Annotated in this window: 55 protein-coding genes and 3 riboswitches (2 of these 58 only partly in view); of the genes, 45 read left to right on the forward strand and 10 right to left on the reverse strand. The window is 47.4% G+C overall.

Going from position 1 to position 57,671, the window contains the following annotated elements:
- From atpD to spoIID, 17 genes are all read left to right on the forward strand, one after another.
- On the forward strand, nucleotides 1-1,392 hold the 3' portion of the coding sequence (atpD, locus tag LCM00_RS12220; protein ID WP_129613042.1) for a F0F1 ATP synthase subunit beta. The gene continues 30 nt to the left of window position 1, outside the view; the window shows 1,392 of its 1,422 coding nt (coding positions 31-1,422); the start codon falls outside the window, past its left edge; its stop codon occupies nucleotides 1,390-1,392.
- Between the two features lie 22 nt (nucleotides 1,393-1,414).
- Nucleotides 1,415-1,822, forward strand: coding sequence for a F0F1 ATP synthase subunit epsilon (locus LCM00_RS12225; protein ID WP_148975692.1), 408 nt, complete (start codon nucleotides 1,415-1,417; stop codon nucleotides 1,820-1,822).
- Between the two features lie 989 nt (nucleotides 1,823-2,811).
- A complete protein-coding gene (locus LCM00_RS12230; RefSeq protein WP_129612989.1) occupies nucleotides 2,812-3,186 on the forward strand; it encodes an NADH-quinone oxidoreductase subunit A in 375 nt (124 codons plus the stop codon).
- Nucleotides 3,177-3,689, forward strand: a complete 513-nt coding sequence (locus LCM00_RS12235; protein WP_022544498.1) for a NuoB/complex I 20 kDa subunit family protein — start codon at nucleotides 3,177-3,179, stop codon at nucleotides 3,687-3,689. Before LCM00_RS12230 ends, LCM00_RS12235 begins: the two co-directional genes overlap by 10 nt.
- A gap of 4 nt (nucleotides 3,690-3,693) precedes the next feature.
- Nucleotides 3,694-5,112, forward strand: a complete 1,419-nt coding sequence (locus tag LCM00_RS12240; RefSeq protein ID WP_224902107.1) for an NADH-quinone oxidoreductase subunit C — start codon at nucleotides 3,694-3,696, stop codon at nucleotides 5,110-5,112.
- A 3-nt stretch (nucleotides 5,113-5,115) separates the two neighbouring features.
- A complete protein-coding gene (locus LCM00_RS12245) occupies nucleotides 5,116-6,216 on the forward strand; it encodes an NADH-quinone oxidoreductase subunit D (RefSeq protein ID WP_224902110.1) in 1,101 nt (366 codons plus the stop codon).
- Entirely contained in the window at nucleotides 6,216-7,223 is a 1,008-nt protein-coding gene (gene nuoH / locus LCM00_RS12250; protein WP_224902113.1) for an NADH-quinone oxidoreductase subunit NuoH, read from the forward strand. Before LCM00_RS12245 ends, nuoH begins: the two co-directional genes overlap by 1 nt.
- 67 nt (nucleotides 7,224-7,290) lie before the next feature.
- Nucleotides 7,291-7,710, forward strand: coding sequence for an NADH-quinone oxidoreductase subunit NuoI (nuoI, locus tag LCM00_RS12255; protein ID WP_009792644.1), 420 nt, complete (start codon nucleotides 7,291-7,293; stop codon nucleotides 7,708-7,710).
- Nucleotides 7,707-8,231, forward strand: coding sequence for an NADH-quinone oxidoreductase subunit J (locus LCM00_RS12260; RefSeq protein WP_224902117.1), 525 nt, complete (start codon nucleotides 7,707-7,709; stop codon nucleotides 8,229-8,231). Before nuoI ends, LCM00_RS12260 begins: the two co-directional genes overlap by 4 nt.
- Nucleotides 8,228-8,542, forward strand: a complete 315-nt coding sequence (gene nuoK, locus LCM00_RS12265) for an NADH-quinone oxidoreductase subunit NuoK (RefSeq protein WP_009792646.1) — start codon at nucleotides 8,228-8,230, stop codon at nucleotides 8,540-8,542. The genes LCM00_RS12260 and nuoK overlap by 4 nt, the downstream gene beginning before the upstream one ends.
- 146 nt (nucleotides 8,543-8,688) lie before the next feature.
- Nucleotides 8,689-10,557 carry an NADH-quinone oxidoreductase subunit L gene (gene nuoL, locus LCM00_RS12270; protein WP_224902293.1) on the forward strand — a complete coding sequence of 623 codons (1,869 nt, stop codon included), beginning with the start codon at nucleotides 8,689-8,691 and terminating at the stop codon, nucleotides 10,555-10,557.
- Complete coding sequence (locus LCM00_RS12275) at nucleotides 10,554-12,068, forward strand: NADH-quinone oxidoreductase subunit M (protein ID WP_224902120.1); 1,515 nt, start codon at nucleotides 10,554-10,556, stop codon at nucleotides 12,066-12,068. Before nuoL ends, LCM00_RS12275 begins: the two co-directional genes overlap by 4 nt.
- Before the next feature lie 6 nt (nucleotides 12,069-12,074).
- A complete protein-coding gene (gene nuoN / locus LCM00_RS12280; RefSeq protein ID WP_224902123.1) occupies nucleotides 12,075-13,589 on the forward strand; it encodes an NADH-quinone oxidoreductase subunit NuoN in 1,515 nt (504 codons plus the stop codon).
- 204 nt (nucleotides 13,590-13,793) lie between these two features.
- Complete coding sequence (locus LCM00_RS12285; protein WP_009792651.1) at nucleotides 13,794-14,030, forward strand: DUF1146 family protein; 237 nt, start codon at nucleotides 13,794-13,796, stop codon at nucleotides 14,028-14,030.
- A 257-nt stretch (nucleotides 14,031-14,287) separates the two neighbouring features.
- Nucleotides 14,288-15,034: a YwmB family TATA-box binding protein gene (locus LCM00_RS12290; protein WP_224902126.1), complete on the forward strand. Its 747-nt coding sequence runs from the start codon at nucleotides 14,288-14,290 to the stop codon at nucleotides 15,032-15,034.
- A 33-nt stretch (nucleotides 15,035-15,067) separates the two neighbouring features.
- Nucleotides 15,068-16,375: a UDP-N-acetylglucosamine 1-carboxyvinyltransferase gene (gene murA, locus LCM00_RS12295; RefSeq protein ID WP_129612982.1), complete on the forward strand. Its 1,308-nt coding sequence runs from the start codon at nucleotides 15,068-15,070 to the stop codon at nucleotides 16,373-16,375.
- A 270-nt stretch (nucleotides 16,376-16,645) separates the two neighbouring features.
- Nucleotides 16,646-17,674 (forward strand): stage II sporulation protein D, encoded by a 1,029-nt coding sequence (gene spoIID, locus LCM00_RS12300; RefSeq protein ID WP_224902131.1) that lies wholly within the window; start codon nucleotides 16,646-16,648, stop codon nucleotides 17,672-17,674.
- 21 nt (nucleotides 17,675-17,695) lie between these two features.
- On the opposite strand, the gene LCM00_RS12305 is transcribed toward spoIID, so the two are convergent.
- On the reverse strand, nucleotides 17,696-18,115 hold the full coding sequence (locus tag LCM00_RS12305; RefSeq protein WP_224902134.1) for a VanZ family protein: 420 nt from the start codon (nucleotides 18,113-18,115) through the stop codon (nucleotides 17,696-17,698).
- A gap of 139 nt (nucleotides 18,116-18,254) precedes the next feature.
- Between LCM00_RS12305 and LCM00_RS12310 the strand changes: the two genes are divergently transcribed.
- On the forward strand, nucleotides 18,255-19,220 hold the full coding sequence (locus tag LCM00_RS12310; RefSeq protein ID WP_224902137.1) for a M23 family metallopeptidase: 966 nt from the start codon (nucleotides 18,255-18,257) through the stop codon (nucleotides 19,218-19,220).
- Nucleotides 19,221-19,420: 200 nt separating this feature from the next.
- On the opposite strand, the gene LCM00_RS12315 is transcribed toward LCM00_RS12310, so the two are convergent.
- A complete protein-coding gene (locus tag LCM00_RS12315) occupies nucleotides 19,421-19,567 on the reverse strand; it encodes a hypothetical protein (RefSeq protein ID WP_224902140.1) in 147 nt (48 codons plus the stop codon).
- A gap of 143 nt (nucleotides 19,568-19,710) precedes the next feature.
- On the opposite strand from LCM00_RS12315, the gene ggt reads away from it, so the two are divergent.
- From ggt to LCM00_RS12340, 5 genes are all read left to right on the forward strand, one after another.
- Nucleotides 19,711-21,279 carry a gamma-glutamyltransferase gene (gene ggt / locus LCM00_RS12320; RefSeq protein WP_224902297.1) on the forward strand — a complete coding sequence of 523 codons (1,569 nt, stop codon included), beginning with the start codon at nucleotides 19,711-19,713 and terminating at the stop codon, nucleotides 21,277-21,279.
- A 12-nt stretch (nucleotides 21,280-21,291) separates the two neighbouring features.
- Nucleotides 21,292-21,894, forward strand: coding sequence for a pyroglutamyl-peptidase I (pcp, locus tag LCM00_RS12325; RefSeq protein ID WP_224902143.1), 603 nt, complete (start codon nucleotides 21,292-21,294; stop codon nucleotides 21,892-21,894).
- 149 nt (nucleotides 21,895-22,043) lie between these two features.
- Complete coding sequence (locus tag LCM00_RS12330; RefSeq protein ID WP_009792661.1) at nucleotides 22,044-22,226, forward strand: hypothetical protein; 183 nt, start codon at nucleotides 22,044-22,046, stop codon at nucleotides 22,224-22,226.
- A 125-nt stretch (nucleotides 22,227-22,351) separates the two neighbouring features.
- Entirely contained in the window at nucleotides 22,352-22,654 is a 303-nt protein-coding gene (locus tag LCM00_RS12335; protein WP_101549662.1) for a DUF4212 domain-containing protein, read from the forward strand.
- Nucleotides 22,655-22,693: 39 nt separating this feature from the next.
- Nucleotides 22,694-24,364 carry a sodium:solute symporter family protein gene (locus LCM00_RS12340; RefSeq protein WP_224902147.1) on the forward strand — a complete coding sequence of 557 codons (1,671 nt, stop codon included), beginning with the start codon at nucleotides 22,694-22,696 and terminating at the stop codon, nucleotides 24,362-24,364.
- 93 nt (nucleotides 24,365-24,457) lie between these two features.
- On the opposite strand, the gene LCM00_RS12345 is transcribed toward LCM00_RS12340, so the two are convergent.
- Entirely contained in the window at nucleotides 24,458-25,141 is a 684-nt protein-coding gene (locus tag LCM00_RS12345) for a LysM peptidoglycan-binding domain-containing protein (protein ID WP_224902150.1), read from the reverse strand.
- A gap of 730 nt (nucleotides 25,142-25,871) precedes the next feature.
- Here LCM00_RS12345 and spoIIID point away from each other — a divergent pair.
- The 9 genes from spoIIID (at nucleotide 25,872) to LCM00_RS12390 (ending at nucleotide 31,788) form a co-directional block, all read left to right on the forward strand.
- Nucleotides 25,872-26,144, forward strand: a complete 273-nt coding sequence (spoIIID, locus tag LCM00_RS12350; protein WP_009792667.1) for a sporulation transcriptional regulator SpoIIID — start codon at nucleotides 25,872-25,874, stop codon at nucleotides 26,142-26,144.
- Nucleotides 26,145-26,583: 439 nt separating this feature from the next.
- Entirely contained in the window at nucleotides 26,584-27,585 is a 1,002-nt protein-coding gene (gene mreB / locus LCM00_RS12355) for a rod shape-determining protein (protein WP_224902153.1), read from the forward strand.
- Between the two features lie 125 nt (nucleotides 27,586-27,710).
- The gene (locus tag LCM00_RS12360; RefSeq protein WP_224902156.1) at nucleotides 27,711-27,983 is read left to right on the forward strand and encodes a hypothetical protein; all 273 of its coding nucleotides are present in this window, start codon (nucleotides 27,711-27,713) and stop codon (nucleotides 27,981-27,983) included.
- A 200-nt stretch (nucleotides 27,984-28,183) separates the two neighbouring features.
- Complete coding sequence (locus LCM00_RS12365; RefSeq protein WP_224902159.1) at nucleotides 28,184-29,023, forward strand: flagellar hook-basal body protein; 840 nt, start codon at nucleotides 28,184-28,186, stop codon at nucleotides 29,021-29,023.
- Between the two features lie 49 nt (nucleotides 29,024-29,072).
- Nucleotides 29,073-29,897: a flagellar hook-basal body protein gene (locus tag LCM00_RS12370; RefSeq protein ID WP_224902162.1), complete on the forward strand. Its 825-nt coding sequence runs from the start codon at nucleotides 29,073-29,075 to the stop codon at nucleotides 29,895-29,897.
- 15 nt (nucleotides 29,898-29,912) lie between these two features.
- Nucleotides 29,913-30,179 carry a DNA-directed RNA polymerase subunit beta gene (locus tag LCM00_RS12375; protein ID WP_224902165.1) on the forward strand — a complete coding sequence of 89 codons (267 nt, stop codon included), beginning with the start codon at nucleotides 29,913-29,915 and terminating at the stop codon, nucleotides 30,177-30,179.
- 98 nt (nucleotides 30,180-30,277) lie between these two features.
- Entirely contained in the window at nucleotides 30,278-30,712 is a 435-nt protein-coding gene (gene fabZ, locus LCM00_RS12380) for a 3-hydroxyacyl-ACP dehydratase FabZ (protein WP_224902168.1), read from the forward strand.
- A gap of 224 nt (nucleotides 30,713-30,936) precedes the next feature.
- Complete coding sequence (locus LCM00_RS12385) at nucleotides 30,937-31,272, forward strand: hypothetical protein (protein WP_224902170.1); 336 nt, start codon at nucleotides 30,937-30,939, stop codon at nucleotides 31,270-31,272.
- Between the two features lie 123 nt (nucleotides 31,273-31,395).
- On the forward strand, nucleotides 31,396-31,788 hold the full coding sequence (locus tag LCM00_RS12390) for a hypothetical protein (protein ID WP_224902173.1): 393 nt from the start codon (nucleotides 31,396-31,398) through the stop codon (nucleotides 31,786-31,788).
- A 28-nt stretch (nucleotides 31,789-31,816) separates the two neighbouring features.
- Here the strand turns inward: LCM00_RS12390 and LCM00_RS12395 are convergent, their stop codons facing one another.
- Nucleotides 31,817-32,248, reverse strand: a complete 432-nt coding sequence (locus LCM00_RS12395) for a YwpF-like family protein (RefSeq protein ID WP_224902176.1) — start codon at nucleotides 32,246-32,248, stop codon at nucleotides 31,817-31,819.
- A gap of 265 nt (nucleotides 32,249-32,513) precedes the next feature.
- On the opposite strand from LCM00_RS12395, the gene ssb reads away from it, so the two are divergent.
- The 3 genes from ssb to LCM00_RS12410 all read left to right on the forward strand — a co-directional run bounded on the left by ssb (nucleotide 32,514) and on the right by LCM00_RS12410 (nucleotide 37,215).
- Nucleotides 32,514-32,870, forward strand: coding sequence for a single-stranded DNA-binding protein (ssb, locus tag LCM00_RS12400; RefSeq protein WP_224902180.1), 357 nt, complete (start codon nucleotides 32,514-32,516; stop codon nucleotides 32,868-32,870).
- Complete coding sequence (locus LCM00_RS12405; RefSeq protein WP_224902183.1) at nucleotides 32,867-33,037, forward strand: hypothetical protein; 171 nt, start codon at nucleotides 32,867-32,869, stop codon at nucleotides 33,035-33,037. The genes ssb and LCM00_RS12405 overlap by 4 nt, the downstream gene beginning before the upstream one ends.
- 275 nt (nucleotides 33,038-33,312) lie before the next feature.
- Nucleotides 33,313-37,215, forward strand: a complete 3,903-nt coding sequence (locus LCM00_RS12410; RefSeq protein WP_224902186.1) for a S8 family serine peptidase — start codon at nucleotides 33,313-33,315, stop codon at nucleotides 37,213-37,215.
- 144 nt (nucleotides 37,216-37,359) lie between these two features.
- Here the strand turns inward: LCM00_RS12410 and LCM00_RS12415 are convergent, their stop codons facing one another.
- A complete protein-coding gene (locus LCM00_RS12415) occupies nucleotides 37,360-37,770 on the reverse strand; it encodes a helix-turn-helix domain-containing protein (protein ID WP_224902191.1) in 411 nt (136 codons plus the stop codon).
- Nucleotides 37,771-37,971: 201 nt separating this feature from the next.
- Here LCM00_RS12415 and LCM00_RS12420 point away from each other — a divergent pair, with 201 nt between their 5' ends.
- Entirely contained in the window at nucleotides 37,972-38,388 is a 417-nt protein-coding gene (locus tag LCM00_RS12420) for a hypothetical protein (RefSeq protein ID WP_224902194.1), read from the forward strand.
- Nucleotides 38,389-38,391: 3 nt separating this feature from the next.
- Here the strand turns inward: LCM00_RS12420 and LCM00_RS12425 are convergent, their stop codons facing one another.
- The 3 genes from LCM00_RS12425 to LCM00_RS12435 form a co-directional block, all read right to left on the reverse strand.
- Nucleotides 38,392-41,220 (reverse strand): DEAD/DEAH box helicase, encoded by a 2,829-nt coding sequence (locus LCM00_RS12425; protein ID WP_224902197.1) that lies wholly within the window; start codon nucleotides 41,218-41,220, stop codon nucleotides 38,392-38,394.
- On the reverse strand, nucleotides 41,213-42,838 hold the full coding sequence (locus LCM00_RS12430; RefSeq protein ID WP_224902200.1) for an SWIM zinc finger family protein: 1,626 nt from the start codon (nucleotides 42,836-42,838) through the stop codon (nucleotides 41,213-41,215). The genes LCM00_RS12425 and LCM00_RS12430 overlap by 8 nt, the downstream gene beginning before the upstream one ends.
- 281 nt (nucleotides 42,839-43,119) lie before the next feature.
- The gene (locus LCM00_RS12435; RefSeq protein WP_224902204.1) at nucleotides 43,120-43,689 is read right to left on the reverse strand and encodes a transposase; all 570 of its coding nucleotides are present in this window, start codon (nucleotides 43,687-43,689) and stop codon (nucleotides 43,120-43,122) included.
- Between the two features lie 234 nt (nucleotides 43,690-43,923).
- Between LCM00_RS12435 and LCM00_RS12440 the strand changes: the two genes are divergently transcribed.
- Complete coding sequence (locus tag LCM00_RS12440) at nucleotides 43,924-44,940, forward strand: S-layer homology domain-containing protein (protein ID WP_224902207.1); 1,017 nt, start codon at nucleotides 43,924-43,926, stop codon at nucleotides 44,938-44,940.
- 369 nt (nucleotides 44,941-45,309) lie between these two features.
- Here LCM00_RS12440 and LCM00_RS12445 read toward each other — a convergent pair whose 3' ends face one another.
- Nucleotides 45,310-46,068 (reverse strand): DUF4184 family protein, encoded by a 759-nt coding sequence (locus tag LCM00_RS12445; RefSeq protein ID WP_224902210.1) that lies wholly within the window; start codon nucleotides 46,066-46,068, stop codon nucleotides 45,310-45,312.
- 256 nt (nucleotides 46,069-46,324) lie between these two features.
- Here LCM00_RS12445 and LCM00_RS12450 point away from each other — a divergent pair, with 256 nt between their 5' ends.
- Nucleotides 46,325-48,523, forward strand: coding sequence for a 5'-nucleotidase C-terminal domain-containing protein (locus LCM00_RS12450; RefSeq protein ID WP_224902213.1), 2,199 nt, complete (start codon nucleotides 46,325-46,327; stop codon nucleotides 48,521-48,523).
- A 167-nt stretch (nucleotides 48,524-48,690) separates the two neighbouring features.
- Here the strand turns inward: LCM00_RS12450 and LCM00_RS12455 are convergent, their stop codons facing one another.
- Complete coding sequence (locus LCM00_RS12455) at nucleotides 48,691-50,199, reverse strand: alpha/beta hydrolase (RefSeq protein ID WP_224902216.1); 1,509 nt, start codon at nucleotides 50,197-50,199, stop codon at nucleotides 48,691-48,693.
- Nucleotides 50,200-50,382: 183 nt separating this feature from the next.
- Nucleotides 50,383-50,465: riboswitch (cyclic di-GMP riboswitch) on the forward strand.
- 99 nt (nucleotides 50,466-50,564) lie between these two features.
- Between LCM00_RS12455 and LCM00_RS12460 the strand changes: the two genes are divergently transcribed.
- From LCM00_RS12460 to LCM00_RS12485, 7 genes are all read left to right on the forward strand, one after another.
- On the forward strand, nucleotides 50,565-50,792 hold the full coding sequence (locus LCM00_RS12460) for a hypothetical protein (RefSeq protein WP_224902219.1): 228 nt from the start codon (nucleotides 50,565-50,567) through the stop codon (nucleotides 50,790-50,792).
- A 239-nt stretch (nucleotides 50,793-51,031) separates the two neighbouring features.
- Nucleotides 51,032-51,118: riboswitch (cyclic di-GMP riboswitch) on the forward strand.
- 16 nt (nucleotides 51,119-51,134) lie between these two features.
- The gene (locus LCM00_RS12465; RefSeq protein ID WP_224902223.1) at nucleotides 51,135-51,287 is read left to right on the forward strand and encodes an anti-repressor SinI family protein; all 153 of its coding nucleotides are present in this window, start codon (nucleotides 51,135-51,137) and stop codon (nucleotides 51,285-51,287) included.
- Nucleotides 51,288-51,605: 318 nt separating this feature from the next.
- Complete coding sequence (locus LCM00_RS12470; protein WP_224902226.1) at nucleotides 51,606-52,262, forward strand: 5-bromo-4-chloroindolyl phosphate hydrolysis family protein; 657 nt, start codon at nucleotides 51,606-51,608, stop codon at nucleotides 52,260-52,262.
- Nucleotides 52,259-53,431, forward strand: coding sequence for a toxic anion resistance protein (locus tag LCM00_RS12475; RefSeq protein WP_224902229.1), 1,173 nt, complete (start codon nucleotides 52,259-52,261; stop codon nucleotides 53,429-53,431). Before LCM00_RS12470 ends, LCM00_RS12475 begins: the two co-directional genes overlap by 4 nt.
- Before the next feature lie 237 nt (nucleotides 53,432-53,668).
- Nucleotides 53,669-53,754: riboswitch (cyclic di-GMP riboswitch) on the forward strand.
- A 23-nt stretch (nucleotides 53,755-53,777) separates the two neighbouring features.
- Entirely contained in the window at nucleotides 53,778-53,912 is a 135-nt protein-coding gene (locus tag LCM00_RS24650) for a hypothetical protein (protein ID WP_263623339.1), read from the forward strand.
- 363 nt (nucleotides 53,913-54,275) lie between these two features.
- Nucleotides 54,276-55,973, forward strand: a complete 1,698-nt coding sequence (locus tag LCM00_RS12480; protein WP_224902231.1) for a serine hydrolase domain-containing protein — start codon at nucleotides 54,276-54,278, stop codon at nucleotides 55,971-55,973.
- 13 nt (nucleotides 55,974-55,986) lie between these two features.
- Nucleotides 55,987-57,671 carry the 5' portion of a glycoside hydrolase family 3 protein gene (locus tag LCM00_RS12485; protein WP_224902234.1) on the forward strand. Its footprint extends 400 nt past the window's final position, so the window shows 1,685 of its 2,085 coding nt (coding positions 1-1,685); it begins with the start codon at nucleotides 55,987-55,989; its stop codon lies off the right edge, out of view.

Here is a 57,671-nt window from a genome sequence, read left to right on the forward strand (position 1 = left end):
GGTCCGGTTGTTGACGTAAAGTTTGACAGCGGCGAGCTTCCGCAAATCTACAATGCATTAACAATCTCAGTCCCTGCGCGTAACGAATCTGAAGTTGCAATCAGCTTAACCCTTGAAGTTGCCCTTCACTTAGGTGATGATACAGTTCGTACTATTGCCATGGCTTCTACTGACGGCTTAACCCGTGGTGCTGAAGTTATTGATACTGGTGCACCTATCTCTGTACCAGTTGGGGATATCACTCTTGGACGTGTATTCAACGTTCTTGGTGAAACAATCGACCTTGATCCGGCACTTGAAGCCGGCATCCGTCGCGACTCCATCCACAGGGAAGCACCTAAATTCGAGCAGCTTTCAACTGAGGTTGAAATCCTTGAAACTGGAATTAAAGTAGTAGACCTTCTTGCACCTTATATCAAAGGTGGAAAAATCGGTCTATTCGGCGGTGCCGGTGTAGGTAAAACCGTTCTGATCCAGGAATTGATCAACAACATCGCCCAAGAGCACGGCGGTATCTCCGTATTCGCCGGTGTCGGCGAGCGTACACGTGAAGGTAATGACCTTTACCACGAGATGACCGACTCAGGCGTAATCAAGAAGACGGCGATGGTATTCGGCCAGATGAACGAGCCGCCTGGAGCACGTATGCGTGTTGCCCTGACAGGTTTGACAATGGCTGAATTCTTCCGTGATGACCAAGGACAGGACGTTCTTTTCTTCATGGATAACATCTTCCGATTCACACAGGCAGGTTCTGAGGTTTCCGCCCTGTTAGGCCGTATGCCTTCAGCGGTAGGTTACCAGCCTACTTTGGCAACAGAAATGGGACGCCTTCAGGAACGTATCACATCTACTAACGTAGGTTCTGTTACTTCCATCCAGGCAATCTATGTACCAGCCGATGACTATACGGATCCGGCTCCTGCTACAACGTTCGCTCACTTGGATGCAACGACTAACCTTGAGCGTAAGCTTTCTGAGATGGGTATCTACCCTGCGGTGGATCCTCTTGCTTCAACTTCCCGTGCCCTGTCACCGGAAATCGTTGGAGAAGAGCACTACTCAGTAGCGCGCCAGGTTCAATCAACGCTTCAGCGTTATAGAGAACTTCAGGATATCATCGCGATCCTCGGTATGGATGAGCTTTCTGACGAAGACAAGCTTGTTGTACACCGTGCACGCCGTATCCAGTTCTATCTATCACAGAACTTCCACGTTGCCGAGCAGTTCACTGGCCAGAAAGGTTCTTACGTTCCGGTTAAAGAAACTGTTAAAGGCTTCAAAGAAATTCTTGAAGGCAAATACGACCATCTTCCAGAAGATGCTTTCCGCCTTGTCGGAACGATCGAAGACGTGCTTGAAAATGCGAAAAGCATGGGCGTAGAGGTCTAATTTCGGACCAGGAGGGTAAAAAATGAAGACGATCAAAGTCAGTGTTGTTACTCCCGATGGCCCGGTGTACGAATCAGATGTGGACATGGTCAGCACCAAAGCTCAAAGCGGCGAGCTTGGCATCCTGCCTGGACATATTCCAATGGTCGCACCGCTGCAAATTGGAGCCGTCCGCCTGAAGAATGGCGGAAATACTGAACTCTTGGCAGTCAATGGCGGCTTCATCGAAGTCCGTCCGGATCAAGTAACGATCCTAGCGCAATCCGCTGAGCAATCAGAAGGAATTGATATCGAGCGTGCCAAAAGCGCCAAAAACCGCGCCGAACAGCGCCTCGCCGATCAAAAGCGCGAAAACATAGACGCCAAACGGGCCGAACTAGCCTTACAGCGGGCAGTCAACCGTATTTCAGTTGCTGAAAGAAGAATATAATTATAAAAACCTCCGGTAAATGCCGGGGGTTTTTTCTTTTGGCTCTTTTCGAAAAGTAAAGTTGAAGGATAGAGAAGGTAAGGTTTTGAAAAATGGAAGTCTTATACTTACTTGAATGAGTGACAGCAAGCTTTAAAATAAGCGGAGATTTTCCAGTTAGGTTGCTGAATATGATACGGGTGAGTCTAAATAAGCGGAGAAATTCCGGTTAAGAGGAGCAAAGTTGCCCATTTTCCAGTTTTTAGAGTCAATAGACGGAACTTCTCCGTCTATTTGAGTCATTTTTATAGTTTTTTTGAAAATAGGGGTAATTTCTCCGGTTATTTTTCATCATGAATCCTTCAAAATTATAAAAAACCCTGTTGATTGCAGTGGAAGGCACGAAGACTCCTGCGGGATTGCAGCGGAAATGTTGAGACCCCGCAGCGCGCAAGCGCGAGGAGGCTCAGCGCCGCCCCGCGGAAAGCGAAGTGCCTGCAACGGAAATCAACAGCCTCATTTTAAAGAAAAACTATAATTAAAAATGGGGAAAGTAAAACGAAATCATTCTTCTCTTCCAGCTCACTGCAAATTCATCTTAAGTCCAACTAATTTTAAAAAACCCTGTTGATTGCAGTGGAAGGCACGAAGACTCCTGCGGGATTGCAGCGGAAATGTTGAGACCCCGCAGCGCGCAAGCGCGAGGAGGCTCAACTTCGCCCCGCGGAAAGCGAAGTGCCTGCAACGGAAATCAACAGCCCCATTACCACCACAAACCCACTCTCCTTTAGAATAAGCCCACAACCAATAAATTATTTTACTAACCCCCCATTCCCTATATCACAAAAACTTACGTCATAACTCAAACAAATCTGCGTAAAATGTACAAGAGCCTCGATATTTCCAAATAATACATAAGCTTTATCGACAGTAAAAACCAACGATGCTATAATGATAACGATTACATTTCTAAAAGTTTTGAAAATTCACGTGTTTTAGGAGGAAAAGACATGGATTTGCTGAACTTATACCAAAATAACTATCTGATTGTCTTCGTATTTCTATGTCTAGGTGTCCTGCTTCCTGTGGTCGCATTATTCCTGGGAAAGCTCCTTCGCCCCAACAAGCCGTCAGAAGCAAAGTACACCACATATGAAAGCGGGATTGAACCATTCCATGATTCAAGGGTGCAGTTCAATGTCCGCTATTATATTTTTGCCCTCATGTTTGTCATCTTCGATGTTGAAACCGTATTTTTATACCCCTGGGCCGTCGCCTATGAAAAACTCGGAATATTTGCCCTGATTGAAATGCTCATTTTTACCATTATGCTGGTCATCGGACTAATCTATGCATGGAAGAAGAAGGTGCTCAAATGGACTTGAAGCTTGAGAATATCACACCGGAAGAAATGCAGGAGCTGCAGCGGAACGTATTTATGGCCACTCTCGAACAAATCAAAGCCTGGGCCAGGAGCAACTCTTTATGGCCAATGACCTTCGGGCTTGCCTGCTGTGCAATTGAAATGATGGGAGTGGGTTCCTCCCACTATGACCTTGACCGGTTCGGATCCTTTTTCCGTACCTCGCCGCGCCAATCGGACGTCATGATCGTTTCCGGTACCGTCACAAAGAAGATGGCTCCGATCGTCCGCCGCCTGTATGATCAAATGCCTGAGCCTAAATGGGTGATTGCCATGGGTTCGTGTGCAACGGCAGGAGGACCTTATGTAAAATCCTATTCGGTTGTAAAAGGCGTCGACCAGATCGTCCCGGTGGATGTATACATACCAGGCTGTCCGCCAAATCCGGCAGCCCTGATTTACGGAATCAACAAGCTTAAGGAAAAAATCCGATATGAAGCAAAGACCGGGAAGCGGGTGATCTAAGCTTATGGGCGATGAAAAGGATAAAGAGCAGCTGAAGAAAGAGGCAGCAGAAAAGGCCAAAGCAATCGCCAAAAAGCGCCTTGAAGAAAAACGGGCAGCGGAACAGGCTGAATTAAAAGAAGCTTCAGATCCGGAAGAAGACCTGGCAAAAAAGAAAGCCGCAGCAGCAGCCAAAGCGAAGGCCGCAGCCCTTGCGAAAAAGAAAGCCAGGGAACAGGAAGCCCAGCTAGACTCCTCCACGCCAGAGGAACCGGAAGAGGAAGATCTGGCAAAGAAGAAAGCTGCTGCAGCAGCCAAGGCGAAGGCCGCAGCCCTTGCTAAAAAGAAAGCCAGGGAACAGGAAGCCCAGACAGAGGCCCCTGCTCCAGATGAGCCGGAAGATGATCTCGCCAAAAAGAAAGCCGCAGCAGCAGCCAAAGCCAAGGCTGCAGCCCTCGCAAAAATGAAAGCAAAAGAACAGGCAGCCAAGGCAGAGGGCAGCCCTGCTGAGGCAGCAGAAGAAGAAGGAGAAATTCTCGCGAAAAAGAAAGCAGCCGCTGCAGCCAAAGCAAAAGCCGCAGCCCTCGCAAAAATGAAAGCTAAGGAACAGGAATCAGGAGGGGAGGCAGCAGGGAACGAGGAGCTTGCAAAGAAAAAAGCAGCAGCCGCTGCGAAAGCCAAGGCAGCCGCCGCGGCAAAGGCAAAAGCGGCTGCTATGGCAAAGCAAGCCGGGGAGTCAGGCGGAGATGACGAAAAGGCTAAAGCTATTGCAGCCGCCAAGGCGAAAGCCGCAGCAGCAGCAAAAGCGAAAGCTGCAGCTGCCGCAAAAGCATCAGGAGCCGGCGGTGATGATGAAAAAGCAAAGGCAATCGCTGCAGCAAAGGCAAAAGCCGCCGCAGCTGCCAAAGCAAGGGCGGCAGGAGGCACTAAAGCGGCCGCAGAGCCTGAGGCAGAACAGCCTCCTTCCGCGAACCAGCCTTTCCTTGATCTGTACACAAAGGTAATTGAAGAACATCTCGGAGGGGATGTATTGGAAGAATCCTATATTAATAGGCTTTCAAAAGATGTTCCGACTCTTGTCGCAAGGCAGGATACATATTTCAGGATTGCAGAGTTCCTGCGCTATAACGAGCAGCTGGGCTTTGACTATCTGTCCGAGCTGCATGGTACTGACTTTGAAACCCATATGGAGGTCTATGTGCATTTGTATTCTTATAAAAACCGCCAGACGGTGGCATTGAAGACAAAGATAGACCGTTCAGACCCTGTCATAGAATCGCTGGCGTCTTTATGGGCAGGGGCCAATTGGCCCGAATGCGAGGCATATGATCTGCTCGGCATCAGCTTCAAGGGCCATCCAGGCCTGTACCGGATCATGCTCGGGGAAGAATGGATCGGCCATCCGCTCCGAAAAGATTATGAACCCTACGATGTGGAGGTGTAGCCGATGCTGCGAACAGAGGAAATGCTCCTGAATGTCGGGCCGCAGCACCCCAGTACGCACGGTGTTTTCCGGCTCGTCCTCAAAATAGACGGAGAAATCATTAAAGAAGCTAAGCCTGTCATCGGCTACCTTCACAGAGGTACAGAAAAGCTGGCTGAAAATCTTCAGTATACACAAATCATCCCTTATACAGACAGGATGGATTATCTGGCTGCCATGACGAATAACTATGTGATCGTCCATGCAGTGGAAACGATGATGAACATCGAAATCCCGGAGCGGGCCGAATACCTCCGCGTCATCTCGATGGAGCTCGGCAGGATTGCAAGCCATCTGGTATGGTGGGGGACCTATCTGCTCGATATCGGGGCGGTTAGCCCCTTCCTGTATGCTTTCCGCGAACGGGAAATGATCATCAATATGCTGAACGAGCTGTGCGGTGCCAGGCTGACCTTTAACTATATGCGTGTCGGGGGCGTCAAATGGGATGCTCCGGAAGGCTGGATCGAGAAGGTCAAAGAATTTGTGCCTTATATGAGGGAGCAGCTGAAAGGCTATCACGATCTTGTCACAGGAAATGAAATTTTCATGAACCGTGTAAAAGGAGTGGGCACCTACACGAAAGAGGAGGCCCTCAGCTACTCGCTGAGCGGCGCCAATCTCAGGTGTACAGGCGTCAAATGGGATCTTCGCAAAGATGAGCCTTACTCCATCTATGACCGCTTCCAGTTTGATGTGCCTGTCCGGGAAGGCGGGGATGCCTGGGCCAGGTATCATTGCCGGCTTGAGGAAATAGAAGAGTCTCTTAAAATACTGGAGCAGGCTGCAGAGCAATTCCCGGAGGATGGCGACTTCATGGCAAAGGTTCCGAAAATCATCAAAGCGCCGAAGGGTGAAGCCTTCGTAAGGATTGAATCGCCGCGCGGCGAGATCGGCTGCTATATTGCCAGCAACGGGAAAAAGGAGCCGTACCGCCTGAAATTCAGGAGGCCTTCCTTCTATAATCTGCAAATCCTTCCGAAGCTTCTGGAGGGGGAGAACATCGCCAATCTGATTGCTATTTTAGGAGCGATTGATATTGTACTAGGGGAGGTGGACGGCTGATGGTCAATGAACTGCTCCGTTCAGAACCCGGCCTTCTGAACTTTGGCATCTTTTTCGCGCTCGCGGCTGTTCTTCTGCTTGTCGTGCTCGGCTTTGTCACCTATGCCATCCTGGCAGAACGGAAAGTGATGGGCTTTATGCAGCTGAGGCAGGGGCCCAACCAGGTCGGCGGGCGGTGGGGCCTGCTGCAGACAGTGGCTGACGTACTGAAGCTGCTGATAAAAGAGGACACCATCCCCAAGCTGGCCGACCGGCCGCTGTTCATCCTGGCACCGGTCATTGCCTTCACGCCGGCCTTTATGGTCCTGGCGGTCATCCCGTTCACGGATAAATTCCAGTTCGCCGACATCGGTGTCGGGCTGCTCTATTATATTGCCATTTCCGGTTTGACAACCATCGGGATTGTGGCCGGGGGATGGGCATCCAATAATAAATACGCGCTCCTCGGCGGCATGAGGGCGGCCGCACAGATGATTTCCTATGAAATCCCCCTCGTCATGTCTGTGCTCGGTATCGTTCTCCTGACAGGGAGCCTGAATCTCAATGAAATAGTCGAGGCTCAGCGGGGCGGCTGGTTCATCATCTGGCAGCCGGTCGCGTTCATCATCTTCATCATCGCATCAGTAGCAGAGCTGAACCGGGCGCCTTTTGATCTCCCGGAAGCGGAATCGGAGCTTGTTGCCGGCTTCCATGTGGAATATTCAGGGTTTCGATGGGCATTTTTCATGCTCGCGGAATATGTGTATTTTTTCGCAATGGCTTCCCTGACCACGGTGCTGTTTCTCGGAGGCTGGCTCCCGCTGCCGTTCCTTGGCTTCATTCCCGGTGCAGTCTGGTTTGCCCTTAAATTCAGCCTGGTCATCTTCCTGCTCATCTGGTTCAGGGTCACCTTCCCGCGCATCCGTGCAGACCAGCTGATGGAGTTCGGCTGGAAGGTACTGCTGCCGGCTGCCCTGGCAAATATATTCCTGACCGCGGTCATTAAAGAGCTGATCAGATTCTTCTAAAATGCAGCCCGGCGCAGATGCCGGGAATGCCGCTAATATTCCAGACTGATAGAAAGGGTGAAAAAGCATGCTGGGACTGGCAAAGGGACTCAAATATACCCTTAGTAATCTGGCAAGAAAAAAAGTCACCTATAATTATCCGAAAGAGCCGCTGCCGCTTCCGGACCGGTTCAGGGGCATCCAGAAATTCTATCCGGAAAAATGCATCGTCTGCAATCAGTGCGCCAATATCTGCCCGACGGATTGCATCCAGCTGACAGGCAAGAAACACCCTGACCCTGCGAAAAAAGGGAAAATCATTGACACCTATGACATCAATTTCGAGATCTGCATCTTATGCGACCTATGTACAGAGGTATGCCCGACCGAGGCAATCATCATGACCAATAACTTTGAGCTGGCAGAATACAGCCGTGATGAGCTGTTCAAAAACCTTGAATGGCTTGATGAGAATGATGAAAACATACGGCAGGTGAATAAAGCATGACATTTTCAGGAGAGCTGCTTGCCTTTTTAGGGCTGGCCATCGCTGCAGTGACAGGGGGCATTCTGCTGATCAATCTTGAGAAAGTGGTCCATATGGTGGTCGCGCTTGTGTTTACTTTTATCAGCATAGCCGGCATTTATATACTCTTGTCTGCTGAATTCATTGCTGTTGTCCAGGTGCTGATCTACTCTGGTGCCATCACGATCATCATGCTGTTTGGCATCATGCTTACCCGCCACAATGACCAAAGTGAGCAGAAAGCCGGCCGCCTGCGCAGGATTCTATTATTTCTGGCGATCCTGGCCTTTGCCTTCAGTGTGTATATCGGCATCTATAACCTTGAGTTCCCGGAGCAGGAGGTACTGCTTCATGAAAACAATACAGAGCAAATCGGGATCAGCTTATTCTCCGAATTTGTTATTCCTTTTGAACTGACATCAGTGGTGCTCCTGGTTGCATTGGTCGGGGCCATTGTCCTGGCGAGGAAGGATGATGGGGGAACGGAGGGTGATGAAGGATGACAGGTGTACCTGTTTCAGCCTATCTTGCACTGGCACTCATCTTATTTTGCATCGGATTATACGGGGCTCTTACGAAACGGAATACCGTCATTGTCCTCATTTCCATTGAGCTGATGCTGAATGCGGTCAATATTAATCTTGTCGCGTTCAGCAAATATGGGATGGTCCCGTCGATCACAGGACAGGTATTCGCCTTATTTGCCATCGCTGTTGCTGCAGCGGAAGCAGCGGTCGGCCTCGCCATCCTCATTTCTCTTTACCGGAGCCGCAGGACTGTCAACATTGATGAAATGGATACTATGAAACATTAGCTCTTTGGAAAAATCAGCGGATGACCGCTGGATCGGAACAAGCAGATAGAAAGAGGCTGTGCCCGGCAGAAGAATGGATACACGCTGCCTGCTGCCCGCCTCCATCCAGCATGCCGGCTTGCGGTGTGCAAAAGGGGATCGTGATATTGATGGAAAGTGCATGGATCATACCGCTTTTCCCGCTGTTATCATTTGTCATACTCCTGCTTTTCGGCAGGAGGCTCAAGGAAGCGAGCGCCTATATCGGGATGATCTTAAGCCTTGCCTCCTTTGTGTTATCCCTGTTCGTCCTGTTTGACAGATTTGCCTCCCCGAGTTTCAAGGCGGAAGGAATCTGGCTTCAAATCGGCGGACTGCAGATCACAGCGGGGTATGAAGTCAATCAATTGAACGCATTAATGCTGATCATTGTGTCTCTGGTAAGTTTTCTTGTACATATGTATTCAAAAGGCTATATGCACGGGGACGGGAGGTTCCATATCTTTTACGCGTACCTTGGGCTTTTCACCTTTGCCATGCTTGGCCTGGTCCTGTCGCCCAACCTCCTGCAGACCTATATTTTCTGGGAGCTTGTCGGTCTCGGCTCCTTCCTGCTGATCGGCTTCTATTTTTACAAAACTGAAGCAAAGCAGGCTGCCAAGAAAGCCTTCATCATGACAAGGATCGGCGATGTCGGCCTTCTGATCGGGCTGATATTGCTTTTCTGGCAGACAGGGAGCTTTGAGTATGACGAGATCTTTGCTGCTGTTACGGAAGGTGCCATTTCTGAAGGGATGATCACGCTGACAGCGATATTGATCTTTATCGGAGCAGTCGGAAAATCAGGACAGTTCCCGCTCCATACATGGCTTCCGGATGCAATGGAGGGGCCGACCCCGGTTTCGGCACTCATCCACGCTGCAACGATGGTGGCAGCGGGTGTGTATCTGGTCGCTGCGCTTTTCCCGCTTTTTGCAGCCAGCGAAACAGCATTATTCACGGTCGCAGTCATTGGGGGAGGGACGGCTGTGTTTGCCGCCCTCATCGGTCTTGTCCAGAAGGATATCAAAAGGGTGCTGGCCTATTCGACTGTCAGCCAGCTTGGCTATATGATGCTTGCCCTCGGTTCTGCCGGCTACACGGCCGGGGTGTTCCACCTGATGACACATGCTTTTTTCAAAGCGCTTCTATTCCTCGCGGCAGGGAGTGTCATCCATGCTGTCCATACACAGGATATTGAGAAGATGGGCGGTTTATGGAAAAAAATGAAACTGACCGCGCCGCTGTTTTTGATCGGGACACTCTCCATCAGCGGTGTGCCGCTGTTTTCCGGCTTCTTCAGCAAAGATGAAATACTTGCGTCTGCCTGGGTGCACGGAAATACTTTCCTGTTCTGGCTCGCATTGCTGGCCGCCTTTTTCACCGCATTTTATATGTTCCGGCTGTTCTTCATGGTCTTTGCCGGCGAGCCGCGGACAAAAACAGAAGACGTTCAAGAATCACCGGGTGTGATGACCTTCCCGATGATTGTGCTGGGAATATTGGCTATTTTTGCAGGCTATGTGAATACCCCATGGTTCGGTTCCTTCCTCGGCGAATGGCTTACGGAGGGAAATGACCTGTTGGGGCATGGCCATGTTGAGGCACCCGTCTGGATCATGATTGCGGCGACGGCCGTTTCGCTTGCCGGCATCATACTTGCCTGGCTGATGTACGGCAGGAGGACGGTATCGCGCACCTGGCTCAGCAGCTATTTGCCTTCCGCCCACAGCATCCTGCTGAATAAATTTTATGTGGACGAATTCTACCGCCTCAGCATTGTGCAGGGAATGAAGGTATTCAGCCTTTTCCTTCATTATATCGAAACCTTCATTGTAGAAGGAGCCGTAAAGGGAATAGGTTCTGCAGTGCAGGGCCTTGGAAAAGCAGGCTCCAGACTCCAGGATGGGCAGGTACAGACTTATGGGGCAGCCGCCTTTATTGGCCTTGCCATCCTGACAGCTGTGTTTGCTTTGACAGGAGGGTTCTTTAAATGACATTTCCTTATTATCTATCTGTGCTGGTATTCTCTCCTTTAGCAGGGCTGCTTGTGCTCCTGGCAGTGCCAAAGGACAGAGAAAGGGCTATAAAGTGGATAGGGCTGGCCGCAGCCTTGCCGGCTGCCATTCTCTCCCTTGCTGCTTACCTTACGTACCATTCAGGGGCAGGGCTGGAAGAGCTGGATGAAGGAGCAGACTGGTTCCAATTTGGCCATCCTGATCTGGTTGGAGATTATTTTAAGATTGGCTATGAACTCGGGGCGGATGGCTTCTCGTTGATTATGATTCTGCTCACCAGCCTGCTTGCTTTGCTCGCTGCGGCAGCATCATTCCGGATCACTAAAGAATGGAAAGGGTATTTTATGCTTTTCCTTCTGCTGGAAACGGGGATGCTTGGCGTTTTTGCCGCAGAGAATCTGTTCTTATTCTTCCTGTTTTTTGAAATAACGCTTATCCCGATGTTCTTTTTGATCGGAAAATGGGGATTGTTTGAAAAAGAAAAAGCAGCCTTCAGCTTTCTGATCTACAATGGCCTCGGTTCAGCCATCCTGCTGATCGTGTTTATTGTCTTGTTTGCCAGGACCGGAACGGCCAATATTCAAGAGCTTCAAATCGTCATGCAGGGGGGAGCACAGGCGATTTCGCCATTCTCTGAGGAGCTGAAGCTTGGGCTGTTCATTGCCCTCCTGATTGCATTCGGCGTCAAGCTGCCGATTTTTCCGCTTCACAGCTGGATGGTCCGTGTTCATGCAGAGGCGCCGGCGTCGGTTGTGATGCTGCATGCCGGCATCCTGCTGAAGATCGGGGCTTTCGGTCTCATCCGCTTTGGCCTCGGATTTTTTCCGGAGCAATTCCAGCAGCTCGGCCTGCTGATCAGCATACTCGGTGCAGTCAATCTCCTGTATGGGGCATTCCTTGCTTTTATCCAGGATGATTTCAGGAAAGTGCTTGCCTATTCTTCTATTTCCCATATGGGGATCGTCCTAATCGGATTAGGAGCATTAAATGAAGCGGGCGTACAGGGAGCCATTTTTCAAGTAGTCTCCCATGGACTGATTTCTGCGCTCTTGTTCTACCTTGTCGGTGCTTTATATGAGCGGGTCGGGACCTCCTCCATCAAGAAGCTTGGCGGGCTTTCCCGGCAGATGCCGCTTGCGGCCGGCTTCCTGCTCGCCGGGGCGATGGCTTCGCTCGGCATGCCCGGCATGTCCGGATTTATCAGTGAATTCATGGCCTTTCTCGGCCTGTTTGAAAACCGGCCGGCAGTGGCTGCTGTTGCCGCACTGGGCATCATCCTGACAGCTGTCTATCTGCTGAGGGCTGTCCTTGGAATGACGTTCGGGGAAGCGCGGTCCGACTATGGGAACGTTACGGACCTCAAAGTATTGGAATTGATGCCGGCGGTGATCCTGGTTGGGGCCATCGTCCTGATCGGCGTGTATCCGCTCGCTATCAGCGGGCCGCTTCAGCCGGTGCTGGAAACGATTTTGCCAGGAATGGGAGGGTGATGAAGGATGGATCTGGAAACATTGCTTTCATATAATTGGCTCTTGATGACACCGGAATTCATCATTCTTGGCAGCACAGCGATCCTAACCCTGATCGATCTGTTCATGCCGTCTAAAAAGAACAGGCAGATCCTTGGCTGGCTTGCATTGGCCGGCATACTTGGTGCATTGGCTGCCCTTCTTGGCCTGCTTGGGAATGAGACGGAATCAATCCTTTTTGACACCTTCCGCCTCGATTCGTTTGCCAAGGCATTCAAAATCCTGCTCCTGATCGGCTCTGCTTTTGTCATGCTGCTCGCCCTCGGATATAGAGGGAAAGAGGGGCTGGAGGAGTATAGGGGAGAGTTTTATTATCTCTTTCTGACGGCGCTTCTTGGGGCGATGATGATGTCGTCAAGCGGAGACCTGATCACCCTTTTCACAGGGCTCGAGCTGCTGTCGATTTCTTCCTATATCCTGGCCGGCATGCAGAAAAGGAATCTGCAGTCCAATGAATCGGCCATGAAATATGTAATAAATGGCGGGATTTCCACTGCGATCACCTTATTTGGGATGAGCTATTTGTATGGTCTTGCCGGCACGACCAATCTGAAGGAAATCGGATTGGCGCTGTCATCCATCACGGAATCCCAGTACTTGTACCTTGTCGGGCTGGCCTTTTTCATGATTTTGACAGGGCTCGCTTTTAAGATAGCGTCTGTGCCTTTCCATATGTGGGCGCCGGATGTTTATCAGGGAGCTCCGCTTCCGGTCACTGCTTTCCTGAGTGCCGTTTCAAAAACAGCAGGGTTTGTACTGATTGCACGGGTGGTGCTCGTCATAGCCCTGTCTGCACCGTCAGAAGGGCCGGGCTCTTTGCCTCTCATCATCAAGGTCCAGGATTATATGGCCTTCCTGGCAGGCGCAACCATGATCGCCGGGAATGTCATCGCCCTGAGGCAGCGTAATATCAAGCGGCTGTTTGCCTACTCAAGCATCGCCCATGCCGGCTATATATTTGTCGCCATTTCGGCTGCATCGGTATTCATGTTCGACTCGCTGTGGTTCTATCTGGGCGCCTATCTGCTGATGAGCCTCGGGGCTTTTGCGGTCATCCAGGCTGTTTCTGAAAAAGCAGGATCAGAAGACATCAGCATTTTTTCCGGCCTTTATAAAAAGTCGCCGCTGCTTGCTGCCGCGATGGGGATATTCATCCTCTCTTTAGCAGGCATCCCGGGGACGGCTGGATTTATCGGAAAGCTCAATATCATTACAGGTGCCCTCATGACGGAGCCGGCCCACTATGTGCTCGTGTCGATCATGATTGCCGCAACCGTTGTTTCCTACTATTATTATTTTGGGATCCTGACGCAGATGTTCTTCCGGCCTGCGGCAAACCAGGAGAAGCCTGCCCAGCCTGCTACCGTATCCATTGTCATTGGCATCTGTGCCTGTGCGGTCATTGTGTTTGGAATTCTGCCAAACCTGGCCATTGATTTTCTGCAAAGCAACTTCAATCAATTTGCTGATTTTCTTCAATAAGAAGAAAGGGAGGCTGGTGAAAAGCACCAGTCTCCTTTTTTATTTTTTTCTATAAATGCGTGAAACCTTTGCAGGGGAGCTTACGTCAAATGAAAGGAGGCATCCGCTTCGTCTATCATTAAGAGCAGATTGTGCCGGTTCATTTACGAAGCAATTGGTGCTACAATCTAAGTACTCAATGAAAGTTCCTAGGGGGATTGCCAAATGATTTCAGGCTTCGGCCAGCAGGCATTACTAAGCATCATCTCACACTTGTTTTTCATCGCGATTGCCTGGTGGGCACTGCAGTCAGTCAACTATGAAAAGTTTCTGAGAGCCCATCATGTGTTCCAGGCAAGAGTGCTGTTCGTCATGCTTTCCATCGTCATTGGATCGATTGTCAGCAATTTTTTCCTGGACTATCTGCTATGGTCTCAGCAGCTGCCGCTCATTCTCCAATAAAAGATGAGTTAGATAGCGCAAAAAGCGAAATATAGGTCTTCACGCATGTTCCATTCCAGCAGGAAACTTAGTAAAATCTTTTTTGTATGTCAGCAGCTTGCTTGCTGTAAATACATATGCGCACTTTTGTGAAAAAAGTCACGTATACACATAATGTGAGCTTTCCGGCTTCTGCACTTGTCAAAAAGTGACGACTTTTCCCTGGTATGCTCTCTCCCAGCTTGGCAACAATGGTAATAAGGGGAGTGAGATACAGGATGAAAAAGTTTACACTTTATTTTGTAATTATCGCTATTATTGGTTTTGTTACTATAAACCTTGGGAATAAGACGACTGTAGCTTTCGGAAAGCATGACCTATTGACTATGGCCTCGGTTCTTCAAAACAAAGATATTTTGATTCAGGACTGGACGATTCATGCAAGAAAAAATATGGAAAATGTCGAAAATCTTCGGGACGCCGAAACGCTTGCCGGGAAATTGAAGGCAGAGTATCCTGAGTGGGAGTGGACATCAAGCTCCAGCAAGGATAAAGCCGAGTATACAGCGGTTTTCCAGGCAGACGAAAATAAAAAAGAGAGCATAAAAATTCTAACGACCCTCACAAATGGCAAGGCTCATACGTATTTAATTTATGAGGCCACAGGCCATGGCTGGGGGAAGGAAACGGAGACCTTCCTAAAAGAGGAACTTTCCGATAAGCTCTCCGACATATTTCGTGGAAATGCCACAATTTTCTCTTGTATTAAAGGCGAGTTCGGTGATAAGATGAAAAAGACTTTGCCTGATAATGTAAATGAATTGATGAAAGCTTTTGATGCAAAGGAAATTGAGTCATTAAAAGAAAGTTCTTTTATATCAGCATCGGCGTATTCTCCAATGTTTGCCGGGTCGATTGAAAGCAACAATGATGAGATGAATTTACAAATTGGATTAAGAACTCAAGGATTGGGCGGAAAGACTACCCTTGTAGTTGGAACACCAATCATTACGATTGAATATTAATATAGAGAAATTGGACGCGGAGGGGAATACACTTTGGAAAAAATCATCGTCCGCGGCGGAAAAAGGCTAAGCGGTACTGTTAAAGTAGAAGGAGCAAAAAATGCTGTCTTGCCTGTTATCGCCGCTACACTGTTAGCAAGTGATGGAAAAAGCGTAATTCGTGATGTGCCGACTCTCTCCGATGTATATACCATCAATGAAGTGTTACGCTATTTAAACGCCGAAGTGGAGTTTAAAAATAACGAAGTCATCGTGGATGCATCAAGAGAGCTTAAGGTTGAGGCACCGTTTGAATATGTTCGCAAAATGCGCGCATCTGTACTCGTAATGGGATCATTGCTCGCGCGCAACGGCCGTGCCCGTGTCGCACTGCCAGGAGGCTGTGCCATCGGATCACGTCCGATCGACCAGCACCTGAAAGGCTTTGAAGCCATGGGTGCTAAGGTAAAAGTAGGAAATGGCTTCATTGAAGCGGAAGTAGAAGACCGCCTGCAGGGAGCAAAAATATACCTGGACTTCCCGAGCGTTGGGGCAACTGAAAACATCATGATGGCTGCAACCCTTGCAAAGGGCACAACAATCATCGAGAACGTTGCAAAAGAGCCTGAGATTGTTGACCTCGCTAACTTCCTCAATAAAATGGGGGCAAAAGTAAAAGGTGCAGGTACAGGTACAATCAAGATCGAGGGCGTTGACGTGCTTTTCGGAGCAGTCCATAACATCATCCCTGACCGCATCGAGGCAGGAACCTTCATGGTAGCAGCTGCTATCACAGGCGGAGATGTGCTGGTACAGAATGCAGTTCCGGAACACATGACATCCCTGATTGCCAAAATGGAGGAAATGGGTGTCACTTTCATCGAGGAAGGCGAAGGAGTCCGTGTCATCGGCCCTGACAAGCTGAAGGCTGTTGATATCAAGACAATGCCTCACCCTGGCTTCCCGACTGACATGCAGTCCCAGATGATGGCCCTCTTGCTTCGTGCAAAAGGAACCAGCATGATCACTGAAACGGTATTCGAAAACCGCTTCATGCATGTAGAGGAATTCCGCAGGATGAATGCTGAAGTAAAGATTGAAGGCCGTTCCGTTGTCATGAATGGTCCATCCAATCTGCAGGGAGCAGAAGTTGCAGCGACCGATCTTCGTGCAGCAGCAGCCCTGATTCTGACTGGCCTGGTCGCTGACGGCGTTACCCGTGTAACAGAGCTTAAGCACCTTGACCGCGGCTATGTCGGCTTCCACAACAAACTGGCAGCCCTTGGCGCTGACATTGAACGCATCACAGAAGTGGAAGAAACCATTACTGAAGAAACTTACGTATCCGATATGAATGCTTAATTGCATTCCGGAATATGTTCAATAAAACCGTAGAACCTTGTTGTCTGATATCCGACGATAAGGTTCTGCGGTTTTTTGATTTTATGCAGCGGAGCTGTTTTTACGACTGATTATGCTGAATGTAATCTATTCTTAATACTGGCCCGGCCTCAAGGCAAAAGCCTTCTCCCATCTGAGGATTCTTGTCATAAAAGCTTGTCCGCAGCCATATGAATGAATGGAGATGGCCATTTGGTTATTTGACAATCATTCGATATGGAGGCATAATTCATGATTAAATTTAAACCGATCCTACTACTATCCGCCCTACTGCTCGTAACAACCCTGATGATCCCGACATTGCTTGTCCTCCCATTCAAGGATGCAAAAGTCAGCGGAAAGCTGGGCGAAGAGCTTCAGCAGCAGGAAAAGCCGCCAGCAGCTGCCAAGCCTGCCGGGCCGGCAATTGACGTGTCTGTATACCGCACGATGGTCAAAAAAGTAGAAACGCTTCCTCTTGAGGATTATGTAGTCGGGGTGGTCGCCTCTGAAATGCCTGCCGACTTTGAAAAAGAAGCCCTGAAGGCACAGGCACTGACAGCCAGGACCTATATTGTCAGGCAAATGATGGGCAAGGTGACAGACGGGCTGCCGGATGGAGCGATCGTAACCGATACGGAGAACCATCAGGTCTATAAGAATGAGGCTGAGCTGAAAAAAATCTGGCAAAAGGATTACAGCTGGAAGATAAAAAAGATCAAAGAGGCCGTGAGCGAAACGAGCGGACAGATCCTGACATATGAAGGAAAACCGATTGAAGCCCAATTCTTCTCCACGGCAAACGGATATACCGAAAGCTCGGAAGAAGTGTGGTCCAATGCCATGCCATATTTGAAAAGTGTGGAAAGCCCATGGGATGTAGGGACACCTAAGTACCAGGCACAGAAAGAGATCACAGTTGCAGAATTTGAAGCAAAGCTCGGCGTAAAGCTGCCTGCTGACAACACGATTGGCACCGTAATTGAAAGAACGGCCGGTAAGAGGGTCGGCAAGGTGGATATTAACGGAAAGGTTCTGGAGGGTACAACGATTCGCACAGATCTCGGACTTAGGTCCACCGACTTCACGTGGGAGCGCAAGGGCAATAATATTGTCATCACCACGAAAGGCTTCGGACACGGTGTCGGCATGAGCCAATACGGAGCAAACGGGATGGCAGCAGAAGGGAAAACCTTCAAGGATATCGTCACATACTATTATAAAGGCGTCGAAATTGCGTCAGCCGAGCAGGCTTTGACAAAAATAACCGCACAAAAATAGGACTGGGGCCTGACCCCAGTCCTATTTTTTTATATCCTCTATTCTTTTTAAAAAGCTGGCAAGCAGCTTGAAGCGCCCACCGAACCTGGCCTGATAGACAAAATAATAAGCCGCAGCCACGCCAATCCAGTCCTTGGCCACATCGATCAGCGAAGAAGACCGTGCCGGGATGAAGGATTGATGGATTTCGTCTGTCACGCCGTACAGGGCGGCAATGACGGCGAGGATGATATTTAGCTTTTTAGTAAGACGGCCTCCGGTCAAAAAGGCCAGCACCAAAAGGATATAAAGGATGGCAAACTCTATCAGATGCATAGATTCCTTCAGGAAGCTATCGACCTTTGAATCAGGCAAGGCGACGACGGCATCAGAAGGCATGCTTGATAAAAACCAGATCAGTCCCATATATAAGAGGGGCAAAATTCGTATGATCCACTTCATTATTTTTCTCCTTAGAATTATTTTGATCTTTCATGCATAAAGCGGAAAGCTTTGTCGAAAAATAAGCATTAAAAAATTTTTTTCCGGTATGTATATAAAACCCTCAATCTGTTCAGAATGATTGCTGAGGTGATGATAAATGAGAGAGGAAGAAAAGCAACGATCTTCTCAAGATTCAGGTTTCAAGCGCTTTATGAAAAAAAGGTGGGCATTCCCGGCTATCTATCTGGCGAGCGCAGCAATCATTCTAACCGCGGTTCTTTGGTATCAAAACTCGAACAGTGCGACAGATGAGTATGATTACAGCGATACTGATGTTGCCGAGAAGAAATACGATGAGCCATCAGTAGAAGTAACCCGCTCAATGGAAAACTTTGTAATGCCGGTAGCCGACCAGGATTCAGTCGAAATCCAAAAGCAGTTCTATGATTACACAGGCAAGAAAGAAGAACAGGAAGCAGCATTGGTTTTCTACAATAACACGTACCATCCGAACACTGGAATTGATATCGCCCAAAAAGATGGCGAATCCTTTGAAGTGAAAGCAGCCCTGAGCGGAACTGTGACTAGAGTGGATGAAGATGCGCTGTTAGGAAATGTCATCGAAATCGAGCATGACAAAGGTATTGTAACACAATATCAATCTGTTACAGATGTAAGTGTAAAACAAGGCGACCAGGTTGAACAAGGACAAGCTCTTGCAAAAGCCGGCCAAAGCCTATTTAACGAAGAAGCAGGCGTCCATGTACACTTTGAAATCCGCAAGGACAATGTACCTGTCAACCCGCTTGACTACTTCAATAAGCCATTAAGCGCGCTTCAGGAAGCTGCCCCGACTGATAACACAGGTGCAGCCGACGACAGCGGTGCCGCTGAAGAAAATGACAGCGATGCAGCAGCTGAAGGTGAAGAAGCCGACGATGCAGCAACTGGAACAGAAGAATCAGCAGATGAGAAAAAAGCTGCTGAAGACGATAAAGCAGCAGAAGATAAAGAAGACAAAAATGCAGGCGATAAAGAAGATCAGGACAAAAACAATTCCGGAGATCAGGAAGAAGAGTCCAATGATTCATCTGACGCCAGCCTGAATAACGAAAACGCGTAATAAGAATGGAAAAGCCCGCCGTGATGATGGCGGGTTTTTTCGTTGTGGGTGGGGAGTCGGCTGGGCTGGCTGGCTCGATCGCCGGTGTTTGCTGCTCTTTGGGGCTAGTTGCTAATAAAATGGGAAAGTTGCTAATATATCCGGGAAGTTGCTAATAAAAAGGAAAAGTTGCTAATATCCAGAAAAAGTTGCTAATAAACTCAAAAAGTTGCTAATAAACGCAATTTCCGGTCCCTCCAGATGTGCAGGTACATAGTACTGACGCCCCTTGCCGCCAAAGCAGCTGTACTTTTTGCCATAATAAGCCCAATATCCTCCGCAAACCATTCAACAGAATACTCACTCATTCACAATTTTTCGACATTTCCCCCTTTTCTCTGGTATAATATTTCGCAAGGCGAAGGTTTTGCCTAGCTGGTGCCTGGCACCGTCAATAGAGGGGGAAAAGAATTTGTCTTCAAATCTTACATATCCATATCAGTCACAGCGGATGGCTTCAATTGCGAGGAACGGGATGGTTGCGACCTCCCAGCCCCTTGCTGCCCAGGCTGGGCTCGACATAATGAAAAAAGGCGGAAATGCCATTGATGCGGCAATTGCGACTGCTGCCTGCCTGACGGTCGTAGAGCCGACTTCAAATGGGATCGGCGGCGATGCATTTGCACTCGTATGGACGAATGAGTCACTGTACGGCTTGAACGGAAGCGGACCGTCCCCGCAAAGCATCAGTATTGAGAAGGTTAAGGAAAAGGGTCATGAAACCATGCCATCGCATGGCTGGGTGCCTGTCACGGTTCCTGGTGCCCCTTCTGCATGGGCAGAGCTGTCAGAGCGGTTTGGCCGCCTTCCATTAAAAGAGGTGCTCCAGCCGGCCATCGACTATGCGCGCCATGGCTATCCTGTCTCTCCGATTCTCGGGAAATATTGGGCAGGAGCACATAAGGTTTATAAAAAGCGCTTTACAAGTCCTGAATATGAAGAATGGTTCAAGGTGTTCGCGCCGAATGGCAAGGCTCCGGAAATCGGTGAAATGTGGAAGTCTGAGGATCACGCAAGAACGCTCGAAGCGATTGCGGAAACGAACGCTGAAAGCTTTTACCGCGGCGAAATTGCCGATAAGATTGCCAAGGCATCTGAAGAGGGCGGAGGCTTCCTTTCCAAAGAGGATCTGGAAGGCTATAAAGCTGAATGGGTGGATCCGATTTCTGTGAACTACCGCGGCTATGATATTTGGGAAATCCCGCCGAATGGCCAGGGACTGGTAGCGCTGATGGCCCTGAATATTTTAAAAGGCTATGAGTTCACCCATCGTGAAGATGCGGAACAGCTCCATCTGCAGCTGGAAGCGATGAAGCAGGCGTTTACAGACGGCAAGACTTATATTACAGACCCTGACTTCATGAAAACGAGAGTAGAAGATCTTCTCTCCGAGGAATATGCCGAGGCAGCACGCAGAAAAATTACGGGCGAAGCGCGCCTTCCAGAGCCGGGCTCCCTGCCAAAGGGCGGCACAGTTTATCTGTCAACGGCGGATAGTGAAGGGAATATGGTTTCGTTTATCCAGAGCAATTATATGGGATTCGGCTCAGGTGTGGTGGTGCCAGGCACCGGAATCGGCCTGCAGAACCGGGGGCATGATTTCTCCCTTGATCCAAACCATGAAAATGCCCTTGCACCCGGCAAGAAGACCTATCATACCATTATTCCTGGCTTTATCACGAAAGGCAGCGACGCAGTGGGGCCATTCGGCGTAATGGGCGGATACATGCAGCCGCAGGGCCATGTACAGGTAGCCATGAACATGATTGACTTCAATCTGAATCCGCAGGCAGCCCTTGATGCGCCCCGCTGGCAGTGGACTGAAGGCAATAAGATAGAGGTTGAATACACAATGCCAAACCATCTCGTGAAGCAGCTTGCTGCCAAAGGGCATGAAATCAAGGTGGCGTACGACTCAGGAGGCTTCGGGCGGGGGCAGGTTATCACCCGAAACCCTGAAACAGGCGTGCTGACAGGCGGAACAGAGCCGCGCACAGACGGAACGATTGCCAGCTGGTAAAGGAGGAGCATGATGAAGAAACTGCTTTTGACAGGCTTTGAGCCCTTTTTGGAATTTCCGATCAACCCGACGGAAAAGGTTGTTCAAGCCCTTAACGGAAAAAAGATCGGAGACTATGAAATCACAGGAGTCCTTCTCCCTGTCGACTTTAAAGAATCACCGGTAAAAATACTGGAAGCTTACCATGAGCACCAGCCGGATGCTGTTATTTCACTCGGCCTTGCGGGAGGCAGGAACAGCATCACGCCAGAGCGGATCGCCATCAACTGCCGCGACGGAGAACCTGACAACAGCGGTGCAAGACTGGAAGATTCGCCGATAGAAGAGGAAGGTCCGGACGGCTATTTCTCCACTCTTCCAATCAGGAAGATGGTCAACAGATTAAAAGAAAACGGTCTGCCGGCTGAGATCTCAAATACAGCAGGAACATATTTGTGCAATAATGTCATGTACACCATCCTGCATGAAATAAAGAAGAGCGGAAGGGAGATTCCGGCTGGATTCATCCACATCCCGGCCTCCCACCAGCTCGCCGCCAAAAGCAAACGCAGCCTGCCAAGCTGGTCTGACAGCGATTTGCAGGAAGCAGTGAAACTGATGATAGAGGCTTTGTAGGGGACAGATTCTTGTCCCCGTTTTTTTTAGGGACTAGCAAGAAATTTATCTGCCTATTTATCTTGACCCCGAGAGAGTTTCAAGTGATAATATAGTTAAAATTTTCATAAAATTTAGTCTATTAATTCAACAGCATTGGGGGGAACCACTTGCCGACTCTTATTATTGTACTTCTATTGACAGCATTCTGCCTTTTTCTTGCGCTGCGCCAGAAGAAGACCATCTTCCTTGCGATTCCTTTTCTGGGGATTTTCGTTTACTTCCTCGTACAAATCATCCTGGTCCCTGCGCCGTTTCTCGATACCATCAAGTTTATTTTCAGCCTTAGCTGATCCGGAACTGCCTCATGATTAGGCGGGCCGATTAGAATATAACTCTTTAAAAAGGAGGGAATTGAGCCGGAAATTGAATACGCTTCCAAATGAGGGGAAATCCATTAATTGCGAGGTGCAAAGATTTGAAGAAAATCGATAAGGCAACTGCAGATAGTTATTTTCGCGAAAAAACGAGAAACATGATCATCTATTTTGCTATCTGGTTCATCGTTTCGTACGGGGTAGTGCTTTTTGCAGAGCCGCTCAGCGAAATAACGATCAACGGCTTCCCGTTCCATTATTTCATGGGTGCACAGGGAGCGGTCATCACGTTTATCATTCTATTATTCGTGAATGCCAAACTAAGTGATTCGATTGACCGCAAATATGGGATTGATGAGGATAAAAACGAACAGATCAGCTCAGGGAAGGTGCTGGACCACTAATATGCTTTTGTGTAGATAGAAACCTTTAAGGGGGATTACATGGATACACAGTTTTTGGTCTCATTATCAATTATACTGGCTACATTTGCTTTATATATCGGTATTGCGGTCTATAATAAGGCGCGTGCCACCTCGGATTTTTATGTGGCAGGACGCGGTGTCCCGCCGATCTTCAATGGAATGGCAATCGGCGCCGACTGGATGAGTGCGGCTTCCTTTATCGGGATGGCCGGGACGATCATGCTGCTCGGCTACGACGGCCTCGCCTATATTATGGGCTGGACGGGCGGCTACCTGCTCTTGACGTTCCTATTGGCGCCGCAGCTGCGCAAGTATGGGCGCTATACTGTTCCGGAGTTTATCGGTGACCGCTATAACAGCCATACTGCAAGGGTCATCGCCGCCATCTGTACAATCGTCATCTCATTTACCTATTCCATTGGCCAGCTGTCAGGCTCCGGTGTGGTAATCGGCCGTTTGTTTGAGATCGATGCCAAGCTCGGTACTATGATTGGTGTAGTGCTGATCGCCTTTTATGCCGCTTTCGGCGGGATGAAGGGAATTACCTGGACACAGGTGGCGCAATATATCATCCTGATCATTGCCTATCTGATCCCTGTTATTTTTATGTCCCTGCAGCTTACCAATAACCCGCTGCCTTGGATCTCCTATGGCGAGCTCGTCGGCAAGATGGGTGAGCTTGACAGGGAGCTGGGAATCTCAGAATATTTCGCTCCGTTTACGAACGGCACTAAATGGCAGTTCCTTGCCCTCATGTTCACACTGATGGCGGGGACAGCAGGACTGCCGCACGTTATTGTCCGCTTTTATACAGTTTCTACAATGAAGGCAGCCCGCTGGTCAGGGGCCTGGGCCCTGCTCTTTATCGGATTGCTTTATCTTTCTGCACCGGCTTATGCTGCTTTTTCACGTTTTATCCTGATGACAAAGGTTGCCGGCAGCAGCATCAGTGAGCTCCCGGCCTGGACCAAAACATGGGTTGACACAGGGAAGCTGCAGCTTGCCGATGGCAATGGGGACGGCATCCTGCAGTGGAGTGAGCTGATCATCTCAAATGATATCGTCGTCATGGCGACACCGGAGATTGCCAATCTCGGCGTATTTGTCATCGGCCTTGTTGCAGCCGGCGCCATGGCAGCCGCCCTGTCCACAGCGGGCGGGCTGATGATCGCCATTTCATCTTCCTTTGCACATGATATTTTCTATCGGGTCTGGAAGCCTGATTCCACGGAAAAAACAAGGCTCAGTGTTGCCCGCTGGTCGATTGTGGCCGCCACGCTTCTGGCAGGTCTGATCGCCTTGAATCCGCCGGGGGCCATTACCCAGATTGTCGCCTGGGCCTTCGCTCTTGCAACCGGAACCTTCTTCCCGGCGCTCGTTCTTGGCGTCTGGTGGAAGCGGTCCAATGCTAAAGGGGTTATCTCCGGGCTTCTTGTCGGTCTGGGTGTGACTTTGGCTTATATCTTTGCCGCGAAGTACGGCGGTTTCACTATCCTGGGCATTATCGATACAGGAGCGGGCGTCTTTGGGGCAGCAGCGGCCTTCTTGACCAATATCATTGTATCGAAGGCCACCGAGGCTCCATCCAAAAATATTCAGGAGGAAGTAATCAATCTGCGTTATCCTGAACAAATGATCTATAAAGATGGGGAAGTGTGGATGGATGAGGGGAAATCCAAATCCGTTTAACAAGATTTCCTTATAAGGCTGTGCGGCTCTCTCTTTTCAGAGAAGCTGTACGGCTTTTTTTTTCGCGGCTATCGACAAATTTCTCGGGAAATATTATTTTTTCATAGAAACAAGTGCGCCGTCTTTATAGGCAATAGATACTTTTTGGCCTGAGAGCTTTTGATATTCAGTGGCTGTTCCATATGCCACTTTTAAAGCAATATATCCGTCCTCTGTCTTGAATTCCACCGTGAAGTTATCTGCTGCCCCAACCACTTGTGCGTCCACATAAGGAGTCTCCTCATGAATAATGAGTTTCTGGCCGATCAAGAGGAAATTGCTGTTCAGGCCGTTCAGTCTTTTGATCGTCTCTATCGGGGTCTTGAAACGCTGTGACAGCTCCCAGAGGCTGTCTCCTGCCTGGACAGTATAGACGGAAATATCTGCAGGTGTGTCGTCCTGGTCAGATGCAGAAGGTTCTGCCGTCCTGCCTGCTTCAGGTATCTCCAATTCCTGTCCTGGAAAAATAAGATTGCCGGTAAGATTATTTGCTGTTTTCAGTTCGGAAACAGGAACATCATAAGTTCTTGCAATTCTATAAAGAGAATCACCTTTCTTCACGCTGTATACCGTTTGTTCTTCAGCCTCTGCATGCCCGGTGCCAGCCGCCATTAAAGAGGACAAAGTGACTGCCGCTGACAGGGAAAGGGCAGCTGCTTTCTTTTTGCCTTTATTCTTGCCTTTTTTCCTGCTTGCTTCTATACGTTCCTTTCTCGTCATAGTAACTGTATGTTTCATTGATTAACCCGCCTTTTTATATGTTTTGGATAAGTTTGGATGTGTAACCAAATTTATGAACGCTGAGCCAGAATTCATTCTATGGTAATCCATACCCTCCGGCAATAGGGATAAACTCATGAAAAAAATCGAGGCCAATCCTGCTGGAAGGACCATACTTTTTTTTACATAGGAGGATTTATGCCCAGTGCCGAGCGGGTCATCTCCAAAAATATAGAACGAAACGATTAAAGATTTTCCTATTAAAAGGAGCAGACGAAAAAAAGATAGAGAATGACCGCAGGGAAGAAACACCTAGAAAAATGTCGGGATCTGTCGGAAAAGGGTTATTTCGCCCTTTACAGCCCAGGGGACAAAGGCAGGAGGAATCTGGATTGTATCTCCAGTAGAGAATAGAAAAAAGAGAGTCTGGTGTCCGATTTTTCAAATAATTTACGGCATACCTTGTCCTTATTGCTGTAATCGTGCATATAATCTCAACCAAGCTAATAAAATGTTACAAACCTTACACAAAAGAGAGAGTATGAGGTGCAGAGTCGTTTTGACACCAACAAAGAGCAGGCCTAAAGGACATGTTTATTCCCTGCAGTATTAGAGAGCACAGCTTTCTGCCGCAAAAAAAGCCGATTCTACCAGCTGTTGTATCAGAATGTGCGGAATGGAGAATTTCGAAAAGCGAAACGGGTCTCATTTCACACTCCTCACATCCAATTTAGGGAGGGCGAGTGGTGTGCACGATTACATCAAAGAGAGAACTATCAAGATTGGAAAGTATATCGTGGAGACGAAGAAAACAGTTCGCGTGATTGCGAAGGAGTTTGGCGTATCCAAAAGTACAGTCCATAAAGATCTGACAGAAAGACTTCCTGAAATCAATCCTGATCTTGCAAACGAAGTAAAGGAAATACTTGATTACCATAAATCGATCCGCCACCTGCGCGGGGGAGAAGCAACGAAAATGAAATACAAAAAAGAGGAACTGGAAGGCGAGCCTGTTCAGTAGGCTGTGAAACTGAATATGAGAGAGGAAGAAAGCGCAGCCGACAGGATTTGTGCTTTTTTCTGCTTTATTGGAAATTTAGCGACAAATTTTGCGGGAATGCTACATAATTTTTACAAAATGTTTCTAGTTAAGGTTTGATTGTGATAAAATAAACAATTAGGATAGAACTTGGAAAAAATTATTTTGCAGCTTCGTCAGCCGCCCAAACCTTGAATTGGAAAGGCTTCCTTAATGGAAGGATTTGCGGCGGTTTAAAGCTATTGCATAAAGGCTTCCTGACCCTGCCTGTTTGGCAGCTTCCGCTTACAGCAGAAAGGTGCAGGGGCCATCCATAAAAATATGAAGCAGCGGCAACTGGCCAGCCAGGAAAAATCGTTAGTGACTTCATTCAGGAGCCGGAAGCCCGTGCTGGCTAAGTGCAGGGAGGAAAAAAAGTAAAATGTTTGCTAGAGATATTGGAATTGACCTGGGTACTGCCAATGTACTGATTCATGTAAAAGGCCGGGGAATTGTGTTGAATGAGCCATCTGTAGTGGCGATCGACAGGAACAATAACAAAGTGCTGGCTGTCGGCGAAGAAGCGCGCCGCATGGTAGGGCGTACGCCTGGCAATATTGTCGCCATCCGACCGCTGAAGGACGGCGTCATTGCCGACTTTGATGTGACTGAAGCTATGCTGAAGCATTTCATCAACAAATTGAATGTAAAAGGATTCTTATCCAAGCCGCGCATCCTGATCTGCTGCCCGACCAATATTACAAGCGTAGAGCAAAAAGCGATCAAGGAAGCTGCTGAAAAAAGCGGCGGCAAAAAAGTATATCTTGAGGAAGAGCCAAAGGTCGCTGCAATCGGCGCCGGAATGGACATCTTCCAGCCGAGCGGCAACATGGTTGTCGATATCGGCGGAGGAACTACAGATGTAGCTGTCCTTTCAATGGGCGATATCGTTACATCTTCTTCAATCAAGATGGCCGGCGACAAATTTGATGCCGAAATCCTCAACTACATCAAGCGTGAGTACAAGCTCCTGATCGGTGAGAGGACTGCTGAAAACATCAAGATCAATATCGCAACTGTATTCCCGGATAGCAGGGATGAAGAAATCGAAATCCGCGGACGTGACATGGTATCAGGCCTTCCAAGGACAATCACAGTCCGTTCAGGTGAAATCGAGCAGGCTCTCCGCGAGTCCGTAGCGGTCATCGTCCAGGCTGCCAAAACAGTCCTTGAAAGGACGCCGCCTGAGCTCTCAGCAGACATCATCGACCGCGGTGTCATCCTCACAGGAGGCGGAGCCCTTCTGCATGGCATCGACATGCTGCTGGCCGAAGAACTTAAAGTGCCAGTCCTTGTGGCTGAAAACCCGATGGATTGCGTAGCAATCGGAACCGGCATCATGCTGGACAATATTGATAAGCTGCCTAAGAGAAGATTGGGCTAATGGGAAAAGCGCGCGGGGGTCCGTGCGCTTTTTTTCTATGGGTTGAATATCAGGCTGCACAAAAAGTATGATTGGGCTGGGCTTTGAAGAGGTTTTGACTCTGATTTGCTGTGATCTTTGGGGGAATGGGCATAAATTTAGGTATCTTCGAGGAGATGTTATTAGAATGGAGGAGGGAGCAAGCCATCTGGGAGGTAGTTTTTTGGAATTTTGAAGAGATCATGCCAGTCTCAGCAATAATCATTCCGGATTTGCTGATAATCATGCCGGTTTCAGCAATAATCATTCCTTATTCCATATATTCACAAATCAACCAACTGAGCCCGGCATCTGGCCAGCATAAAACAAGAAGCCAATCTCCTGCAAGGTACCGCCTCGCACTGCTCCATCCCATCTAAAATTACCCTCTGTTCTGAAATACCAACCTCTAAAGCCGCAAAATCCCCTGTTTTTTTCACAAATTGACACTTTTCTGCAAAAATCTGCTGTTTCTTAAGCAGATTTTTTTTATAATAGTATATAACGCAAGAATAATTGTATGTCCCTTTTGATGGTGAAATGATGTCCGGTCTTTGCCGGCAATATATAGAGGTGGAACATGTTTAGAGGGTTTTATACGGTAGCTTCCGGGATGCTGTCCCAGCAGCGCAGGACGGAAATGCTGACGAATAATATGGCAAACAGCAATACTCCGGGTTTTAAGGCGGATCAGTCCTCGATGAGGGCGTTTCCGGAAATGCTGCTCCAGAGTGCAGGACAGCTGGAAATCCCAGTACAGAACAGGCTTAAGCTGCCGCTGAACAAGGAAATCGGCAGCATCAATACAGGTGTTTATATGCAGGAGAACACACCTAACTTCCTCCAGGGGGACCTGAGGGAAACCGGGCAGAATACAGACCTTGCTCTTGTGGACGTGAATATGCCGGCTGATGCAGAAACTGGTATCAGCGCTTCGGTATTTTTCAAGGTGTCGGGAGCAGACGGTGAGCCGCGTTATACGCGTAACGGCGACTTCACGCTTGATGGAGAAGGCTTCCTGACAACTGCTTCAGGTTTGTACGTTCTGGATGGGCAGAATAATCGGATCCAGCTGGAAAGCGACCGCTTTACTGTCACCAGCACAGGTGAAATCACAGGTGAAAACGGCGAAACTGCGCAGCTTGGATTCGGTTTCTCTGAAAATCCGGCACAGCTGATTAAAGCAGGCGACGGCCTGTTCCGGACAGAAGATGGGGCCCCGCTAGCAGAGGCAGCAGATAATCCGGAAGCAGGCTTCGCGCTGCAGCAGGGATTCCTGGAGTCCTCAAACGTTGATGCAAGCAGGACGATGACTGATATGATGACAGCCTACCGGGCGTTTGAAGCGAACCAGAAGGTATTGCAGGCTTATGACCGCAGCATGGAAAAAATGGCGAATGAGGTCGGCCGCATCGGATGATGGCCGCCAGCGGACTTCCGAATAACAGCAGCCCGATGAGGGGGATATTATGAGCAGAATGATGATTACAGCCAGCAATACGCTGGCCCAGCTGCAAAAGCAGATGGATATAACGAGCCACAATATGGCGAATATCGATACAACCGGCTACAAGCGCAGGGAAGCCGCGTTTACAGACCTGCTTGTACAGCAGTTTGCCAATCAGCCTAACTCGGCTGATGAAAACAGGCTGACGCCTAACGGGCTGAGGCAGGGGACCGGGGCGATGCTGTCCCAGTCACAGATTGTGATGGCACAGGGCAGCATTAAAACAACGGACCGCCAGCTGGACACAGCTTTTACGAAAGAAAACCAGCTTTACAAAGTCCTTGTCCAGACAGAGGCAGGCTCAGAGGTTCAATATACACGGGATGGTGCGTTCTATCTGACGCCGGTATCTGATACAGAGAGCATGCTTGTCACCAGCGCCGGAAATGCAGTCCTGGATGAAAATGATAATCCGATTTACATCAATGGCCAGTCCGGTGAATTTACCATTACAGAAAATGGGCTTCTGACAGCAAAGGACAGCACCGGTCTGGAGCAGGAGTTCAGCCTGGGCATTGTCAGGGTCAATAAGCCCCAATTCCTGCAGCAGCAGGGAGGCAATCTGCTGGCACTGGCAGCCGGTGCGGACGGGATTGATGTTTTGACTGATTTGACTGGCGCCCTGCGCGGCGAAGCAGGTGTCCAGCAAAGGGCGCTTGAGCAGTCGAATGTGAATATGCAAAAAGAAATGACTGATCTTATTACTGTACAGCGGGCCTATCAGTTCCAGTCGCGGGCCATTTCAATGGCAGACCAAATGATGGGGCTCGTGAACGGGATCAGGTAAAGGGGATTAAAATCGATGCTAGTGAAGAATAACCAGGAAGCGGCCAACACGCGTGAACAAAAGAAAAAGCAAAAAGCGGAAGAGAAATCGGCCGGCAAACGGATCATCCGCATACGCCTTGTCCCGATCTGGCTTCGAGTCATCATTGTGCTGATTTTAATTGCCGGAAGCCTCATCCTCGGAGCATTTGTAGGCTACAGTGTAATGGGCGGCGGCAAAGCATCCGATATTTTTGAAAAATCGACCTGGATGCATATCAAGGATCTGGTTGAAAAAGAATAAATTTTTGCCGGGAAGGGGGTTTGCCCTTCCTTTTTTCTGTTCATTTACAGTACAATAAGATATATATGATACCTATTATTAGTAGGAGGTACTAAATTATGCTGGATATAGAGCAAATCAAAGAAATCATCCCTCACCGCTATCCTTTCCTGCTCGTGGACCGCATCCTAGAGGTTGAAGAGGCGCAAAGGGCAATTGGAATTAAAAATGTGACAGCGAATGAGGAATTTTTCAACGGGCATTTTCCGGACTACCCGGTTATGCCGGGAGTGCTGATTGTTGAAGCCTTGGCGCAGGTCGGTGCCGTTGCCATGCTCAAAAAAGAGGAAAACCGCGGGCGCCTCGCCTTTTTTGCAGGCATAGACAACTGCCGTTTTAAAAGACAGGTAAAGCCAGGCGACCAGCTTCGCCTTGAAGTAGAAATGACGCGTGTAAGAGGTGCCATCGGGAAAGGGAAAGGCACCGCAACAGTAGATGGGGAGCTTGTCTGTGAGGCGGAGCTGACGTTTGCTCTTGGAGACAAACAGGAATAAATTTTAAAGGATGTCCGGATTGCCGGGCATTCTTTTTTAATATCCTGAAAAACGTTTAGCTTGTCCCATATACGTGTATGTATATAATATCCTGGCCAGCAGGTGACAACTTGCATATAAAAATCCCCCTAAAATAATTTTTTATATGCAAGTTGTTTCTTTTTTTGGACATCATATGAAAAGACCAAGGTCAATATAAACAACCAGAAGGGAGCTTTTTACTTATGAAGAAAAGGCTTTTAACATTAATTGGCGGATCGGTGCTTTCAGCAATGGTTTTGGCAGGGTGCAACAATGACCAGGAGCCGCCTCCGGAAGACGACAACACGCCGCCTGTTGAAGAAGGCGACATGAACGGAGACAACGGTGACATGAATGGCAACAACGAAGACAATGGCAACATCAGCGAAGATGACAACGGCGTTATCGACGATAATGGCGACAACGGTGACATCAACACAGACGAAGACAAGGATATGATGGAAGATAATAATGATCCTGGCGAAGATGTGATCGAAGACGATCTTGACATGCAGGATGACGATAATAAAGATAAATAATGAATGAGGAGAGCAGGGGAACCTGCTCTTTTTATTTGAAATGAAGAAAATTTTATTACAAAGGTATTTTATGATATGATTTAAGTTAGGGTACATAATAATCTGGGGGGTACTTTATTTACCATGTATAAAGATTTATCACCAGGCGTGAAAATTAGCATAACTAAATCGATCTCTACCTCGTTTGAACAATATATGAATAAAATCAGCTGGAATGATGAAAAGTTTGATTTGCAGGACTTTGTAAACGGCTGGCAGGATTATATTAAAAATCATGCATCCTGGTATGGACAGCTGAGTGATGAAACGAAAGCTGATCCTGAATTCCACGAGCAGCTGGCTGTAAAAATTAATGAAACGATTGAAAAGATCCTTTCAGAAGAGCCGACGGAAGAACAGATGGAAATGATTGAAAAGCTCCAGCGGAAGTTAGGGCTAGAATATGACTACTCATGCAGGACCGAAGCTAAACAATTAATAGAGAAGCTGCAGCAGCAGCTTCAGGAAAAAAAGTAAAAGGCCTCCCTGAAATCAGGGAGACCTTTTATTTTTTGACAGCCGATAGGCTTGGTTTGCTCTTCATCTTCATTTTAAACTCAGACAAAAGATTTTCCCCTGTTAACCCGCTATCAAGAAGATTATTCAGCAGTAGTTCTGCATAGTCACTTTTTGTTCTCCTTAAGCTTCCCTCTAGCAATACACTGATATGTTTCTCAAGTTCTTTCACAGAGGAAACGCGGGTAACAAAAGCAGCCGGATCATTCTCTTTTTTCGTGATAACAGCCTGGACGGTCAATTCTTTGTTCTCATCTTCTGCCGCGGTGAAATAGTCAAGATATGTTTTACTGATATATGCTTCGATCAGCCAGTTGCTCAGATCATCCTCTTTATTAATGATCAAGCCATCATCAAGCGCAATATCCTTTAAGCCATTACCTTCAACAATCTGCAGGGAGATCAACTTAAATGTCTTCATTATCATTGCCTCCGTTCTGATTTATAGTTCTTGCTAAAATTATAGCACAGCCCTCTTTGAAAGCGAATTTTGGCCATGTCGAAAAATAATGGCAGCGGCTCCTAAAATTCATTTTTATATGGAGAAGATAGCCTGAAATTTCAATTTCAACTACACAAAAGAGCCTCCGAACGGTAAACGTGCCGCACAAATGCCGGTTTCCGCCTTTTTACCATTTCCTGAACAGCCTGTAATATAAATTTATCAAATAGAGAGGAGATGAGAAATGATCAATCAAGTGATTCTGGTAGGAAGGCTGACAAAAAGTCCGGAGCTGAAAATCACCCCGGGCGGCACATCGGTTGTAAATGTCACGGTGGCAGTCAACAGGCAATACAAAAATCAGAAGGGAGAAATAGAGGCTGATTTTGTCCAATGCACCTTATGGGAAAAAACAGCCGAAAACACTGCCCAATACTGCCAGAAAGGTTCTTTGATTGGCATAACCGGCCGGATTCAGACGAGGAACTACGAAAACCAGGAAGGAAAGCGGGTATATGTCACAGAGGTTATGGCCGACTCGGTCCGCTTCCTTGAACCAAAACGGGAAATCAGCAGCCAAAAGGAGGCGGCGAAGGTTTGAGCACCGATCAAAACCTTGAAACACTCATAGAAATGCTGATCAAAATAACCGGCAGGTCCAATGAAAGGATAGGCCAGCTGGAAAAAAGGATCGAGCAGCTTGAATTTGTACTCCGCAATATGCCGCAAGAGAAACATCAAAATCAAAAAATCCGCCGAATCCATTAATTAACTCCCCTTATCCACGCAGTACAATCCTCATTAGAAAAAATCAATCTTATCCTCACTTCCCGCATTTTCCGGTGTTATTCGCCGGATTTTTCTTTTTTAAGTAAATACTGCTGTCGGAATATGTTTCGAGAGTCGAACAAATAAGCCTATAGGACTAGCATAAAGCGAACGCAATCGTGACTATTTCCCCTTAATAACCTTTTTTCCGATATGGTAACTTTATGTAGTATTAGAAAAATTCTGAATAAACTTACCGCTTAAGGGGGAAAAGCATGAAGTCGACGAAAAGGCTATTGGCTATTTTATCTTTATTTTTCTTAATGTTTTCAAGCTCGGTGTCTGCAGCCGCTGTGCCTGAAAAATCAAAGAGCACGAAAGGGCAGCAGAACCAGAAAACGATCCAGCAGATCAAAAAGGCTGAATTGGACAAGCAGTACAAAGACACTGACATTGTCCGTGTTATCGTAGAAATGAAATCAGAGCCTGCCATTCTTGTTGCACAAAAGCAGAACAAGCGCTATAAAGAGCTGCCTGATGCAACAAAAACACAGCTTAAGAACGAGAAACTGACTGAACAGCAGGCGGTCAAGAATAAAGCAAAGCAAAACCGTGTAAAGCTGGTTGAGCATGAAAGCTTTACAACGGTTGTCAACGGCTTCAGCGCCGAAATGATGTACGGGGATATCGAAAAGGTTGAAGAACTGGCCGAAGTCTCCAATGTACAGGTAGTCAATGAATATACCCGTCCTGAAGAACAGCCGGACATGGTATACAGCAAGGAGCTTGTTCAGGCACAGGAAGCCTGGAGGGAATATGGCTTCAAGGGAGAAGGCATGATTGTCGGTGTCATCGACACGGGTATGGACCCCAACCACCGCGACATGGTGCTTTCATCTGAAACGAAAGAAGAATTGACAAAGTCTAAAGTCAATAAATTTGTGAAGAACAATGCACTTAAAGGAAAGTACTATACCGAAAAAGTGCCTTACGGCTACAACTATATGGATGAAAACAATATCATCGGCGATATCGGCCCTGATGCCTCTATGCACGGAATGCACGTGTCAGGTACAGTCGGTGCCAATGGCGATGAAGAAAACGGCGGGATCAAAGGGGTTGCCCCTGAAGCGCAGATCCTCGCACTGAAGGTATTCGGAAATGATCCGAATATGCCGAGCACATATAGTGATATTTATGTAAAAGCAATCGATGATGCCATCGTATTGGGCGCAGACGTCCTGAACATGAGCCTGGGCTCTACTGCAGGCTTCGTTTCGCCAGAAGACCAGGAGCAAAAAGCGGTTGAAAGAGCGGTCAACAACGGAATCCTCATGTCTATCTCTGCAGGGAACTCCGCCCACTTCGGAAATGGCTTTGCCAATCCTTGGGCATCAAACCCTGACGTAGGCGTCTCCGGATCTCCTGGAGTATCCTATGATTCATTGCAGGTAGCTTCTGTAGAAAATTCTTATATGGACCTTGATGCAGTAAATTATTCATTCGGTTCGGAAAGCGGAAAAGCAGCATTCCTGTCTGCTGGAAGCGTCCATCCGAACAGTTTGGAAACAAAAACTTTTGAAGTCGCCTATGGCGGTCTAGGCAAGCCGGAGGAACTCGGCAATGTCGCAGGCAAATATGCACTTATCAAGCGCGGCGAGCTAGCATTCACTGCAAAGGCATTAAATGCCCAGGCAGCAGGTGCGGTCGGCGTTATCATTTACAACAATGCTGACGGCTACGTCAACATGCAGTCAGACCCTGCTATCAAAATCCCGCAGCTGTTCATGCTGAAACAGGATGGGGACAAGCTTCAGGCTGCCCTTGCAGCAGGCGAAAAGGTAACACTGACCTTCAATGGGGAAAAAGTAAAATCAGCCAATCCTGAAGGAGGCAAAATGAGCGCCTTCACTTCATGGGGTCTGACACCGAACCTTGATTTCAAACCGGAAATCACGGCGCCGGGCGGCCAGATTTATTCTACACTTGAAAACAACGAATACGGAATGATGAGCGGTACTTCCATGGCAGCGCCTCACGTTGCCGGCGGATCAGCATTGATCCTTGAAAGAGTTGATAATGAATTTGTAGTAGAAGGCTTTGACCGTGTCAATATTGCAAAGAACCTTCTGATGAATACAGCTAAGCCGATCATTGATCAGGGAACCGTAAATGCAGCATTCGGCTGGGAGCTTCCATACTCTCCGCGCCGCCAGGGTGCAGGGATTATGCAGCTGAACTCTGCACTGCAGACTCCTGTCATTGTAACGGAAGCTTCAACAGATGAAGCAAAAGTAGCCTTGAAAGAAGTAGGAAACAAATTCGAATTCACATTGAAAGCGAAAAACTACAGCAATAAGAAAGTGAAGTATGATGTGGCAGCCAATCTGCAGACAGATTTTGCTGCATACGGAGAACTTGGATATGCCCCTGACGGTCTTGAAGCCCAGAAGATCCTTGATTCCTCCATCAAAGTGAACGGCAAGGAAACAACTACCGTGAATATTCCGGCAAAAGGCATCACGACCATCAAGGTATCTGTCGATGTGAGCAATGCAAAGGTAGTCGATCCTTCCATCACTGGCGACTGGGAAACACCGGTAGCTATTGATGAAGTGTTCCCGAATGGATATTTTGTAGAAGGATATGTAACACTGAAAGACCCTAATGATGTAAACGCCGAGCTTACCGTTCCTTATGTTGGATTTAAAGGAGACTGGGACAAGGCACCAATCCTTGATGGGACGAAATATGATGAAAACTCATTCTACGGAATGGCCGGAGCTGTTTCCGAAAGCGCAGACAGCTATAATTATCTTGGCTACAACCCTGTAGAAGATGAGTTCCAAAAAGAAGCGATTGCCATTTCTCCTAACGGTGATAAAGTGCAGGATCAGATCATCCCTGTCCTGTCATTCCTGAGAAATGCCAAGAAGGCAGAATTCATCATTACAAATGAAAATGGAAAAGAGCTTAGGAAGCTGCGCACAGAAACCAATCTTCGCAAGCATTATTATGACGGCGGAGCAGGAGCCAATTACACGCTGAATCCGGCATGGGGCTGGGATGGACAGCTGAATAATGCTGTTGCTGAAGATGGCCAGTATTATTTCGAGATTAAGACAGTAGTAGACTTTGCAGGAGCTGAATGGCAAAGCGTCAAGATCCCTGTAAAGGTTGATACTGCCGCACCAAGCGTGAAGGCGAACCTGGCAGAAGACAATACTGTTGTAAAAATTGAAGCAGCCGACAATGAAAATGGATCCGGCTTATCTTATCTCGATGTGCTTGTAAATGGAGAAACAGTTCTTACTGAGCCGTTGAGCGGCGATACAGAAGAATTCGAGCTGCCGGAAGCATTGGATGAGAAAGAAGAAGTTACAGTTATCGCATATGATAACGCTGGGAATTCTACTGAAGCAAAAGCTGAAATCGGCGAGAGCAGCAATGACAAGACCGTTCCATATGTATACCTGGACGAGCCTGCTGCACTTGAAGTCTACAATACAAATGACCTGAATGTATCAGGCACCATTAAAGAAGAATCTGATATGAAGGAATTTACAATCAACGGGCAAGAGGTTGAGCTGACATACAATGAAGAGAAAGAGCAGTATGAATTCACTTCAACCCTTCATTTCGAGGATGGCGTCCATTCTTTTGAAGTGAAAGCAACAGATGCAGCAAACAACACCATTTCCTTCAAGCGTACGGTCATGGTCGATGCAGCAGCTCCAGGAATTGAAGTCACCGGGCTGCCATCCAGCACATACGTAAAGCACAACGCGAAGGATCCGGTTGTAAATGTGAAAGTCACTGACAATTTCGATGAGCTCCGCATTTCCCTTAATGGCAGCGAACTGTTCTACAACGAGTTCAAAGAGCCTTATGAAATGAGGAATATTGAGAAAGTCCTTAAGAAGGTAAAACTAAAGCTGAAAGACGGTCCAAACCAATTCGTCTTTGAGGCAGTTGACCTTGCAGGCAATAAAACAGCGAAAACAATTGATTTGTATAAGCTGCAAAAAGGCGAAAAGGAGCCTGATAAAGGAGAAACACCTGACAAAGGGGAAACTCCAGTTCCTGATAAGGGAAATCCTTTAAATCCTGATAAACCAGGTCTTCCAGGCAAGCCGGACAATCCAGGCAAGCCTGACCCTGGTAAAGAAGAAATGTAATATAAAAGCCGGCATTTCCCTTAAAGGGGAATGCCGGCTTTTAGTTTTGGATCATTTCATATAACTGCAGCGGCAAGGGAATGCTGCTCCCGAAAATGAAATCTGCAAAGGAGAATGTTCCGCTTTTCAATAAGAATCAGCTATTCAGGTAATTCTCCTAAACTTCTTATGCTCTTTAATAATTGCCTTCAGAATCCCGGCTATATACTCATTTGTCCTGCTGTCCAACGATGCCAGCTCAAGAAGTGCCTCTTTCAGGGGAGGAGTCTGCACGAGGAGCTTTCGGATCATTTCCATGTCAAGGTCATCAGGGCTTTCCGTCAATACATACGCTGCAGTGGCATCCTTCAGCATTTCATCGAGTTCTCCGATCAGGTATTCTTTTTCTGCTCCGAAAATCTCTGCAAATTGGAGGACTGTCTGGTAGGGAGGTATGCTCTTGCCGTTTTCATAACGGCTGATTGTAGATCTGTCAATCTTCATTAAATCAGCCACATACTCTTGTTTCCAATTCCTCGCATCCCGCAGTTCTTTCAGCTTATCTCCTAAGCTCATCTTGTCACCCTCGTTTATCGCTTTTCTTCAATTTAACGAGAATCTGAAAAGAATAAGCTTTATGTGAAAATGGTTCACATAAATTCATGTGAAATTTAATCACGTGCGAAAAAGAAAAAATAGAATAAAGGAAAATTGAAGAAAGCTGTCGAAATAACAATTGGAAACCTATTCCAACTCAAAGGGAGTGCAAATTTGCTTATGGAGAAAAACCAAAAAAGAATTGAACACCAGCTTTATTTTCAAAGAACGGATGCGAAGGAAATCAACCTTGATTTCAAGCCAGGATTTTTTGATGCCCTGCAGCTGCTTAAGCCCTACCCATCAGCCCACCTCTGCCAAATCCTCCTTGACCCAAACACCTCACATCCTATCTATTCCAAAATATATCAAACTGATGTCCGGGTGCTGCCATATGACGACGAGCCGGACGGACGAGGGAATCTCATCCATGAAAATAGCGGCATCAACTATCGCCTATTATCGAGCCTGCTGATAAAAACAAGCCGGAATAAAGTGTCATTTGCCATCCAGATGCCTGACAGCCGGGTGAAAAACAAAGAAAAAAGTCCGCTGCCATCTCTTGCGGAGTACAAAAGACAGAAGCGGACCCTATAATATTTATGCCAGATGCACAAGATCCCGAAGATCATCGGTGGACAGCTCCGTGATCCAGCTTTCGCTCTGGATGACCTGGTCGTTAAGTGTTTGCTTTTTCTCGAGCATCAGATCAATTTTTTCTTCCAATGTTCCAGTACAGATCAGTTTATGAACGTGGACGAACCGCTCCTGGCCGATCCGGTAGGCGCGATCTGTCGCCTGGTTTTCAACCGCAGGGTTCCACCAGCGGTCATAGTGGATGACATGGTTCGCCGCTGTCAGATTCAATCCGGTCCCGCCGGCCTTCAGGGAAAGCAGGAAGACAGGGAATTCCCCATCCTGGAATCTGGTGATCATGCGGTCGCGCTCATTCTTTGAGACACTTCCGTTCAGGAATGGCACATCGATTCCGTGCCGCTTTTTCATGATTTTCTGGATCATATGCCCCATCTCAATGTACTGGGTGAAAATGAGACAGCTTTCCTCCTGCTCCAGGACGGCATCAACAAGCTCGTTCAGCTTTTCAAGCTTGGATGAACGTTCCAGCAGATGTGAAGGCTTCTCTTCCTTCAAGTAAAGAGCAGGGTGGTTGCAAAGCTGCTTCAGGCGGCTGAGCAGCTGCAGGATAAGCCCTTTGCGCTCAAAGCCAGACAGCTTTTCAATCTCGGCAAAGGTATCTTTGACCAGCTGCTCGTAAAGGGAAGCCTGTTCTGCGGTCAGCGGGCAATATTCCTTCTGCTCCACCTTATCCGGCAGGTTCAAGGCAACTTCTTTATCTTTCTTCGTCCGGCGAAGGAGGAAGGGGCGGATGATAGCCTGGAGCTGCTGGACCTTTTCTTTTTCATCCTCCTTCTCAATCGGGAGGATGAAACGTTTCTGGAATTGCCCAAGGCTGCCGAGATAGCCGTGATTGGTAAAATCAAAAATCGACCACAGCTCGCTGAGGCGGTTCTCCATCGGTGTCCCGGTCAGGGCGATGTGATGCTTGCCGCGCAGCTTCCGGACCGCCCGGGACTGCTTGGTTTGCGCATTTTTAATATTCTGGGCCTCATCAATGCTGATCGAGCTCCAGGTGACGTTCTCGAAATCGGACAGGTCCAGATGGGTGAGGCCATAAGACGTTAAAACAATATCCGCTCTCTCAGCCTCTTCCGTGAACATCTGCCCCTTCAGGCGATTCTGTCCATAATGGAGATACACATTAAGGTCAGGGGCAAAGCGTTCAATCTCTTTTTGCCAGTTGCCGAGCACCGACGTCGGGCAGATGATAAGGGACGCTCCTTCTTCCTCCTGCTCGCGCACCTTTAATAAGTATGAAATGAGCTGGACGGTTTTTCCGAGTCCCATATCATCAGCGAGAATGGCACCAAAGCCATATTTCCTAAGGAATAACAGCCAGCTCATCCCGAGCTGCTGGTATGGGCGCAGCTCGCCGTGAAGTGCTCCCGGCGTATCAGCGAGCGGGATATTGTTCACCTCGCGCAGCTGCTTTACCATCTGCTTCCACTGGCGGTTCAATTCAATCTGAATGCGGGCGAACGCTTTCGGATTATCCAGTTCGTCTTCGGAATCACCTTCTCCTGACAATTCCTGCTCAATCAAATCGCGGACATGCAGCCCCTCTTTTTCCGCTTTCTTCATCAGATCCTGAATTTGGCGGATGAAGCCGTGGTCGAGCTTGATCCAGCGTCCGCGGATATAGACAAGGCGGCGCTTCTCTTCGACGAGTTTATTAAATTCATCCTCTGACAGCTCGACTCCGTTCATGCTGAAGCGCCAGTCATAATCAAGCATCGCCTGCAGGCCGACGAATGAAGGGCGGTGGCTGCCGGAATTTCCTTTTACCTTGGCCTTCACCTTCATGCTCGCATTCTTCATCGCCTGCCACCAGGAAGGAAGGAGAATCTCGACGCCAAGAGCAAGCAGCGTTTCGCTGGCTTCTGTCAGAAAAGTCCATGCTTCATCCTCAGTCAGGCGGGTGGACAGCCCGCGATCGCCGTTCAGCCAGGGGAATACATTGATCCAGCGCTGCTGCTCCCGTTCAATGACCTCCTGATACTTCATCCAGCCGCGCGGGTAGTTGCTTTCATCCCGGTAATCGACAAACAGGTCAGGATCCTTTTTTCCTCGCAGAAAAATAGACAAGTCCCAGAAGCTGTCGATATCAGCAGGCTCTTCAAGCTTCAGTCCAATTGTAAAAGGTACATCATTTTCCTTCAGCCCGATCCATTCCTGCCAGCTTTCTTCGTCAAAGTAGGCAGCCAGCTGGCTTGGCGCAATATCTTCATTTTGCAGGCTGTCTATTTTTTTTCCGAACATTTCTTTCATTTCTTTATTGCGGTTCAAATAATCATTCAGAGAGCGGTCAAACCAATGCTGAACAAAGCCTTTGACAGAACGGCCCTCTTCTTCTTCAGAGAGGGGGCGCTCCCAGAAGGAATCATCAAATTCATACAGAACATTCTCGGGCAGTGCCCAGTGGAATTCATTCCGCTCCCACGCCTTGAAGTCAGGCACCCATTCTTTTTCAAGGATGGATTCTTCAAGCGCATGTCCGGCAGCAAGGCAGATCTCAGCTGTGTCATCCCAGTCCCATTCGATCAGGCGGTTGAACTGCTCGTTCGCAAACAGCGTAGCGAGCTGCCAGCCGTTGACAAGTAGGCCAGGGACGCCCTCCAGCTCAGCCGGTGCAAGCATCGTCCCGAAAAAGCTTTCCTTATGATTGTTGAACAACAGGTTCTGCCACTCGTTCGGCACCATCCATTTGTCGTGCTCATCAGAAGCTCCAATGAAAAAAGTATCTTTATCATATTGTTGGACGTTCACTTTTATAAAACGTGTTTTAAGCATCGATCAGCTTACCCCTTTTGCATTCTTCATGAAAAGCACGCAGCCGCCTGGTCTTTTCAAGAATCATTTCCAGAAAAAGCTCCCACTCATTCTGCCGCTTTAATTTCTTATAGATGGTCCGCAGCTTCTTCATCTTGCGGACAGCTTCCCGGTAATGATCCCGGCTCTTCATATTTATATGGCCCTGTACAGACTGATGGTAAAGCCCAAGGAGGATTTCGGGCTCGGCCTGCTGGATCCTTTTGATCCGCTCAGAAGGGAGGATGCTGATGTCAAAGCCGATATAAGCCTGCAGCTCTGCCCACTTTTCATAGTTTTCCTGTTCAAAAAGAACATCCTCATATTCCCGGTAGCTGTACGGCAGCGTCTGGATCATGGCTTTCTCATACAGGTCAGGCCTCCGCATCTCGCCTGTATAGGGGCGCAGTGCCTTCAAAGCCATCCTGGAAAAATCCATACTGGCATTATATTCATTGTTCCAGCTCAGATACTCCTTCAGCCGTGAGACAAACACCTCGGCAAACGGAGCCATCCGCTTCCATTCTTTCAGAGCCGTAAAATAATCGAGCCAGTATAACAAATAAGGCGTCATCTCCGCATTTGGAACTTGGATAATCCGCATGGCATCTTCATCATGGCGAAGAAGGATATGAAGATGGGTCACCCCTATAACCAGGGGCATTGTCCTATGCTTTTGATAAAGGCTGTTAAGCTTTTCGACTTCCTCTTCCCGCCATTCTTTATTCTTGAAAAGATGAGTCCAAAGCAGGCGGTAAAGGTGCGCGCGCTCATATTCAATCTCAAAGTCATTCGTCAGAAGCTCTGCTGTTTCCTCTTTCAGCTTCCCGATGAATTCATCAAACGCAAAAGGCACTGACTGGACAGTCAGCTTGCCTGTAATATCCGCAGCTTCTTCGGTCATGTAATGGAAAAGATGGCGGTAATAGCGGTTGATCGTATCCTCGAAATAGCCGAGCTCCATGCTCAGGGAGATAAGCTTTTTAAAAGAAACAATATGCGCAATCAGCATATAAAGGAGCCGCCATTCCTGCTCGACCGGGGCCGCTGCCCTGAGACGGCGCAGGTGGACCTGAAACAGCTCGGCCATCACATAAGGCTTTGGGTCACCCTGGCCAAGCAGGATTTTATCAAAACTTTCCTCAATGGCAGATTTCCAGTTATCATAGTCCGGCTCCTGCTGCTGTTTGTTCGCCTTCAGCAGATCCCTTGCCGTCTTCAGCCCCTGCAGGGCCGCCGTCTTCGTTTCCTTGACCGGCTGGCGCCAGTCATTGAGCCAGGCAGCCACACTGCTTCCCTGGGACAGCAGATAGAAAAACGCAGCCATCCGGTGCCGGCAGAACCCTTCATGCGGACAGGAGCAATCACTATGGTTAATGAAATCAAGATCAAGCGATACCCTCGCAGGAGTCACATCCTGGACCACGGCCGTAATCTGGTCACCCTCATACTTCAGCTGATGCACAAGCCCCTGATGATACAAAAGCAGGCCCTTCTGGACCACCTTCTGATCTTCCTGGTCCTCAGGCCTCAGCAGGCTCTTCAGCTCGCCCGCAGCAAACTGCAGCCCCTCCAAATACCGCTCAGGAATCTGCGCCATAACAATCCCCCCTATACTCTAACCCGGCAAAAACCGGATGAAAAAACACACAAAAACAACACCATTCCGACAAATTACATATTCCTTTATTATACCGCATTTGGCGGGAGTCTAAAAGGCGGGGGTGGAGGTTGGAGGTGGAGGAGGTGACGGGCACCTATACCAGTTGAGTGTGGTGGAGGGGGTGACAGGCACCTATACCGGTTGGGTGTGGTGGAGAAGGTGACAGGCACCTATACCAGTTAAAGGCAGTGGTATAGGTACCTGTCACCCAATAAAAACTATTCTATACTCTCTTCATATTTCTTCATCATCCACGTACAATAGGCCGTTTTTCTTTGGGCATCTGTTTTTCCGGTGAAAAGATTATACACCTCGGAGATATTCATATAGTCGGGAAGATTTCTTCGGCTGGGTTCAAAGTAGGGGAAGCTGGACCAGCGATAGTCCAGGGGGTGATCGACAATTGAGGCTTTGACAGGGTTTAAGTGGATATAGCGGCTGACCTCTAGGAGGCCGTATGAATCATAAATAGGTTTGCTGAAATACCTCTTTTCAAATACATGCCCCTGTACTTCATAGCGCTTATTAAAATAATCTGCGTAAGCTTTGTTCAAATTTCTCATCACTCCGGGGAGCGGCACTTTCTGTGTCCGGAGCAGCAGGTGAAAGTGATTGCTCATCAGGCAGTAGCTTGCCAGCTCCAGGCCGGTCTTACGATGAAAGTAATGTAGAAGATTCATAAATGACACAAAATCATGATCCTCCTGGAACAGGTCAGCCCGCCAATTTCCCCTGCTTACGACATGGTGAAAGTGATGGGGGCTCCAGATTCTTTTTGGTCTTACCATAACATCCTCCTTGCGAATAAATTTAGACTCCTTAACTATTCAACAAACCTTTCGCAATTCCTTCTATGCAGAGGGATTTCGACAAAAATCGGGAGGTACCTGTCACCAGTTAAAAATCCCTTTTTTTGCATATAGTAAATTCCAATAGTTTAGTATATTATCCATTTAGCAGTATAAATTTTTTCTATTTTGGAAGGGGAAAAAAGCTTGAAGGCTATTAGGATTTTTCTTGTCATGTTATTCGCATTTATACCGTTTCAGTCAGCATTTGCAGCAGAGGGGAAAACGCTGGATGCCTATCTTCCAGTTGATTTGGATTCGGAGCATTGGGCATATGATGCGATTGATGATTTGATCAATGCAGACATCATTGAGGGCTCTATGGATTCAGAGAACAATATGTATGTTAAGCCATCCGCCAATATTACGAGAGCTGAGTTTGTAAAAATTATTGTCAGCGGCCTTGGACTGAAGCATGAAGGAGCAGGAACTGAGTTTCCTGATGTAAAGTCAAATAAGTGGTACTACAGCTATGTTAAAACTGCCAGCAGCCTTGGAATTATCAGTGGTAATCCGGACGGTACTTTTGGGCCGGATAAGAAAATCACCCGTGCAGAAATGACCAAGGTCATTGTCTTGGCTTTCCAGGAATCAGTTGATTTTTCAGCAAAGGGTTTAAGCTTCAGTGATGTTTCAAAAAGCAGCTGGGCATACGAGTTTATCAACAAAGCTGCAGCAGCTGAGATTGTAAATGGTTATGGGGAAGTTTTTAAACCTGGGAAAACGGCTACAAGGGCAGAAGCAATAGTGATGATCCACAGGGCACTGCACAAAGAACAGTCTGACCTGCCAAAGGAAGCTGATATCATTTCATTCCTTGAAGGGCATATCAAAGCTGAAAATGATTTAGTTGAGGCTGATTCATACGAAGAGCTTGCAGCACTTTATGAAAAAAATGCGATGGGCTATTACAAGGCAGAGGGACTCGAGTTCGGCCTTCCTGAATTTTTTGAGGATGGTACAGAGTTCAATGCAGAAATTAACGATGAGAACCTGGAACTTACTATCCTTGAAGCATCCAACCGTTTTGTAACTGTAGAAATGACGGGCCTTATGATCAAAATGGACTTTAAAGACAGTACTGGTTCAATGAATATGGAAACCAGCTTAGAAGGAGAATATAATTTAAGATTGGATCCTGTAAGCGGAAGCTGGAAGATATACAGCTTTTATCCATACTTTGAGGAATAAAAAAGAGGGCTGCTGAAGAATTTCAGCAGCCATTTTTTTAGAAAAAGGGAAAAAAGTCTCTATATTCCTAAGGTTATATGGATTGTAGTTTGAGCTAGATTTTTAAAGGAAAGTATCGATTTCGTTTGAATTTCAGGCTCAGAATCGAAATGTGGAAGGCTCCTCAACTTTAGTAATATAAAGTAGTAGTGTTAGCAACGAATTGAATAAGTATGGCGTGTTCATGCTCGCCCGGTTTCAGTTTGGCTAATCAATTTTACTACTAATACTAAATCTCCACTTTGGCACTTCTTAATTGAAGTGTCCTTTTTTATGCTTAAAAGAATATTGACATTAAATTTACAGAGATTACTTCGATGGCAAATATCCTCAACTTTCTGCCGCGGCTAATTTTGCCCTATTTTTCAGGTCCTCTTTAATAGATATAACCAGGATCCCAATCAAAAATGAATCGATGATCCTGACAATGATAATGCCGTAGCTATTGATTGACAGATGATCGATTAGATGCCAGAAAAAGAAAACTGCGCATGCCGTCACGGCTGCGGAAGACCAATAGGCAAGCTTCTGAAATGGGGAGGTCTGAACGCTTCCAGTTCTGCCCTGAGCCCTGGTTCTGTAAAATAGATATCCAAGGATAATAAGAATTCCGCACAGCGTACTGCCATGCTGCAGGATTTTATACAGAGGTACAGAGAAATCAAATAATGTAAAGGATCTTGAAAGGTATGGGAGTGTGCGCACCATAAATCCATTGGCGTGGGTAAAAGCATCCCAGGCAATATGTGTGAACATTCCAAACAGGGCAGAATAGCAAAATACAATAAATTTAAATCCTAAGCTCCCATGCTGCTTATTCCTTGCTGTATCCTGCAGGAACCATGGCAGGTGATCTATTAGCGGGCGATGGATAAAAGTATGAAATATAAAATAAACCAATGCGGCTAAGGGCAGATTAAAGAAAAAGAACCCGGCCAGTTCGTGTCCGATCTCTCCGGCTGGCCTGCCCCTTAAAAAATATTCGAAATCGGGGGCCATACTGCCAAGGACCAGGGCGGAAAAATTGATGTATTTGCTTTTTCTGGAAAACAAGAGGACGGCAGCTGGGTGTGCAAAAGTTAAAGGCATATTGAAATCTCCTCCATAATCGCTCTGATACTAACATTAAAACCGATTACAATACTTCGCAAATCTTTTTATGCAGACTTTTTAAAAAGTTAATCAAAATTTTACAAAAAAAATCACTATCCTATTCTCTCATTTGTTAAAATGTATATGGGACTGTCGGAATGATGCTAAAAGTAACAATAAACAGAAATTAGCATGATTCTTTAGTCGTGTTTAACCATATTGCTCTATAACTTAAACTGGGGGGAACGGTTGAATGTCTTACATACCAAAGTCTTATCGCAAATTTTTAGCAGTAGCAGCTACTGCTGCAGTGGTTACCTCTGCAGCATCTCCAGCAGCATCAGCTGCAGAAGTGAAGAAATTTCCTGATGTCAAGGAAAGCCATTGGGCAGCAAAGGAAATTCAAGCCCTGGTAAGCGCGGGGATTATTAAAGGATATGAGGATGGAACGTTTAAACCTGGACAGGCAATAATCAGAGGCCAGGCAGCCCACCTGCTGGCGGAAGCCCTTGAACTTCCTGTGCCGGCAAACCTGGAAGTATTCTCAGATGTCAGCAAAGATTCATTCTATGCTAAATCAATTGCAGCTGCTAAAGAAGCTGGCATATTTGAAGGAGCGTATGGGAAGTTCGGCCTTAAGGATGAACTGACACGTGAACAGATGGCTTCTGTATTGGTCAGAGCCTTTGATTTAAAAGATAATAATACAGAAGTTTCTTTTACAGACTGGGATAAAATTAAAGAGGTTCACCAGGAGGATGTAAAAATCCTCGCTCAGCATGGAATTACAATTGGGATGAAGGATGGTTCGTTTGATCCAGCCAGTCCAGTAAATCGCGCTTCATTTGCAGCCTTCTTGTACCGTGCCCTGGAGAATGCCAAGAACAATGACTATTTTGAGTTATCATTAATGCATACAAATGACACACACGCTCACCTTGATTCTGTTGCAAAGAGGGCAACAGCCATAAATGAGGTAAGGGCAGAAAAGCCGGATGCTTTATTGCTTGATGCCGGCGATGTAATGTCTGGAACATTGTACTTCAATGAATATAAAGGACAAGCTGACCTTGAATTCATGAACATGCTTGGATATGATGCCATGACATTCGGCAACCATGAATTTGATTTAGGATCAAGCCCAGAAGGACATAAAGCCTTGACTGAATTTGTAAAAGGAGCATCCTTCCCGCTTGTCAGCTCTAATGTAGATTTCTCGAAGGATGAGCTGTTTAATGGCCTTTTCCATAGCGGAGAAGTTACCGAAAAACCGGCGGATGGCAATATCTACAATGGTATTATTAAAGAAGTAAACGGAGAGAAAATCGGTATCTTCGGATTAACGACTGCTGAAACAGCAGATATCTCCAGCCCGGAAAAAGTGGAATTCAAAAATTATATCGAAGAAGCTGAAAAGACAGTCGACGCATTTGAAGAAAAAGGGGTCGACAAAATCATTGCGCTCTCCCACCTGGGATATGATGATAACGCTGCTTATGATAACGACCTTGAACTGGCTAAGTATGTCGACGGCATTGATGTAATAGTTGGAGGCCACAGCCATACTGAATTGGATAAGCCGGTCGTCATCATGAAGGATGAAAACGGTGCTGTGAAGGATCCTACCATCATTGTTCAAGCGTACCAGTACGGTGATTTCCTGGGAACATTGGATGTCGACTTTGATGATGAAGGAAAAGTGGTAGGACAGGCAGGAAAATTAATCAAAGTAGCAGATCAGAAAGAAGATCCAAAGGCTGCGCAGCTGCTTAAAAAGTACTCTGATAAAATCAGTGAAGTAAAAAACACTGAATCAGGCGGCACAGCAGTTAAGGCTCTCGCTAATCCGCGTACTGGGGAAGGCAGCACAATCAGTGTAAGAAACAGCGAAACTGAGCTTGGAAACCTAATTACGGACGGAATGCTGGATAAGGCGAAAGAATTGAAGCCGGAGACAGTGATTGCCATGCAAAATGCAGGCGGAATCCGTGCCCCAATCGATGAAGGCTCTATCACATTAGGAGATATCCTGACTGTTATGCCTTTCGGAAATACATTGGCAACAATGAAGCTGACTGGTGCAGAAATTACAGAAGCCCTGGAGCATAGTGTTAGCCAGGCTCCAAAAGAAAACGGCGGATTCCTTCACGTATCAGGATTGAAAGTGAAGTATGACAGCAGCAAGCCTGCTGGCAGCAGAGTCGTGTCAGTTGAGGTTGAGGAAAAAGAGGGCGAGTTCACTGCACTCGACAAAACAAAAGAATACACAATTGCCACAAATGCCTTTACAGCAAAAGGCGGCGATGGATTTGACGTATTTGCTGACGCATACGCAGCAGGCCGTGTAACAGACCTCGGATTGGCTGACTGGGAAAACCTGCGTGATTACGTTGCAAAACTCAAAACAGTAGAACCAAAAGTTGAAGGCAGAATTGTAGACGTAGCAAAGTAAATAATCCAAAAAGTAAACTTAAAAAATAACAAAAGGACAGCGGCACACAGCCGCTGTCCTTTTCACATGCACAAAACTTATGGAGTTGTCCATTCTCGGTGTCAGGCACGGAGCACCGGGCTCGGAGCCAGGCACGCTGCACCAGGTACGAAGCACAAGCAGGGTTTTTAAGCTGTTTCCCAGGTTTCGATTGGAGACATGCTGACTTTCTGGTACAGGTCGCTGATTTCTTTATGAAGCTTGGTGTCCTCTGAGGATAGCTTCAGGAGGAGCTGCATATCATTCAATGCATCGGAAATTTCCCTTAAATGCAAGTGCTGCTTATAGGTCAGGTTTAGCAGTCTGATGATGGACAGCTCCAAATCCCGCCGGTAGTCATCTGCCCATTTGGCCTTGAACTGAGGCAGCAGCTTTGCCGGGATTTTGCCCGCTGCTTTTGCTTTTAAAACCTTCATTGCAGCCCAGTCCTCTGCTTCCAGCGCCTGGTCCAGCAGACGGCTGAACTGAAGGGCGTCAATATCTATATCCCGATTTATCGATATAATATTGTTCTCGATCGTGAAAGGATCCGGGATTCCTCCTCCTTGAAAGATCTTGCGCAGGTGAGTCAGGCTGACGCGAAGCTGATTTTGGGCATTGGCAACCGGAAGTCCAGGCCAAAAAATCTCTGTCAGGATATTTCTTGAAACCGGTCCGTGAAGGCTCAGATAAGCGAGAATTTCCTTTGCCTTCCGCTGGTTCCATTTTCCTTCAATCACCGTATTGCCGGCTGTCACCTTAAATTCATCAAGCATAAAGAGATGGATTTTATCCTCATTAGGAGGTGGTGTCTCAAACGCAGCCTCCAATTGGAGAAGCAGTTTTTGGGTGTAAGAGCTTCCCGCTTCAGGCTTCACTTCGGCCATTACTGCCGGGCTGGCCAAAAACTCACGGCATTTGGCCACAGTCAATTCAGGCTGATCCAGTTGGATTAAATGGGAAGCGGAAGGGATGATATATTTTCTGCTCTGCCTGATATAGTCGCTGCTTAGCATGACGAGGGAGGCTGGATAGAAGTGATCAAATTCCCCGGCCAAAAATAAAACAGGTATATTCATATGTCTAAAATTAATGATTGAATGCCCGGATATTAATTCCCTTGCCAAAGAATATGTATACAAATCAAGCCTCGAGCAGGCATCCTTTAACAGAAAATAATTGGATCCAATCGATTTATAAAGGAGATGGCTGATCCAAAAATCTGAAAGCCCTTCTTTGTCCAGAAGCGGCAAGCTATCCTCTGAGGGGGCTTTTCTGATGCAATCAGCCAAATTTACGGCAGGGGTTGAAAAGACAATGAACGAAAGGATGCTGTCCGGGTTCAGTTCCTGCCATTGGGAGCCAAAGTACGCCCCCAGGCCCTGCCCGACAAAGTGGAAACAAGTGGAACGTGTCTCTGCCAGGATAGATTCGAAATCCATATTTAAAGTATTCCATTCCAGAGTTCCCTCTGCAGCGCTGCTGTGCCCGTGCCCTCTAAAGTCAAATGTTATAGTGTGATAGTTTGCCAACTGTGGAAGAATAAGCTTCCAAACAGTGCTGTCAAGACCCAGTCCGTGTGCGAGGACCAAGGTCTCAGCATCCGGGTTGGCTGATCTATTCAACTCAAAGCTTATTCCTCGTTTAGTCGTCTTCATGTTGTCCTCCGATGGTTCATTTTGGTAAAAGTTATTAACTTTATTATCGGCATAACTTTACCTTTTTTTAGAAAAAATAAAACTTTAGAATATAGAGGTTCAGAAACTTTTGGCCTATTTTTTAAACTATGTCTTTTCTGTGATTGAAATACAAGGACAAAAGTAATATGATAATAGTATGAAAATTGAAAAAGGCAAACTTATTGAAAAGTAGGGACGCAAAGCCGCGAGTCTAAGGCGCAAGCTATGATCGTCGGGCTGCCAGGGTGATAACGTGGAATAGCTTTGAATCTAATTCTTAGTACTTTCAGAGCTAATCGGCCGAACCTTTTGGCGCAGTTACTGGAAGGAAAGGATGAGAAAACATGAGTTTTTTTGGTACAGCGGAGTTTTTTGAGGAGCAGCTGAGAAAGGCTGCAGAGAGCGGAAAGAATCTCTCAGTGAGCATATCACAGCTTGAGCAGGAGCTGAATTATAATTTCATCTGTACAGACAGCCTCCGCAAGGAATGCCTGGCCAACCTGATGGCTGCAGGCAGGAAGATCGATCGCCAGCTGTCATCATATAGCGAAAAACATGCTGCAGTTGTGTAGCAAAAAAAGAGAGTGGAGGAATTATTCCTTCACTCTCTTTTTTCTATTTGCTGATCAGGTTGCAAATGGGTGACAGGCACCTGAATATTCTGAATTCGGCCGAAAATTAATTCTCCATCTTAGCCGCAGCCTTTTTTTGCACGCTGGTTCGACAAATTACGGGAGGCAAATGTCACTATTTGTTACCAAAAAAAGGTTTATTATTATCTTTATAAAGGGTAGATATACCCATCTTTAAATTTTGTGAAATGCAAACTTATTGAAAAATAAGGGCGCAAAGCCTCGGGTCTAAGGTTCCATAGGGCTATGATGGCCGGGCTGCCGCATTAGGAGACTGTTGAGATGGGGTTGCCGGAAAAGGTTGATAGGGATTGGCTTGAATTGATCTTAGAAGCAAAGAGCAGCGGGATTTCATTAGAGGAAATCCATAGCTTCATCAATGGCACTCACCTATATTGGAGTTCAGCACAGAATGAAGAGAAGGGAGATAATTAACAAGGGACAGCGGTTGACTATACATAATGTGACTGTAGTGTTAAATCTAACGGTTTAACACTATTTTTTTGCATACATACTTTTCGACAATATTCGGGAGGTGCCTGTCACCCGCTTCTGCAGTCACCATTCTCTACGCCTCAAGACCTACCCAATCTTACAGTCCTGGTCTATGGAAAAGAGGAGTTTTATCGTGTATTGTTGAATTAAATAAGATAATCTTACTTTTTCTGTCAGGCGGAGAGTTTGGGTGAAACCTATCCCCTCTTCATCCGTATGTACTGGTAAAGCAGGATTTTATGTCAGGAGTCGATATGAATGAACCGGATTGTTTCGTTTCTTATAGGCACAGTACTGGCTGTCCCGCTCGCCGGGTCGGTCTGGACGGTCAGCTATTTCGGATTTGACCAGACGTTTTTCTTATCTGGGCTGATAGCAGGCGGAGCGGCCGCGCTGGTGTATCTATCCGCATTCCAGATCGGGCATGTCCGTTTCCTTAGGAAGCACGGGCTGACGCGAAGGGAATACAAGTATATTAAGACAAACCTTGCAGAAGGGAAAAAGAAAATTTCCCGCCTGCACAAATCATTGTTTGCGATCCGCCATCTTCCTTCTTTGAAGCAGCGGATTGAATTGATGAGGATCACAAGGAAGATTTACAGGCTGACGAAGAAAGAGCCGAAGCGTTTTTACCAGGCGGAACGGTTTTATTTTTCCCATCTGGATTCACTGGTGGAAATGACCGAGAAATATGTTTTCCTTTCCACCCAGCCGAAGAAGAACCTTGAAATCGACCAGTCGCTGCTGGAAACCCGAAGGACCATCAATGAACTCTCCCAGACAGTGGAGAAGGATTTATACGAAGTGATTTCCAATGATATTGATAACCTTAACTTTGAAATAGACGTGGCAAAAAACTCGATCAAAACATGGAAGGAAAACCGATTACCTGAAGAAAGCAGGAGGCTGAAATGAGCGAACAAAACCCATCATTAACGAAAAAGACGAGCAGTCTTATGGATGATATCCTTGCCGATCCATTTGGCGACATGAATGGCGGACCTGCCCTGGAGCTTGCGAAGGAACAAAAACAGGTAAAGCTCATAGACGTAATCCCGGAGGAAAACCGGGCACGCGCCTATCAGATCGCCGAGCAGATCGATCCGCGCAACCACCAGGCCATGATTGCCTATGGGACCCAGGCTCAGACAAAGCTGCTCACCTTCTCGCACAGCATGCTCGAGCATGTCCAAAAGAAGGATATCGGCGAGGTCGGTGACATCATCAATGACCTGATGAAGCGACTCAATGACATGAACCCGGATGAATTGAAGCAGGGCAAGCAGTCGCTGTTTTCCCGCATGTTTGGAAAAATATCCGATTCTGTCCAGGAGATCCTCTCCAAATATCAAAAGACAGGCGCCCAGATCGACCGGATCAGCGTAAAGCTGGACCGCAGCAAAAATGTCCTTTTATCTGATATCCATATGCTCGAGAAGTTATATGATACGAACAAGGAGTATTTCCACGCTCTCAATGTCTATATTGCAGCGGGCGAAATCAAGCTCGAGGAGCTTCATGAGCAGACAATCCCGCAGATGAGGAAGGAAGCGGAAGCATCAGGCGACCAGATGAAATTCCAGGAAGTCAATGATATGCTTCAGTTTGCGGACAGGCTGGACAAGAGGCTGTACGATCTGAAGCTGAGCCGGGAAATAACGATTCAATCCGCTCCGCAGATCCGCCTGATCCAAAACACCAACCAGGCCCTTGTCGAAAAAATTCAGGCATCCATCAACACCGCCATCCCCCTGTGGAAAAACCAGGTGGCGATTGCCTTGACCCTTATCCGCCAGCGCCATGCGGTTGAAGCCCAGAAGCAGGTTTCAAAAACAACAAATGAGCTGCTATTGAAAAACGCGGAAATGCTGAAAACCAATACCATTGAAACCGCCAAGGAAAATGAGCGCGGCCTCGTGGATATTGAAACGCTCAAGAAAACCCAGGAAAACCTTATTTCCACACTGGAAGAAACACTCCGGATCCAGGAGGAGGGCCGCAATAAGCGGCGCCAGGCAGAAAGTGACCTGGCTTCCATGGAAAATGAACTGCGCCAGAAGCTGCTTGATATAAAAAGTTCGTAAAAGCCTGCACTGCAGGCTTTTTTATTTTGCTAATTAGGTTTATTTTCTGTTGGTTAGGGTAATTATCCACTAGTCCTCGATAAGTGCCAATTTTTGTATATACATAAAAGGGGCCATATGTCACCCACTTTTGCTGGTAAAATGGATATTTTCTTAAGGAAATTTGACAAAATACCGCAAAATAGGACAAAAGTCTGTTAATATGGTAAAGGATTTACCGATATTAAAGGCGTATGTCTTTTCTAAGGGCAAAATCACTGAAAAGTGATGACGCAAAGCTAAAGGGGCCTCTGCCAAATCGGCAACGCCAGCCAGCTGCCATCATACTAGAAGGAGTTTTGAGTTGATGTCTAAATATTGGATGACACCTGAGGAAATACAGAAGAAGAAAGCAAGAAACAAAATGCTATTATACGTATCTTTTTTTACAGCTACAATTTTAATCAGTGCGATTGTGACCTTGCTTGCCAATCAAATTTAATCAGCATAGTAAAAGAATGGCCTCTCTGGAGGCCATTTTTTTGTCTCCATATAAGTGGCGGTGTTTTTGGCTGCTTTCTTTTGACTTTTCTCTCCAGTCTGTCCGCAGTGGCTTCAGCCATCGAATCCCCGATATTCGGTTTGTTTAGCCATTCACCATGCCTTTGTCGAACAAATCCTCCCATCTGTCCAGGACGATAGTCATTGTTCTGGCGTCGGATGAGCCTTGACTAGGTCCTCTTTGGTATAGACATCTATACACTTATTTCGTTAACCTAAAGATGTAATTATTTGAATTTTTAAACTAAAGGAGGAGGGCAGAAGAAAATCCGTTCTGTTCAGAGATGATAAAAGGAGGAATAAGATGAAGAATAAGTCTGTGAAAGTGACATTGGCTGCCATCCTGAGCCTCAGCGCTGTGGCACCTGCAGTTATGGCAAGCGACAGTACTGAAGCAAAAGAAAGAGCGGGGGATCCGGAAATGAGTTCTTCAAAGTTTATGCCTCCTGTTCCATTTTCATGGGATCATCCGGGAAAATCATCGCCGGTGCTTCACCCGGGATCTGCCAGGGGTGCAGGTATGGTTGAGGGCCCGCTCAATGAAATCGATGGAATCATGGAGGATATGATTGATTCCAGGGTGATGCCCGGTGCAGTGGCACTTGTGGCCCGCCGCGGCCATATCGTTAAGCACGAAGCATATGGCATGGCTTATCAGTACAAGGATGACGGAATGACAGAAGCCGAGCAGCCTATCTCCATGGCGAAGGACACCATCTTTGACCTTGCTTCCATCAGCAAAATCTTTACAACAACAGCCGCTATGCAGCTGTATGAAAAAGGCCTCTTCCATCTTGATGATCCGGTGGCTGATTATCTGCCTGAGTTTGCAGCCGGCGGCAAGGAAGAGGTGACCATCAGGCAGCTGATGACCCATACCTCCGGATTCACGGCCTGGATCCCTCTTTATTCACAGGGAAACAGCCGCGAAGACCGTATCTCGAACGCCCTGCAATATCCGCTTGCCAATGAGCCGGGGAGCACCTATACATACAGCGACCTCAACATGATCGCCCTCGGAGCCCTTATTGAAAAACTATCAGGCAAACGCCTGGACGAATATGTTAAAGAGCATATTACCAAGCCTCTTGGAATGAATGATACCATGTATAATCCGCCTGAAAGTCTGAAGGACAGGATTGCAGCGACTGAATATCAGCCTGCCCTTGGGCGCGGCCTTGTCTGGGGCGAGGTCCATGATGAAAACGCATGGTCGCTTGATGGCGTCGCCGGACATGCAGGGGTATTCTCCACGGCAGGAGACCTGGCGAAGTTTGCCCATATGTACGTAAACGAAGGCACATATGGAGGCAAGCGAATCTTGAAAAAAGAAACAGTCAGGACGCTGACGGAAAATCAGATTCCCCAGTTTCCCGGCGATGACCACGGCCTCGGATGGGAGCTGAATCAGGGATGGCTCGGTGATGCACTGACAGATAAGGATTCACTGAGCCACACAGGCTACACAGGCACATCGGTTGTCATCTCCCAGAAAAATGACACCATTGCCATCCTGCTGACCAACCGGGTCCATCCGACAAGGAATACCGTTTCAACGAATCCTGCCAGAAGGGCATTTGCAAGGCAGGTGGCAGACAGCATTCCGGTCAGCATCCCCGGCAAGAAGCCCGCGTGGTTCTCTGGCTATGGAGATAACACAGAAAAGAGCCTGACAGCTGAAGTCGAACTGCATTCGCAGGCAGTTCTCTCTTTTGAAACCTGGCACAGGATTGAAGAAAACAGCGATTATGGCTATCTGGAAATCTCGGCAGACGGCACAAATTGGACTGAAGTCAAGACCTTTACCGGAAACACCGAGAGCTGGAGTACGGTTAAAGCCGAGCTTCCTGCAGATACTAAGCTCATTCGCTTTCGCTACAAAACCGATGCCACCGTCAACGGCAGAGGCTGGTATTTGGATGATATAAAAATCTCGCCTAAAAAAGGCAAACTCATAAAGCCTGAGTTTGCGAGTGAAGACTGGCAAAAGCGCAGCTATTAAATGTTGAGGAGGAATGGCTTTGAAAAAGCTCAAAATGATTGTAATGACTTTTCTGGTTCTTATCCTTGGATTCTCCGCCTGGCTGCAGCCTGCAGCGGCGGCAGGCAATAATAAGGTGAAGGATCTCGTCCTCCTGCAGAACCTGCCGGAATTCGAGGTGCAATTCAGCGGAAAAACCCTGCAGCTTAAAGCACTGCATGTTTATAAGGATGGCCATTTTCTAGGAGTCTCCAAGAATCTTGACTGGAGTTCCTCCAATAAAACGGTCGCTAGGGTATCTGATGACGGAACTGTGACTCTGTCAGGAAAGAACGGCCGTACCTTCATTACCGTAACAGATGGAAAAAATAAAGACCGCATCGCCATTGATGCGAAGGATCGCAAAGCCGGCTTCCAGGCAGAGATCCGCAAGGAAAAATCAAAGCGCTATCAGCTGATTGACGGGGCTGTCAAAGCAATGAAGCTCGAAGAAAAAGTCGGGCAGATGCTCATGCCGGATTTCCGGACTTGGAAAGGCCAGAATGTAACAGAAATCCAGCCGGAAATTGAAGCGCTGGTGAAAAAATACCATCTCGGGGGCGTCATTCTTTTCCGCGAGAATGTCGTGACAACCGAGCAGACAACAAAGCTGGTTTCACAATACCAGGATGCTTCTGAAAAATACGGGCTCCTGATGACGATTGACCAGGAAGGAGGCATTGTCACCCGCCTGCAGTCCGGAACTGATATGCCGGGCAATATGGCCCTGGGTGCCGCCCGCTCTCCGGAAACCGCCGAAAAGGTGGGGAAAGCCATCGGTGAAGAGCTTGCCGCCCTCGGCATCAATACGAACTTCGCACCTGTTATGGATGTCAATAATAACCCTGATAACCCGGTCATCGGCGTCCGCTCCTTTGGGGAAGACCCTGAGCTTGTAGCTGAAATGGGCGTAGCTTATACAAAGGGACTGCAGTCAGCAGGCGTCGCGGCAACTGCGAAGCACTTCCCTGGCCACGGCGACACAGCAGTCGATTCTCACCTTGGATTGCCTGAGGTCCCGCATGATAAAGAGCGATTGAAGGAAGTGGAGCTTTATCCGTTCCAGAAAGGCATGGAGGCCGGCATTGATGCCATCATGACGGCACATGTCACCTTCCCGAAAATCGATGATACAAAAGCCATTTCACAGAAAACGGGTGAAGAAATTGCTATCCCGGCAACCCTTTCCTACAAAGTTCTCACAGAATTGATGAGGGAAGAAATGGGCTATAAGGGAGTCATTACAACAGATGCGATGAATATGAACGCCATCGCTGAGCACTTTGGTCCGGTTGACGCAGCCATCCGCTCCGTCAAAGCAGGAACAGATATTGTCCTGATGCCGGTCGGACTAGAATCAGTCGCTGAAGGGCTACTGGCTGCTGTTAAATCAGGAGAAATCTCGGAAAAACGGATTGAAGCTTCTGTAAAGCGGATTCTGACTTTGAAGCTCAAACGGGGAATCATCAAAGAAGAAACACCGCAGGATCTGAGCGAAAAGATTGCCAATGCCCTTGAAGTCGTAGGCTCTGAGGAACATAAAGCGATTGAAAAGGAAGCTGCCCAGAAATCGATCACCCTTGTTAAAAACGAAGGAGCCCTTCCGCTATCAGCGGCAGACAGCGATACTATCCTCGTCATCGGCAACACCTATATTAACGATTTGGGGAAGGCAGTAAA

The sequence above is a fragment of the Bacillus infantis genome (assembly GCF_020171945.1).
Lineage (GTDB): Bacteria > Bacillota > Bacilli > Bacillales > Cytobacillaceae > Bacillus_AB > Bacillus_AB infantis_A.

Bases quoted from the DNA above. Each gene is read 5' to 3' on its own strand.
- LCM00_RS12365 (WP_224902159.1), top strand. From the start codon at position 28,184: ATGTTTAGAGGGTTTTATACGGTAGCTTCCGGGATGCTGTCCCAGCAG.
- LCM00_RS12415 (WP_224902191.1), bottom strand. From the start codon at position 37,770: ATGAGCTTAGGAGATAAGCTGAAAGAACTGCGGGATGCGAGGAATTGG.
- LCM00_RS12235 (WP_022544498.1), top strand. From the start codon at position 3,177: ATGGACTTGAAGCTTGAGAATATCACACCGGAAGAAATGCAGGAGCTG.
- LCM00_RS12480 (WP_224902231.1), top strand. From the start codon at position 54,276: ATGAAGAATAAGTCTGTGAAAGTGACATTGGCTGCCATCCTGAGCCTC.
- LCM00_RS12315 (WP_224902140.1), bottom strand. From the start codon at position 19,567: ATGAGTGAGTATTCTGTTGAATGGTTTGCGGAGGATATTGGGCTTATT.
- LCM00_RS12395 (WP_224902176.1), bottom strand. From the start codon at position 32,248: ATGAAGACATTTAAGTTGATCTCCCTGCAGATTGTTGAAGGTAATGGC.
- LCM00_RS12310 (WP_224902137.1), top strand. From the start codon at position 18,255: ATGAGAGAGGAAGAAAAGCAACGATCTTCTCAAGATTCAGGTTTCAAG.
- LCM00_RS12460 (WP_224902219.1), top strand. From the start codon at position 50,565: ATGAGTTTTTTTGGTACAGCGGAGTTTTTTGAGGAGCAGCTGAGAAAG.
- LCM00_RS12275 (WP_224902120.1), top strand. From the start codon at position 10,554: ATGACATTTCCTTATTATCTATCTGTGCTGGTATTCTCTCCTTTAGCA.
- LCM00_RS12370 (WP_224902162.1), top strand. From the start codon at position 29,073: ATGAGCAGAATGATGATTACAGCCAGCAATACGCTGGCCCAGCTGCAA.
- nuoI (WP_009792644.1), top strand. From the start codon at position 7,291: ATGCTGGGACTGGCAAAGGGACTCAAATATACCCTTAGTAATCTGGCA.
- LCM00_RS12225 (WP_148975692.1), top strand. From the start codon at position 1,415: ATGAAGACGATCAAAGTCAGTGTTGTTACTCCCGATGGCCCGGTGTAC.
- LCM00_RS12290 (WP_224902126.1), top strand. From the start codon at position 14,288: ATGAAAAAGTTTACACTTTATTTTGTAATTATCGCTATTATTGGTTTT.
- LCM00_RS12240 (WP_224902107.1), top strand. From the start codon at position 3,694: ATGGGCGATGAAAAGGATAAAGAGCAGCTGAAGAAAGAGGCAGCAGAA.
- LCM00_RS12260 (WP_224902117.1), top strand. From the start codon at position 7,707: ATGACATTTTCAGGAGAGCTGCTTGCCTTTTTAGGGCTGGCCATCGCT.
- spoIID (WP_224902131.1), top strand. From the start codon at position 16,646: ATGATTAAATTTAAACCGATCCTACTACTATCCGCCCTACTGCTCGTA.
- LCM00_RS12420 (WP_224902194.1), top strand. From the start codon at position 37,972: ATGGAGAAAAACCAAAAAAGAATTGAACACCAGCTTTATTTTCAAAGA.
- LCM00_RS12230 (WP_129612989.1), top strand. From the start codon at position 2,812: ATGGATTTGCTGAACTTATACCAAAATAACTATCTGATTGTCTTCGTA.
- ssb (WP_224902180.1), top strand. From the start codon at position 32,514: ATGATCAATCAAGTGATTCTGGTAGGAAGGCTGACAAAAAGTCCGGAG.
- LCM00_RS12375 (WP_224902165.1), top strand. From the start codon at position 29,913: ATGCTAGTGAAGAATAACCAGGAAGCGGCCAACACGCGTGAACAAAAG.
- ggt (WP_224902297.1), top strand. From the start codon at position 19,711: ATGGCTTCAATTGCGAGGAACGGGATGGTTGCGACCTCCCAGCCCCTT.
- LCM00_RS12305 (WP_224902134.1), bottom strand. From the start codon at position 18,115: ATGAAGTGGATCATACGAATTTTGCCCCTCTTATATATGGGACTGATC.
- LCM00_RS12245 (WP_224902110.1), top strand. From the start codon at position 5,116: ATGCTGCGAACAGAGGAAATGCTCCTGAATGTCGGGCCGCAGCACCCC.
- LCM00_RS12455 (WP_224902216.1), bottom strand. From the start codon at position 50,199: ATGAAGACGACTAAACGAGGAATAAGCTTTGAGTTGAATAGATCAGCC.
- nuoH (WP_224902113.1), top strand. From the start codon at position 6,216: ATGGTCAATGAACTGCTCCGTTCAGAACCCGGCCTTCTGAACTTTGGC.
- LCM00_RS12440 (WP_224902207.1), top strand. From the start codon at position 43,924: ATGTTATTCGCATTTATACCGTTTCAGTCAGCATTTGCAGCAGAGGGG.
- LCM00_RS12435 (WP_224902204.1), bottom strand. From the start codon at position 43,689: ATGGTAAGACCAAAAAGAATCTGGAGCCCCCATCACTTTCACCATGTC.
- LCM00_RS12470 (WP_224902226.1), top strand. From the start codon at position 51,606: ATGAACCGGATTGTTTCGTTTCTTATAGGCACAGTACTGGCTGTCCCG.
- LCM00_RS12410 (WP_224902186.1), top strand. From the start codon at position 33,313: ATGAAGTCGACGAAAAGGCTATTGGCTATTTTATCTTTATTTTTCTTA.
- LCM00_RS12445 (WP_224902210.1), bottom strand. From the start codon at position 46,068: ATGCCTTTAACTTTTGCACACCCAGCTGCCGTCCTCTTGTTTTCCAGA.
- LCM00_RS12360 (WP_224902156.1), top strand. From the start codon at position 27,711: ATGGGCATAAATTTAGGTATCTTCGAGGAGATGTTATTAGAATGGAGG.
- pcp (WP_224902143.1), top strand. From the start codon at position 21,292: ATGAAGAAACTGCTTTTGACAGGCTTTGAGCCCTTTTTGGAATTTCCG.
- LCM00_RS12385 (WP_224902170.1), top strand. From the start codon at position 30,937: ATGAAGAAAAGGCTTTTAACATTAATTGGCGGATCGGTGCTTTCAGCA.
- LCM00_RS12285 (WP_009792651.1), top strand. From the start codon at position 13,794: ATGATTTCAGGCTTCGGCCAGCAGGCATTACTAAGCATCATCTCACAC.
- LCM00_RS12345 (WP_224902150.1), bottom strand. From the start codon at position 25,141: ATGAAACATACAGTTACTATGACGAGAAAGGAACGTATAGAAGCAAGC.
- LCM00_RS12430 (WP_224902200.1), bottom strand. From the start codon at position 42,838: ATGGCGCAGATTCCTGAGCGGTATTTGGAGGGGCTGCAGTTTGCTGCG.
- LCM00_RS12390 (WP_224902173.1), top strand. From the start codon at position 31,396: ATGTATAAAGATTTATCACCAGGCGTGAAAATTAGCATAACTAAATCG.
- LCM00_RS12340 (WP_224902147.1), top strand. From the start codon at position 22,694: ATGGATACACAGTTTTTGGTCTCATTATCAATTATACTGGCTACATTT.
- fabZ (WP_224902168.1), top strand. From the start codon at position 30,278: ATGCTGGATATAGAGCAAATCAAAGAAATCATCCCTCACCGCTATCCT.
- LCM00_RS12475 (WP_224902229.1), top strand. From the start codon at position 52,259: ATGAGCGAACAAAACCCATCATTAACGAAAAAGACGAGCAGTCTTATG.
- LCM00_RS24650 (WP_263623339.1), top strand. From the start codon at position 53,778: ATGTCTAAATATTGGATGACACCTGAGGAAATACAGAAGAAGAAAGCA.
- LCM00_RS12425 (WP_224902197.1), bottom strand. From the start codon at position 41,220: ATGCTTAAAACACGTTTTATAAAAGTGAACGTCCAACAATATGATAAA.
- LCM00_RS12450 (WP_224902213.1), top strand. From the start codon at position 46,325: ATGTCTTACATACCAAAGTCTTATCGCAAATTTTTAGCAGTAGCAGCT.
- mreB (WP_224902153.1), top strand. From the start codon at position 26,584: ATGTTTGCTAGAGATATTGGAATTGACCTGGGTACTGCCAATGTACTG.
- nuoK (WP_009792646.1), top strand. From the start codon at position 8,228: ATGACAGGTGTACCTGTTTCAGCCTATCTTGCACTGGCACTCATCTTA.
- LCM00_RS12465 (WP_224902223.1), top strand. From the start codon at position 51,135: ATGGGGTTGCCGGAAAAGGTTGATAGGGATTGGCTTGAATTGATCTTA.
- nuoN (WP_224902123.1), top strand. From the start codon at position 12,075: ATGGATCTGGAAACATTGCTTTCATATAATTGGCTCTTGATGACACCG.